Here is a 57671-nt window from a genome sequence, read left to right as displayed (position 1 = left end):
AGGATAAAATTGTTGGTGATTAAACTGCTGTTATTTGTGTTCAATTACCACTGAATAAGTTTTTTTAGGGTTGGTAAACGAATTTTCTATTGATCACTACCGGATTGCCACCATTCTCTACTTTTTTCTCCATTGCAGTAAGTGGATAACCGGCATTGTCATAGGTATATATTGTCGTGATTGTCTGATTTAGAGTCCCCCCTGCATTGGTCGTGACCTCTTTGATAACATTATGCTTACTGTAGCTATTTGTAAACAGGGCAAGATATGAGCCTACTGTAGTCACATATGGATTGACTTTATTATCGTATTCATAACTGATTTTTACCGATGGTACGAGTGTATTATTTTCTGTCAAATTATAAACCTCCACACGTTCCACATCGCCGCTCTGATTATAAAATAACTTTTTTCTATAATAAGGTTCATCCTGTTCGACAAGTCCGTAACCGGTAATTTCTTTGATCTGTTCGCCTTGATAAACGTATTGGTTGTAGGAGAACATTTCAGAATCTGTATAAGATATCTCCTCCTTCGTTAAAAGGTTTCCAGTATACACGAACTTAATCTTCCCGTCCTCATTTTCAACCGCTATAGGCTTCTTATTATTGTCATAGGTAATCTTGGATCTTGACCGCCCTTCCCCTTCTACCTCGATCAATTCGGCCAATACGCCATTTGCATACTTAAATTCACTATAATTATCCGAGTCGATCTCAATTTTACTTAGTTTTTTTTCAATTTTTTCTGGCTCCACTGCGCAAGTCGAACACTTGTCAGAACATGAAAACATGGACAAGCCTATAAATGATAACAGGACCAGAGTTCCCTGTTTTGAATGGAATTGATGTTTCATTGTATTATTCATTTTTATACTTTATTTAAAATTATCATACGGTAAGAATGTATGACCGAAGAGTGTATGCTTGTTTTTACCCGTTCCCAACCAATATTTTACAGACCTTCCATCCTTCGTCAGTCGAACTCAGATAGATATAGTCCGTACGCGTAAAGGTTTGGAACCGCATCGTCATTTTAGCTAAGCAGTTTGTTGTGGTTTCGTCAAGAACACTATAGGCTGTCTCACAGTCATAGGTATGCCCTTTGATTGATTTTAGAAATTTTATAATTTCCTTTTTGGAATGTCGTTCTGCCCTATCATTCACGTAATACTCAAGATCATCCGTAAAAAGGTGCTCGACCAATTGTGATTCCCCCGCACTGACAGATTTCACGTAGGCATCTAAAACTTTGGAAACTTTCCAACCCCGCATAGGACTTGGCTTAGATGCAGCGTTGGCTGCAATACTTATTATGCCTACAAAAAACAATGTGCTAATTATCCCTTTCATGGTTATGCTATTTTTATAAGTGATTATTTTTGTGGTTCAGTTGATTTCACATAGCGTTGTACTTCACCCCCACCCAGTGGAACTTCAAGTACTTTTTTTCCGTCAATCTCTTTGATTGTCCAGTTATTCAACGTTCTCTTTTTTTCTGGATATAGTTCTGCAGCTGTATACTTCTTTGTTTCACCAAATCCGGGAGAATTGCTTGTTCCGCAGCTATTATACCCTCTGTAATTACCGCTTGCGTAGAACATTTCCAACATTTTATTAGCCGGATCTATTTTTACAGTACCTTCTTTATAACCCAGCACTTGGGTACGGCAATAAGTGGATGTGCTGGTATAGTAAAAGTATTCCTTGGCCCGGCCATCTTTGTAAAACATGTATCCAACCGCAATTTCATTAGCAGGGCCTTTGTACACCCCATCGTATCCCCAAAAATTACTGATCGAACTTACACCAGCAATCCAATACCCCACCAGCTCATCCGGCACAGTAGATCTGGGATGATTTCCAAATTCACCTTCAGGCAATTCGGATGCATTTTCTGATTTTTTACAGCCATAGAATGTGCAGCAGCACAATGCACTTACACACAGTAGACAAAGGGTGAGCAACAGCCCTTTTATTCCATCTGATTTCTTTTTCGATACTTTAGCATTCATTTCTTTTCTTATTTAATTTCAACCTAGTGTTATAATATATCTTGCTATGATAAATTTCTTTTTCAAAATTAACCTCTTATAACCCAGCAATAAATCACATCTTTGGGTGATTCGTTGGGTTTTACACATCGTCTATTTGATTATTCAAAATTATCACAGCACTGGTGGCGAACAAATAAGCAGAATCCACTATCTTAATAGGCAATACTACCTATGCATCAGCTTTAACTAACACCTAATTTTGGATAGATATATTTTGAAGAGACTTTTGGGATTAGGGGATGTATAATGAGCCAGATGTTAATAAGTTGAATGCACGTCGAAGTATCTAATCATAGGATTCTATTTCCTGAATGATGACCTAGGCTATAAATTTATCGTTCAAACGATTCCTGGCTCCGATATGATAAAAGAAAGAAGAGTACTATAATTTCGAAAAACTCAAACAAGTGCAACGTCGAAATGTTAGGACCGGATTTACTGTTTCAGTAAGAGCGTCATCGAATCACATTAACATGTGGTTTATCCGGCTTACTATTATTTCTAATTTGCAACATCTTTATAGGCTAATTGTCAGGACAAATAAAAGCCATATAATATCTCAAAATTGACTAGTTAGTAATAGTAGTTTCATATGTGAGGACATGTCGCGAGGATATTTCCATGTTAAAAAAGAAGATCGGGGTTTCCCATAGCCCCGATTCTTTGAAAGAATGATTTAAATAATCCCACAAACATGTGATAGTTCACAAAAAAAATGCGAACTACTTTTGTAGATAAAAACAGTCCCTATTAAAGACCACTAAAATCACTGATTCGATGAAAAAAAACATCTTCCTATTATTGATAATATTCATGTTTCAAATCGCTAGACTCGTTGGGCAGCCGCAAACGGTGCATTATGTGCTTTCAGGAAAAGTGCTTACCTCGAACAGCACTGATTTGGAAGTAAATCTATTCAATCTCGAAAGCAAGCTGTTAAAAACCGAGTTAGTTAATACTAGCGGAGAATTTAAATTCGACGGGTTAGCCAGTGGATCCTATTATTTAAAAATTAGTCGAAACCGTGCGGATATCTATAATTCACAAGTTTTTCAGGTTCGGGATCAATCGCTACTACTTCCCACAATCATGATAAATGATAAAATATTGGAGACTGTCGTTGTCGACAAAGTCCGTCCTTACATAGAGCGACAGGAAGGAAAAATAATTTTAAATGTAGAAAATAGTCTTCAAAATATCGGTGGTTCAGCCTTTGAAGTATTAGAAAAAGCACCTGGGGTCAATGTTGACGCCAATGACAACATAAGCTTGCGAGGAAAAGGGAATTTACTTATACAGATCGATGGGAAAAACACACCACTAACAGCCGATGCCCTTGCAGACTATCTGCGGGGGATCCCAGCCTCCAGTATCGAAAAAATTGAATTTATCACTAACCCGTCCTCAAAATATGACGCCGCAGGTACAGCTATAATCAATATCAAACTGAAAAAAGGAACAAAGAAAGGGACAAATGGGACATTGACTACGGCAATAGGCACAGGAAGATACATCAAAAACAGCAATAGTCTACATATCAACCACAGGAGTAACCATGTGAATCTGTTTGCCAACTATAATTTCGCTTATCGTGAAATGTCAAATGATCTGATCTTGAACCGAAACTTTTATAATCAAGAAAATTTCGTAAAAGCATATCTTCAGGATAATTTCATAAAAACAGGTTCCCATAATCATAGCGGAAAACTGGGGTTGGACTATAATCTTAACGATAAAAATCTCTTCGGTATCTCCGTCGGTTTCAATAGTAATATTATGACTCCCAACAGTAATAGTAAAACGACTATACTGAATAGTGAATCTGTGCTTACAAAAGAAATAGAAACCCAAAGCAACGCAAAAAATAGATGGCGAAACGGCAGCATTAACTTAAACCACAAATATTCCATAGACTCGATCGGTTCTGAAGTAAGTACCGACCTCGATTTTATCCACTATTTCAATAAGTCTGACCAAAACTTTAACACCCAAACAACCCTGCCGGGCCAAACCATGCCCGACCCTTACCTCCTACAAGGAGATATAGACGGCGGCCTAAACATTTATTCCTTAAAGAGTGACGCGATAAAAGTATTTAAACAGCATTGGAAATTTGAAACCGGAATTAAAACCAGTTTTGTCAAATCCGATAACGACATGGTATTCTATGATTACAGTACCGATAATCCGCAACTCGATGTGAATAAGTCTAATCATTATATTTATAAGGAATACATCCATGCTGTCTATGGCAATCTCTCAAAAAAATGGAAAAATATGAAAGCCGTTGTCGGATTGAGGGCTGAACACAGCAATGTCACCGGAACACAAGTCACGATGAATCTAGTCAATAAAAGAATATATACACAGCTGTTCCCCAGTGCATCAATAACATTTGATCTTAGTTCGGAAAACAATCTGGAGGTAAACTTTAGCAGGAGAATTTCACGTCCCAGCTATATACAGCTCAATCCGTTTAAATTTTATATCAACGCCACAACCTATAAAACAGGAAATCCCGATTTGAATGCGCAGACGTCCTTGAATTACGAACTGACTTATAGCCTAAAAAGTAAATACCTGGCCACAATAAGCTATAGCAAAACCTCAGATAATATCACATCGGTCGTAAAACCGATAGTCGAAGATGGGGAGAACATTTCGGTGCAGACAGACGAGAACCTCAGATCAGCTTCATATTATGGACTATACCTCGTTGCTCCTTTTAAAGTATTAACTTGGTGGGATCTGAATACAAACCTCAATTTATATTACGGCTCTTATACGGGGAATATCTCAGAAACACAGATCAATAACAAGGGAAACTTTAATATTGACATAAATACAGTAAATAACTTTAGATTAGGCAATAATTATTCGGCAGAGCTTGCTGCAAATTATAAGTCGGCCGAAGTCTACGCTTTCGCTCGTATCTCACCGCTCTGGTCGGTCAATATCGGTGCCCAGAAAAAATTCCGAAATAACAGTACATTGAAAGTATCTTTTACAGACATCTTCTGGACCAACTATTACAAGGGACTGACGGTTTATAATAATTACAGGGAAAATTTTAGCTCAAAAAGAGATACGAAGGTAGTGATGCTGTCCTATAGCTATAGTTTTGGAGGTGGAAAATCTATACAAAACCGAAAAACCGGGGGAGCCGAGGATCTCAAACGACGGGCCGAATAATACGCGCTGCAAACCATTCATAATATCTTCTGGTAGGGTCATTCCGCCTCTGATCTATAGGAAGATGAAAAATTTCACTAGCAAAACAGATCACCTATTTGGATGATTTTGAAATAAATGGTTGCTACAGAGCGCCCCGATTTTATTAAACCATAGATTTATTGCATTTTTATAAAAATAATCGCCCATAATGAAAAGCAAAAGGTTTATCCTATACCTAATGGCTGTATTGACCTTATTCCCATTGCTGTTGACAGCAAAGGAGATCTCGTTCAACCGCATAACCGAAGGCTTAGCGTCTAACTTTGTGAGCTGCGTCACGCAAACGGAGGATGGATTCATTTGGGTTGGAACCAAAAATGGATTGCAACGTTATGATGGCATGCGTTTCCGCCGGCTCCTGAGTTTGGGCCTTCCGGGATTGCCTGTTGACCAATTGCTTATTGCAACAAAGTCGAAATCCCTTCTGGTGCGAATGGAGCATAAATTTTTTCTACTAAATTCCCACACGAACAAGACACAGGAAATCGCTGTAGACAAATACAGCAAAGATTTTCAGAACTATCAGATTCGCCTCGTCCAACAGGGTCAGCACATCTTTCTGATTCTTCATGGAGTGGATATTTTGACTTTGAACGAATCGAAAAATAAATTTGAATCCAACAAAAATATCATTGATTTTCCCGCAGACTGGGAACCAACCTGGCTACAATATGACCAAAAGGGCATTGTCTGGATATCGGGCAAGCAAGGAATGGGATATTTTGACCAAAAGAAAAGGTCTTTTTTTACAGATAACAACCTCAGGTCATTTAAAAACATAAACCGCTTTTTCATCGATTCCAAATCCCGTTTTTTTATTCACACCAAATTACGCCACTCGAACGGGCTGATTTATCTTACCGATGCTAATTTTCAACAAAAGAAAATTATACAATCTGCCCCCAATAGTGACAGTAACTATCACGATTTTTATGATTGCTTTGAATACGACCATATCGTATGGAGCTACGGTGTAGATCTTTTCAATCTTTTCGACGAAGAAAAAAAGGAGTTTACCCAATTCTATGATCGAAAAAACATGGACTATGGGATACAGATAACGACAGTTTCACAGGTTTTTAGAGACCGCGACAACAACCTGTGGGTCGCGACAGACAACGGGCTGTACATCATGTCCATCATAGGAGATCATGTGCGAAACATCGTTACTTCCACCATATTCCATAAAGCAGCTATCACCGATTTAACTTCCTTCGGTTCTAATCGCATTCTGGTCAGCTCCTGGGGTGAAAAATTAACAACATTTAAATATGACAGCGCACTACACATAAGCCATGAGCCTGAGCTAAGTACACTCTTATTCAAAGGTGTACCACAACAGGATGTTAATTTCAGGCATATCTGGGCGATGACATACGATCCAAAGCGGGGAAATACCTGGATCGGATGTAAAGATGGGAGATTGATCCTTTTTAATACAAAAACCAAAAAATCCCAGTTTCTAGTACCTAAAGTCTTTGAAGGACAATCCATCCGTCATATTACCATTGACAGACATGGTCAGATATGGTTTGGAACAGATAATGGAAAAATAATTAGGACAAGTAGCAGTGGACTCGCTTTACTCACTGATTTAAAATCTGCCATTTCCTGCATTCGGCCCGGTGAAGGTAATAAGATATGGATAGGTACGCGTGGCTCGGGCGTATTTGAACTGGATGGTGGTTCCGGAAAAATTCTAAAAAACTACAAAGCCGGAAACCATGGTCTTAGCACTTCAAAAATTCAGGATATTGAATTTATTGGGAACAGGTTCCTCGCGATAGCAGGATATTCTGGTCTAGATATCTTAAACCTTTCTAACGGTCATATTATGCAATATAATATTAACAATGGATTGCCACAGAATATGATCACGGCCTTGGTCACCGATAATGAAGGTCTACTCTGGATGAGCACTACCGCTGGTATTTGCCGTTTTGACCCCAACAAAAAAGAATTCCATTCCTTCAATAAGCAGCATGGTCTAATCAACACGTCAAATATCGTTAATCTGCCCATGCGAGGCATCAAGCTTGAAAGTGGAAAAATAGCATTTAGCAGCGACAAGGTTATCCTTATCTTCGACCCTTCAAAATTGAACAATAATAATGCGGCACCTAAAAAACTGCATATTACCGATTTTAAACTTTTTGACAATTATTTATCTGTAGATTCATTGAACAAGGCCGGAGGTGTCACATTGGAGAACTGGCAAAATTATTTTTCCATTTTTTATTCTACACTCTCCTATAATGATCGTGACAATTTCAAATATTATTATCGGCTTGAGGGATCAGAAGATTCCTGGATACTAAGCGATCCTCGATTAGGCGTTAGAGTTGCTGCATTATCACCTGGAGAATACGTCTTTATGATACGTTCGGAAAATCAGGAAGGTAAATTTTCAGCAATAACCCGGTTGCCGATCACGATAAGACCAGCATTCTATCAGACCTGGTGGTTTTTCGTTCTAATCATTCTCTTTATTTTACTCGGAATTTTCATTTTACACCGTTATCGGTTAAAAAGGCTGCTGGAAGTACACCGGCTACGCGAAAAGGTCGCCCGCGACTTACATGATGATGTCGGTTCTACACTCACCTCCATCCATATTCTGAGCGAAGTAGCAAAAAAAGACCTTTCGGACCAACAGCATATCGTCCAGTCCTATCTTGACAGGATTGGCACAAACAGTTCACAGATGATGCAGGCGATGGATGATATTGTCTGGAGCATAAAACCAGATAATGACCTCCTGCAGAAAATTGTGGCACGTATGCGCGAACATGCTGCCCTGATTTTAGATCCGTTGAAAATACAGTGTATTTTTAGCGCAGACGACAGTATACGGAATATAAAATTAGCTATGGAACAACGCCGCAATCTATTCCTGATCTATAAAGAAGCACTAAATAACATTTCCAAATACGCTGAAGCCACGCTAGTGGATATCCGCATCAGAGCGGGTGCATCGCATATCGAAATGGTCATCAAAGATAATGGCAAAGGTTTCGACTGCACCCAGCAACAATCCGGCAATGGGTTGTTCAATATGAACCAACGAAGCAAAGCCTTAGGAGCTGAACTTAAGATTTCCTCATCCATAGGTGCAGGAACCAGCATTTCAATAATCATGAAAATCTAAGGAAAAGCAATTCACATCAATATGCGATTGATCCCATTGTAAATTTTTCATAAAATTGTAGTGTAGATTATGACAAAGATCCTTATATACGAAGATAACAGCCAATTGAGAGAGGTGTTGTCCATCCTGATCAACAGTGATCCAAAATATCGGGTACAGGCTGCCTATGGCCATTGCGCCAATGCGCTTGAAGATATCAAAAAGCACGCACCCGATCTGGTTCTAATGGATATCGACATGCCTTTTATAAATGGGATCTCTGGATTAAAACTATTAAGGGGGTCTGGGTTCAAGGGCAAAATCATCATGCTTACCGTATTTGACGACAATGTCAATGTTTTCGAAGCTATAAAGGCCGGTGCCAATGGTTATATTTTAAAAAAAACACCACCTGCAAAAATTCTTGAATATATCGAAGATGCTTTAAGTGGAGGTGCACCCATGACTTCCTCTATTGCCACACAGGTACTGCATATGCTTGCGGATGGAAAGGCCACCAGAACATCCAGTTTCAATCTATCCGCCCGTGAGAAAGAGGTTCTGGATCTCCTAGTGGATGGATACAGTTATAAAATGATCGCAGATAAACTCTTTATTTCTATGGATACCGTCCGATCACACATCAAAAAGATCTACGATAAACTCCAGGTCAACTCCAAAAGCGAGGCCGTGGTCAAGGCATTAAGACATAGTTCCTCTGAGGAAAAAAATAACAAATAAAGCATAGTGCATTTATCAATGCAATAGAATAAGGTTTAAATACGTCCTAAAAGCTAAATACACATCAATACAGTATCATTAGGGTAGGCTTCAACTTTTCGTATATGTAAGTCCTAAATATGTAGGTAAGGTAGTTTCCAAAAACACTAGGTTTTCTCTCCAAGATAATCAGCAAAGACTGTATTAAAATCCAAATCGTCATGCCCCCGATTTAATCAGCACTATTTTTATACAAAAAATAGCAGATAAAAAGGCAAACATTCACCAATACCGCGAATGCATTTGAGATAATAATCGGGTGTTCATTTTTCAAAACTCCATACCATACCCATAGAGAAAGTCCCAAAATAAGAACCAGTATCATGATCCATGACAAATCACCAACATTTTTTTCCTTGATAACTTTTATAAGTTGGGGGAGCATTGATATGGAAGTTAATATCCCGGCAGCAATTCCTAACAGATTTTCATTCATCGTTAAAATCAAAAACTGTACTATTTAAGTTTAAGACTCATCCCTGGTATTCTTCACAAGTCCTATACCCGCGAAAAAGAAAATTAAACCAAGAACTCCTACTACCGCCAATTCCATGTATGCACTGCTTTTGTTGATCAGTTCATAACCCGTGTAAATTAAGCCAATGATTCCCAGGACCGTCAATATTGTTCCAAAAATGCGTTTAACGTTCATAACTATTTGTTTTAAGGTTATATATTATGCTTGAAAAATTGATATTTTATTTATAATATTTTTCTACTATATTTTTTAAATTGATTCCCTTTCCCAGTACGGGTTTAAAAATATCCCCTTCACTGTTCATTCTTTCAATGGCATTCCGGATATGAAAATCACTTATTTTTAAACCTTTCTTCACTTCATCCCAATGAAGCGGCATAGATACGGTTGCCCCCGGTTTAGGACGAACTGAATAGGCAGCAGCAATTGTTGCATGGGGCCTATTCTGTAAAAAATCCAGATACATTTTTCCTTCGCGATCTTTAACTGATCGCTCTATACTTGTGAATTTTGGAAGTTCATTGTGAACTAAAGTGACAATCACCCTGGCAAATTCTTTGGACTGTTCATAGCTATATTTTCCACCTAGCGGAATATAGATATGAAGACCTGTAGAACCGCTGGTTTTGCAATAACTGGATACACCCATATCATCCAGTATGCTCTTGGTAATCTGTGCTGCCTCAATTACCTGATCGAATGAATTTTTATCAGGATCAAGGTCAATAATACAGAAAGAGGGATTTTCAGGCTTTTTGACTGTACTACTCCAGGGATTCATCTCAATACAGCCAAGATTGGCCATGTAAAGCAGTGTAGCTTCGTCTTTTCCTACTAGATAATGCTTATCCTTGTCATCTGTATCACTATGGTAAAGGTAAGTTTCTGCCCAATCAGGGGCGGTATCCGTTACATTTTTAAAGTAAAAGCCTTCACCTTCAATACCGTCAGGAAAACGGTTCATGCTCTGTGGGCGATTTTTTAAATAAGGCAATATAAATGGAGCTGCTTGGTAATAGTAATTAATAAGGTCCCGCTTGGTTATTCCTTCTTTGGGCCAGAAAACTTTATTTAGGTTGGTGAATTTTAATTCATGACGGTTTATCTTTCTGACCTGGGTTTTATCGTTAGGGTTCAATAGCGTCTTTCGCTCAACCTTTCCTCTAGGAGTAATGATTTTATCTGCCATATCTACTATTTTTTCTGTTGGAGCCTCTTCTTCCAAAACAACTTTTTTAGCATTTTTATCGTCACGCATGCCATCAAAAGAAGGATGCCGCATTATTCCGTCGCCAGTTAACTCCGTAAAGCTCACTTCACAAACAAGGTCCGGTTTTAGCCATGTGACCGTGGCATGTGGCGGATTAGGTCTAAAACGTGAGGGCTTATTGATATCCGGTTCTTCCGAAAAAGGTGTTTTAGAAACAATAAGAGGTTTAAAAAGCTCCATCATTTCCTTCTGAAGCTTTTGATTGAAGCCAGTACCAACTTTACCCGTATAGATCAGTTTCTTCCCTTCATAGATACCTACAAGGAGACTACTAAACAATTTACTGGAATCATCATTCAGTGTATACCCTCCTATGACAACTTCCTGTCTTTTATTCGCTTTGATTTTCAACCAATCTTTTGAACGATTATGAACATGATATATTCCGTCCTTTCTTTTGGCCATGATTCCTTCAAGGCCCAGTTTCCTAGCTTCCTCAAGAAACTGCGTCCCAGAGGTTTCAAAATGTTCACTGATCAGAATACTATTACCCGCCGGAAGGATTTCTTTTAAAATGGTTTTACGCTCAAGTAAAGGCAAATCTTTTAGATTTTGCCCCTTATACCAAAGGATATCAAACACGTAATACACCAGATCACCATCTGCTTCGCTACGCCAGTTTTGGAGCGACCCAAAGTTAGCCGTACCGCTATCACTGAGTACGACTATCTCCCCATCCAAGATAGCATCTAATTCCAGCTCTTTTAATTTATGATAGATAGGATAGAATTTTTCATTAAAGCTCTTGTCATTCCGGGATTTTAGCTCAACTTTACCCTTATTCATAAAAGCAACCGCTCTATAGCCATCCCATTTAACTTCATAGACCCAGTCTTCATTATCAAAGGGCTTATCGACCAGGGTAGCAAGCATGGGCTCAATATGGGAATAGAATTTTTGCTTGGGAGCGTCTTTTAATAGCTCTTGAAGATGTGATTTCTTTTTTGATGTTTCTGTGGGAACAGCTTCCAGCTGGTCACTGATCAGTTCCTTAGCTTTAGCTTTTGCCGACTGCATATCCTTAACGGTACTCTCCTTTTTGATGATATTTTCTCCATAGATATTATCCGGAGACTTCTCCATTTGAGCAATCGTTTTACCCGAAATCACTGACTTGTCTTTCGAGGTTATATCCTGTTCATTAGCATATTTATCATCTAGCTTCATCAAAAGCCAGCCATTTTCCCCTCTGCCATGGGCCTTTACTAAAGCAAATTCACCTTTGAGTTTTTTACCATTAAGTTTGAATTTAAGCTTACCGGAATAAAGTTGATGCAAAAGTTCTTTTTCCTTTCCTGGTACATCTTTAAAATTACCTTCAGCCGGTTCATAGTTCCCTTCATCCCAAACAATAACAGTACCACCACCATATTGCCCTTTTGGTATAATTCCCTCAAAATTTCGATAATCATAGGGATGATCCTCTACCATCATAGCAAGTCGTTTAACACTTGGATCCGTTGAAGGTCCTTTAGGTACCGCCCAGCTTTTTAGTACACCGTCCATTTCGAGACGAAAATCATAATGTAGATGTGAAGCATCGTGTTTCTGAACCACAAAGCGTAATTCTGTACCACTTGGTTTTCCGCCAAAAGGTTCCGGAGTTTTCTCTTCCGAACGTTTCTGGCGATATTTAGATAGTTCCATAGCTGTTATATTATGAGTAATTTGAAAATATGCAATCTATTTTCCCTGGAATTCTTCAACAACTTTTCAGCTGTTCGATTTATCGTTCTAATAGTTCCTATTAGCCCTTGGGGGCATATCTCCATCTCACCATTGAAATATTGGATTTCGTCATCCTCAGAACCACTACTCCTATTTTTAGCTGATTTTCCTTTTTCAGATTTGCTGTCTGCCATGATTTCGTGTTTTAAGAATTATATATTTGTCCATAAAAAAATACAAATATTAAGCCGCCGCTGTTGCTTCTATAACATGACTCGAAAAGGTTTGGTTGAATTCTTTTTACTTCTTTATAAGGAATATAGGTAGAATGGACATTGAAATGCAGGTTTCGCAGCTATAAGACACCTGATTCCGGATTAGTGTGACCAATTGTTCCAATCGTATGATCATGGAATATTGATTGCCCAATTTTCTAGGGATTAAAGTTTTCACCTTTGGGATATCAGTTTTTCTTCCTTAGCGCATGGAATATTATTGCCTGGCTGTTTTAAACTAGAAATGTTCACTTGGCAACCAAAGAAAAAGCCAGCTATTTTACAATAGCCAGCTTCATGCTGTTATAATGAACATTAAACAAATAATTCTAAATGCTCCCCGCTAATTTAACGGTCATAATATGCATCACAGTAAGTTTAAGGAAAATTATGGTTTATGCTTTCGGGTATGGGATAGGTTAACGGGTACCGAAAATCCCGATTACGACAAAGAATATGATAGGATAGAAAGCAATGTTTAACTAATCTCCTCAACAAATTTTGTATGGATTTGTGCAAAGTGGTAACGAAATAAACAACAAAAAAGGAGATCACTATAATCTAGTGTCTCCTTAAGTGCCCAGGAGCAGATTCGAACTGCCACGCCCATACGAGCGCCACCCCCTCAAGATGGTGCGTCTACCAATTTCGCCACCTGGGCTCATATTCGCCTTTGGTATCACAAAAATAAAGATTTTTCCTTCTTTTGCAAGGCGAAAAATGCTTTTTAATGCTTTATTTCACTAAATTCCTATTGATCAAGGTTCTAATTACACCGTCAACCAAACCTACGCGTGGAACAATGATTTGTTTTAGACGACCGTACTTCATAATCGTTAAAAAGATCTCACTCGCAGGGATAATGACATCGGCCCGGTCTTCATTGAGTCCCAACAAAATAATGCGCTCCTTTAAAGAGAAAGATGACAAATGTTCGTACACAGCCTTCAATTTTGCATAAGACAATGGCTTATCCAGTTTCTCATTGGATAATCTTGCCAATTTATTGATATTACCACCGGTTCCTATCCCGATTACCTGCTTATACATATGGGTATTGCTGCGTACCCACTCTTTGAGCTCGTCCCAGGTTTCTGCTTTATCCTGATTATCCAAAATACGGATTGTACCTAAATTAAAGGATCTCGAATTAACCAAGACGCCATTCGCAAATAAAGACAGTTCAGTACTACCACCACCGACATCAATATAAAGGTAGACCTTATCCTTTTCCATCTTGTTATCCCAATGGCTGTTGTAGATAATTTCGGCCTCCTTGGCACCCTCGATGATATCGATATTGATTCCATTCTTCTTAACTTCTGCAACAATTTCAGCACCATTCTTCGCATCGCGCATGGCCGATGTCGCACAGGCCATATAGTCTTCCACATGATACACATCCATCAACTCACGAAATGCTTTCATTGTTTTTATCAAACTCTCAGCCTTTCTTGGCGAAATTTCCTGATGGATAAATGCGTCATCGCCCAGACGTAAAGGAACCCGTAAAAGCGTATTTTTTTTAAAATTATATTGATCCTTTTGCCCAATGATATCAGCGATCAAAAGGCGCACCGCATTGGAGCCTATATCTATAGCAGCGTATCTCACGTTATATTGTTTCTTATCTATTATTTGATTAAATCATGCTAAAATAACCACAGTTCTCAACAACTGTATTATAGTAATGTTAAGTTATTATTAATTTAACAACTCAACAAATTATTTCTGGTTTTGATTCCCCTTTTTTAACCCAAAAACGCATCTATCCAACAAAATTAAAGTCAATTTTGAAAGACAATAGTTAAAATAAGTCCTAAAAAAAGCTTTTGAATATTTTCCAGACAGAAAAAAAACTATTCTGCCCTCTCCGTTTTCCGGCAGTGTTATAGATGCTGTTATAGCCCCTTTAATTCACTGTTGGAAACAGCGAGCAAACAAGTGCATAAAAAAAGGAATATTCACCTGGATGAACATTCCTTTTTTTACACATGGAGTCACTTACTTAGTGATGGCCATGGCCTTCAGCTTTTCCACCAGCCAGTTTATAGATTTCTTCAACTTTTTTCAACGATTCTTCAGAAACATGAATGACATTGTGATTGGTGTTCAGCTCTTCACGAGTCAATCTGCTATTGATTTCGCCCTGTTTTGCAAGAACCACTGCCAAAAATGCTTTATCATTGAATGCAGCAGTACTATCCGATCCGATTGAAGCCGGAGTTTGAAACGCAGGTACACCACGTTGTGCATCGCCTACATGCAACTCTTTAGCCAAACCGTCCAACTCAGGCAACACCGTCGCATAAGCTTCCTTAATTTTAGCCGCTACATTCTTCACTTCTGCTGAAGTTGATTGTTTTGCCGCTACATCAGCAAGGTTTACTAAATAGTTTCCTTCCTCACCAACGAATTTAATCATTGCAAAAGCATCACCATCTGCTAAAGATGCATTAGCATATTGACGCTGTCTATTTGCAGCTGTTTCACCACAAGACGCAAATACAGTACTCGCACAAGCAGCTACAACAAATAACTTATTAATCTTCATATCAATTTTGTTAACTATACAAAAGTAGATAAAATATACTTTCTGCGAAACCTAATCCGCGAAAAGAAACAAAAATTAAGCAACATTCCTTCCGGCATTAATAACACCGAATATTGTCCGTGCAATCAGTTTCGAATAATCTTCCCGTTGTGCCTCATCCAGTTTATCGGAATTGAGCGCACGGATAGCATAGTGCTGGATTACCAACAGAGGCAATACAATACTTTCCCGTGCTAGAATAGACTCGCGATCTACCGGATAATTCTCCATCAATTTTGATGTTCCACTGAGTTTTAGCAGATACTCTTTCGTAATCTGATATTCCGCATGGAGGTTTTTCCAAAATTCACCGTACACCTTATCTTCCTTCATATAAGCCGTGATATCAAAGTTAGACTTGGTCATGGACATCATACAATTGTCGATCAGTGTCTGGAAGAATCCCGAAGAAACATACAATTGTTGCACATCTTTCCATAGGTTGTTCTTTTCGGCCCATTGCAATGCGGTGCCTACGCCATAAAATCCAGGGATATTTTGCTTCAGCTGACTCCAGGATGTAACGAAACTGATCGCCCTCAAATCTTCAAGCCTTAGTTCGCGTCCTGAATTTCTCTTTACAGGTCGACTCGAAATATTGATGGACGAAAGTGCTTTCAATGGCGACATCGTTTCCAAATAAGGTAGAAACAATTTATTCGTACGGAGATCCATAAATTTATGATGACTCAATTCAGCCAATTTATCTATAATCTCTTGCTGATGTTTAGTCAGGGTATCACCCACACGTTGCTTTAAATCGGAGATAATCCCTGCATGCAGGAGCTGCTCTATATTAAATCGAGCTGTATCCAACGAACCGTATTGGCTACTGATTGTCTGTCCCTGGATCGTCAATTGAATATGATCGTTGGCGATTTCCTTACCCATGGAAGCATAAAAACGTTGTGTTTTACCTCCCCCACGCGCCGGAGGTCCGCCACGGCCATCAAAAAAGACAAGATCCACATCATATTCACGCGAAATGGCTGTCAGCTCAATTTTTGCCCTATAGATTGACCAGTTCGCCATCAGATACCCCCCATCTTTTGTACTATCCGAATAGCCCAACATAATGGTCTGTTTATTTCCTCTACGTTTCAAATGTGCCTTATACTCTTTATTGCTATATAAAGTCTTCATCACATCGGCAGCTCTGGTCAAATCGTCCACTGTTTCAAACAAGGGCACAAAATCTATCGTCAATGCATCTTTCTTCCAACCGGACCACAAAAATAACTGGCGTAATCCGAGGATATCACTTGCTTGCTGGCAATTACTAATAATAAAACGCTGCGCGGCACGCTCAGACCCCGAACGTTGGATTTCCTTAAGTAATTTGATTACTCCAGAAGTGTCTTTGGTCAATGGATCTGCATCATCACCCACACTTAAATCCAATTCTTTAAACTTCAATGCTTTTTGTTTATCCGCTTCATTCAGTTCCAGGTAATTCAACGGAACACCAGTCGCCTCCGGATTTTGCTGAATAAGGTAATTTGTCGCTTCACGTAAAATACGGCTATCCTGTCTAATATCCAGGGTTGTGAAAAAACAACCGAATGTCATTACCTTTCGGAGCAGATCATCGACAATCTCTACAAAGAGACCATTATGATATTCTTCCAATACATTTTTGATCGCTTTTAAGTTTGTAATGATATTATCCGTTTCATCTGCTGGATTTTCAACAGGATTAAAGCTATTTTCATAAAACAGGGTCTGTAGGTTATCCATATAGGTTTCTACTCCCCTGAACGTGATACGGCGTCTTACAATGCGGAAATCACGATAATAACATCTAAATAAAATCGTACGCAATAAAGCGGCTACTTTTTTGGTACTTTCAACACTTACATTCGGATTTCCGTCCCGATCTCCTCCTGGCCAAAAGCCCAGCTCAATCAGCTGTTTTACCTCTTCAGTATCTACATCCAGTTCATCATCGATAAAAGACTGGATCTCAGAAGCTACCTTATAAAAAACATTTTCCAAAAACCAGGCTAAACTTGCGGCCTCGTCTACCGGAGTTGGCTTATTTTTATTGATGAATGGTGTTTTCCCCAGCTGCTGCAACAGTAAATGTATACTATGGATATCATTGGTCTTTATTGCATCAATCAGATCATTGATGATCCCCAATACCGGTCCTGGATAGAATTGCGTAGGGTGAGCCGTAAGGACCAAGCGGACAGAGAAATCTTTTAGTTTAGAAACGATTTTCCTTCGCATATCACCATTCCCCTCCGCATTCTTGATCAGGGCTCCCAAGACGTTTTCATCGTCTCCACGGCCTACCATCTGAAAGGATGAATCCTCTATTGCATCAAACAATACCACCTGACGTTCTATATACTGAACAAAACGAAACAGTAGGTCAATACGCTGTTCCTCCGAAGAAAACTCTTCATGCTGATCAAAAAAACTTTTTATAATCTCATCCGGAGTCAAATGCTGATCAACGCCCTTCTCGCACTGCTTAGCAAAAAAAGGCAATAAAGTACCTGTATCTTTAACACGTTGAAATGGCAATGTTAAAAACAAACTTTTGAAAAGCTCAAAGCGTGTCAATACCTCGTCCTGAAAGACGGCTTCATTTTTACTTTGCTTCATATTTAAATCTTTGAAAAATGGTCAAGAGAGTTTAGGTGACTCTTGAGTTTTTGTAATATATCTGAAATACCCTACGCACCAAATATAGCAATATTATATTTAAACAAATAAAAAAATATAAATTAATCAAAAAAAACATCAAAATATTATAAAGATATTAATGAAATTTAGTAATTTTTCGTTTTTAGTATATTATAACAGCAAATAGGGAAACCGCAGGCTAATATAGCCTTATCTCGTATATTTGTGCTACATTATGAAACAGACACAAGAAATAAAAAGTTTTTTCTACAGTCAATATTTTGCGGATGGGCTGCGCATCACCATCGGATGTATTGTGCCTGTCCTCATCTTCGCCACCATTGGTCAGTTTACCAACGGAACCATTGTATCTTTGGGAGCCCTATTAGTTGGGTTGTCCGATACGCCGGGAGCACCGAGCCATAGACGCAAAGGAATGTTTGCGGGAGCCATACTGACCACCCTGACATTTATTCTCACCAATATTGTCAATCAGAATGTATATCTCCTCGCTATTTTTATCGGAATAGCCTGTTTTATCTTTGCCATGTTTGCAGTATTCAATAGTCGGGCAGCCAATGTGGGATTGATGTGCATACTGATGATGCTGATCCACGTACAAATTCACTATCCCCTCGACCAGGCCATCAACTATCTCGGATTCTACACATTGGGCGGTCTTTGGTACATCACAATCAGTCTCTCCATCACGCAGGCACGCCCCTATCGCTTAGCTGAGCAGGAACTTGCCGAAACCATTCGCTATGTCGCTGATTATATTCGGCTGAAAGCCAATTTTTACGACGCTAAAATTGACAACGATAAAAATTACCTGAAACTGATCGACAAACAAGTTGAAGTAAATCAACATCAGGAAAACGTTAGGGATCTGCTGTTTCAAAGTAAAAGATCTATTAAGGACACCACAAAAGTAGGCCGTTACCTGACATTAATCTTTAATGATATCGTTGACTTATTTGAGCAGAGTATGGCGGCACATTATGATTACAATACTATCAGTGAACGCTTTGGCCCCACAGGCATCCTTGATGATTTTAGAAACGTCATTTTAAAATACACCAATGAGCTTGACAATCTAGCCTACCAGCTCAATACAAATATTCAACCCAAGCCCTTGTATGATTTTGATGCGGACCTCACACGCCTTCATGCTAAAATTGACCAGCTCGATAAAGAACACCAATACAGTACCTTTGCCCTACGTAAAGTATTGATCAACCTGCGCGATCTGGTACGCCGTATCAAAAACATTTATGGCTATTCACATCTACAACCGGATGAAGTCAAACGTAAGGAAATCGATGATGCCAAACGTTTTGTCCAAAGCTCCGCCATCGACCTTAAGAAATTCCGTGAAAATCTTACCTTAAAATCTACGATCTTTAGACATGCCTGCCGCATGGCAATTGTGATGTCGATCACGTATTATATTTTTGAGACCACCAAGATCACCAACAATGTTTATTGGATACTACTGACAATCATGGTAATCCTGAAACCGGGCTTCGGTCTCACTAAAGAGCGTAATATACAACGCCTTATCGGAACCACCATCGGTGGACTGATCGGGGCTGTCATCCTATTGACAATACATGATCCAACCATACTATTTGTACTTCTAGTTTTCTTTTTCCTAACAGCATATAGCTTATTTCGGGTCAATTATGTGGTCGCGGTATTATTTATGACACCTTATGTATTGATCATGCTCAGTTTCATCAGTTCCAATACCCTTGAAGTAACCAAAGAACGCATTTTGGACACCTTTATCGGAGGCATGATTGCTTTCCTCTCCAGCTATATTATCTTCCCGAACTGGGAAAGTATGCAGGTGAAGGAGTCCATGCGAAAACTGCTGATCGCCAATTACAATTACATCTTCCAGGCGTTAAAAGAAATTGCGGGTCAGGCTCCATCAATTACAGATTATAAGTTAGCCCGAAAAGCCGTTTATGTTGAAACTGCAAATATGGGTTCCACCTTTCAGCGTATGCTGACGGAACCTAAAAAAAGGCAGAAATATAGCAAGGAGGTCAACAAATTTGTCATCTTCAACCATATTCTAGCTTCGTTTTCTGTGACACTGATGAATCATCTGGATCAGATGGATAATAACTACCTTAACAAGGAACATGTCCGGACTATACGGAAAGTATTAAGCAGCCTGGATCAATCCATTCAATTGCTTTATTCATCAGATTCCAGCGCGGAATTTTTACCGATGGAAATCGAAATATCAAACCATCGCTTTGACAATAGTGACATGAATTCTGCCGACGGAAAGCTACTGGAAGAGCAATTGGAGTTCTTGTACAAGATTGCCCAGGATTTAAATAAGATCGTCCAGGATCTCCATGACAAAAGTGCCGCCGAACATGCAGCAGAATTATCTAAACAAGCAGGCTAATTTATCCGAAAAATTCACGAAATTTACATTATGAGTGAACATCTAACAAGCTCCTATGACATTATTATCGTCGGGGGTGGGCCCATTGGCCTCGCCTGTGCCTTGGAAGCAAAACAGGCCAATCTCAACTATCTCATTTTGGAAAAAGGATGTTTAGTTAATTCGCTCTATAACTATCCACAAAATATGACCTTTTTCTCCTCTTCTGAACGTTTGGAGATTGGAGATATCCCTTTTGTGACGACGAATCCAAAACCCAAAAGAACGGAAGCATTGGAATATTACAGACGTATCCAGCAAAAATTTGAACTGGACACACATCTGTTTGAAGAAGTATTGGATATTCAGAGAAATGGAGATGCCAATTTTAATGTAAAAACCAGCAAACGCAGCTACGTTACAAAAAAAGTCATCATTGCTACAGGATTCTATGATATCCCCATGTTACTCAATATCCCCGGTGAAAAACTTGACAAAGTAAGACACTATTACAATGATCCCCATTACTACAGCGGTCAGAAAGTTATTGTTGTGGGTGCGAGCAATTCATCCATTGATGCTGCTCTGGAAACATTTCGAAAAGGTGCGCAAGTAACATTGGTCATCCGCGGCAATGAAATCAGCCCAAGAGTCAAGTATTGGGTAAAACCGGATATTGAAAACAGAATTGCCGCTGGAGAAATCGATGTGCTTTACAATAGCCAATTAACGAGTGTTACGGAGACAAGTGCCTCCATTCAAACACCAACAGGCATTGTTGAGATTGAAAATGATTTTGTACTTGCGCTGACCGGATATCGGCCAAATTTTGACTTCTTACGAAAAATAGGTGTTAATATCCCAGAACAGGCCCCTTGCATCCCATGCCATAATGAGCAGACGATGGAAACAAATATAACAGGCCTATATTTAGCAGGAGTCGTATGCGGCGGATTAAATACCCACCTCTGGTTTATTGAAAATTCACGTATTCACGCTAAGCAGATTATCGAACATATCCGCTCAACGTCAATTTAATGCTGTTGATACCGTAAACCGTTTAAGAAGATTTTCATCATTTTCTTCTGTAAACTGAGGATATGATCAAATTCTTCTTTCGTAGGGAAGAGCATATTTTTCATATCCTTCAAGATACCCATCCGCATGCCAAACAACGAATACAACAAAATACGGGCAGTTTCATTCAGATCATCCACACGAATCTCCTTTGCCTCTACGCCAATTTTAAGAATTTTTTCAATAATTTCAACTTCCCGCAGATAGGACTCTTTGAACACTTGCTCCAATTCATCCGGAAGTTCCTTGACCATTTTCATGGTATATTCAAACAGATTATAATATTGATTGATGGCCTTGACGCGCATATCAATAGAGTACATCATGATTTCCTCAAAGTTGCCCCCCTTATCGATGACCGCTTCGATCTCTTCAATCATTTTGTTTATAACATACTCAAAAACAGCAGAGTATAAACTATTTTTATCCGGAAAATAATAATAAAGCAATGCTTTCGAAAAATTAAGATCCTTAGCTATCTCCGACATGGTCGTTTTAGCCATTCCAAAATGTGCAAAGCGCCTTGTTGCAGCTTCCAGAATTTTGATCCTTTTTACATCTGCGTTACCCATTAAACTTATATTTTTTATCGTTAAATAAACGGTTTATACTATCTTTACCGATTATCATGCTAAAGATAGCTGATTTTTTTGAATTTCTGAAAACTAAAGTCAATATGGAATTAAACATTCAATCGAATATCTCTTTGAAACCCTTCAATACATTTGGAATAGAAGAAAAGACAAATTACCTGATCGAAGTGAATGATAATGAAACATTGACCGAAATTTTTAAACAGGGTCTTTTCACCAAGAACTTTTTTGTTCTTGGTGCTGGTAGCAATGTTTTATTTACCAAGCCGTTTGATGGATATATCATCCGAATGACCAGTAAAGGTATACAGTCAAAAGTTGAATCTGATGATGTGTATGTCACAGCAAAAGCTGGGGAAATCTGGAATGACTTTGTTTGGCACTGCATCAGAAACAACTATGCCGGAATAGAAAATATGGCACTTATCCCTGGGACAGTTGGTGCGTCCCCCGTACAGAATATCGGAGCTTATGGTACCGAATTAATGTATGTTTTTCATAGCTGCGAAGCATTCGATACCCAATTGGGTACATTTAAAATTTTCAAAAAGGAAGATTGTGATTTCTCCTACCGTGACAGCATCTTTAAAACAGCCCATAAAGGCCGTTTTATTATTACTGAAGTGACCTATAAATTGAGCCTCACACCTCAAATAAATACAAGCTATGGCGCCATTGAAGCTGAACTACTAAAAGAAAATATAACAACGCCTTCCATCGCTGATATTGCGACCATAGTATCGAAAATCCGTGTTGAAAAGCTGCCAGATCCAAGTACCGTTGGCAATGCCGGAAGCTTTTTTAAAAATCCTGTGATCGACGCCGACACTTTTGAAAGATTATTGGGACTTTATCCAACGATTCCACATTATCCAATGCCCGACCAACAAACAAAACTTGCCGCAGGATGGTTAATAGAACAGTGTGGCTGGAAAGGTAAAGAATATGGACAAGCCGGTGTCTGGAAAAATCAGGCACTTGTACTAATAAATAGACAACATGCTAGCGGTCAGGAAATTTATGACCTTTCTGTCCAAATTATTAATGATGTACAGGACAAATTTGGAATTACGCTCGAGCGTGAAGTTAATTTATTGTAAAGAATCAAAAAAAACATCTTTGCCATATTGCAACTTAAAAGAACAATAATTTAGCCCCTATTCCAGCTCAACATCATCTGAAGCCAAGCATATTTACTTAAGGTTAATATACGCACACGTTTGCACATCTTAAAATAACCTTAAAATTACATTAAGAAATCCATTTTTAAGGATTTTGGCGCATTATTTGCCTCATACTTAACGAACCGCATTTTATAAACTTACTGTTTCCCAAAAAGAACAGTTATAATTCATTAAGCTATGACAAAGAATGAATTTGACAGCATGGTTATTGAGCAATCAGACTCACTAAAACTCTACGCCAGAAATTTTACCAGCGACTATGAAGATGCAAATGATCTTGTACAGGACACCATCCTCAAAGCCGTGACCTATTTTAAAAATTTCAAAGAAGGCACTAACCTAAAGGGATGGCTCTATACCATCATGAAAAACACGTTTATAAATAATTATAGACGGATTGTTAAAACCAACTCCTTCATCACTAAAGATGAAGACATCTCCAATTCAAATTTATTAATATCCGCTTCAAGCAACCAGGGAGAAAGCAAATTTGTCATGGAGGATATTCACGAGGCCCTAGCCAATCTTTCAGAAGAATACTATATCCCCTTTTCCCTCTACTTTGAAGGGTTTAAATACCATGAGATATCAGAACATTTAAACATTCCGATTGGAACAGTAAAGACAAGAATACATGTGGCCCGAAAATTAATGAAACGATCCCTGTCAGCTTATAAAGTAGCTTAGTTTTTTCTATCTTCGCATTCTTACAGATTGTGATGGAAAAAGAAAGATTACCTGAATACAGCAAGAGTCAGCTTGCATTGCGAAATGGCCAGGATAAACCGCAGGTATGGATTGCTTATAAAGGTTATATCTATGACGTCAGCGACAGTAGGCTTTGGAAAAATGGCATGCACTATGAACACTGGGCGGGACAGGATCTAACTGAGGAGCTTAAAGATGCTCCTCATTCAGACAGTGTATTTTCAAGATTTCCAGTAATCGGAATCCTGTATGTTAATCACAACTTATAGATTAAATTGAGAAAGGGCGACAAAAGCGTTAAGACGCTTCTGTATATCCTCCTCGGTAAGATCTACTAGCCGCTCCGTGCCAAATTTCTCCACACAAAAAGAAGCCAGCGCAGACCCGAAGATCAAAGCATTCTTCATATTGGTAAAATTGATGGTTTTAACCTTGGCCAGATAACCGATAAAACCGCCAGCAAACGAATCCCCTGCTCCTGTAGGATCAAATACATCTGCTAAAGGTAATGCAGGGGCAGAAAAGATCTGATTTTCCCCAAAAAGCAATGCGCCATGCTCTCCTTTTTTTATGATCAGGTATTTTGGTCCCATCGCCAAAATAACCTTTGCAGCTTTGACCAGTGAATACTCTCCGGACAACTGTCTGGCTTCAGCATCATTGATCGTCAGCACATCAACCTCCTTAAGCACTTTCTCTAAATCATCTAAGGCAACATTCATCCAGTAGTTCATTGTGTCAAGCACAACTAATTTTGGTTTCCGCTTTAAGCGCGCTAAAGTCGTTAGTTGCACCTGCGGCGTCAGATTTCCAAGCAGTAGATACTCACAGTCCTGATAACTGTCGGGAATAATCGGATCAAAATCTGCCAGTACATTTAAGTCAGTCGCTAGCGTATCTCGGCTATTCATGTCGTTGTGATATCTGCCTGACCAGGAAAATGTTTGTCCGCCCTCCACAATCTGAACACCTGATACATCGATCCCGCGATCCTTTATAAGGTCAAGATTGCGGCTCCCAAAATCTTCGCCAACAACACTGACCAATTTGATCTGATCACATAAATAGGACGCCGCTAAACTCGCAAAAGTACCGGCACCACCTAGAATTTTGTCAGTTTTACCGAACGGTGTTTCTATGGTATCAAAAGCCACCGTACCAATAATTACTAAACTCATAGTTTTTTAATAAGCATGGTAAACAAAAAAACCGGCATAAAGCCGGTTTCAATATTGCTCCTGAAGCTGGGCTCGAACCAGCGACCCTCTGATTAACAGTCAGATGCTCTAACCTGCTGAGCTATTCAGGAATGTTTAACTTTCCGAGAAACTCCTTTCTCATTGAATGCACAAAAATAGCACATTTATATATTATTCGCAAATAATATTATCATTTGCTTTCTGCTCCTGAAGCTGGGCTCGAACCAGCGACCCTCTGATTAACAGTCAGATGCTCTAACCGGCTGAGCTATTCAGGAATGAAAAATTGAATACTTTAAAAACTCCGGTTATGTAAGTCTTTAATTGCTCCTGAAGCTGGGCTCGAACCAGCGACCCTCTGATTAACAGTCAGATGCTCTAACCTGCTGAGCTATTCAGGAATATTTTCTTCAATTTTTCCGGAGACCCTATCGCGTTTCCGTGATGCAAGTATCGGAAGATTATTAGAATACTACAAATTTTTTGAACACATTTTTTACAACTTCCTAAAATCCAATTAGAATAATTTATTTTCTCTTTTTCCAAATCATGCTCAAAAACCTCCTTTATGCAATTCAAACAGCGTAATTACTATTTACCACCGCCCAGTTAACGACACCTTTACCCATTTCACCCAATGCATCAAATGCAAACGAGCCTTAGAGTAACACGCCTTTGAGAATAAGGGTGGCCACGGTAAAATAGATTAAAAGACCGGTAACATCTACCAGGGTTGATACAAATGGTGCTGATGAGCTTGCTGGGTCAGCACCTAGTCGCTTCATCACAAAAGGAAGCATCGACCCCATAAGAGATCCCCAAAGGACAACACCGACCAGCGACAAAGAAATAACCAAGGCAACCAATACCCAATATTCACCATAACTATGGGCAAAGGATTGCCAGGCCATAATCCGCAAAAAACCCAGAGCACCCAAAATAAGCCCAAGCAACAGTCCGGACAAAATTTCCCTGCGCATCACGCGCCACCAATCCGAAAGTGTCACCTCCCCTAAGGCCATAGCCTGTATAATCAACGTCGAAGCCTGGGAACCACTATTGCCACCACTGGAAATAATAACCGGCATTAAAGCAAACAACATAATGGCGCTCGCCATCTGCTCTTCAAAATGCTCGATAACAGTAGCGGTCAACAACTGTCCAAGAAATAAAACAATTAGCCAACCGGCCCGCTTCTTCACTAGGTTTTTAATAGATACGTCCAAATAAGGTTCATCCAAAGCCTCGGTTCCCCCTATACGTTGCATATCTTCCGTATACTCTTCATTGGCGACCCACAGGATATCATCGACCGTAATAATTCCGAGCATCACGCCCTGCCCATCGACAACCGGAAGCGCCACCCTATTGTTCATACGGAAAATATTAATTGCTTCCTCCTGCGGATCATAGGCATTCAAAGAAATCAAGCGGTGATCAATCAAGTCTCCCACGATTGTTTCGGGTTCCGCCATCAGCACATCTTTGATACGTATATCATCAATCAGCTTACCATTTGAGTCAATTACATATAGCACATCTATGGTCTCTGAATCCTTACCATAGCGACGGATATGCCCCAATATTCTTTCGATACTCCAATGCGCTTTTACTGTAATATAATCCGGGGTCATCAAGCGTCCGACACTGTCCTCGGGATACCCCAACAATGCCAGAGCTTCTACCCGATCTTTGGGCGGTAAGAGCAAAATTAAATGCTTAATATCGTCCTTCATTTCGGAGAAAAAAGAGGTCCGATCATCCGGAGGCAATTCGTTAATTAAAGCACTTATTTTAACCTTGGAAAGTTTTTTGAAAATCCGATTTTGGGTAGGAAAATCCAGGATCCGGAAAACGTTTACAGCACGATTTAAATTTAAGGATTCTATAAAAAGTGGACCATGTTCTGGCAGTTCATCAATCAGCTCCTCCACCTCAGAAATATTCAATTCATTTAGAAATTCCTCCAGCCCAACAAGATCGCCATTCGCTATCAACTGTTCTATTTGACTTACCTGCATTTCCAGTTCTTCCATATCTTCCTTTCGATTTTAAAATCCTACATCGGTACAAAATTATATGTTACAAAAATCGCTTTTTTAAAGTAAATTCTGAATAAAAAAATAAATAATAAAAAGATATCAAAACGGTGCTGATATCTGACCTCCGCCAACAGACAAAACAATTTAACCTCCGTCAGAATAAGACATTTTGTCACCTACAAATATTTCAGGAAGCAGCTCGGAATTTGGCCTGAGAAAAGAGCAAATTCATCCAAGTGAAAAGCGCCTCAGTCCAGAATTCATTTCTATACGTTCAAACACAAAACAAGAATGATCTAAAAGTTCTGCGCTCTGGGCACAACCTCTTCGTCCAGCCATATTCGTAAAATTTATACCCACAAAAAATATCGAAATATTTTTTAGTCCCAACTATCTTATGGATGAATATTTAAGTATATTCGTCACATACTTTTCGCTAACTGAAAAATGAATTTAAAGCAGAAAGAAGAGCATCAAAGTTGATTTTTAATCGTTATTATACAGCAAAAAAAAGCAAAAACATAAATTCAATAAAGACATAAAAATCAATAAGTTATACATAAAAATAAAAACATATAGTTTATATAAAAACAAAATTTTTAGCTAAAAAAAATAGCAAACCATAAACACGCCTTAATAATGAAATATAAAAGCATATTTATCAATATATTACTATCATTAATATTAACAATACATTCAGAAAGAATTTTTGCACAATTTTTTGAAGATAGCCAAGCCCCGCTCAGCCAAAAATGGTTCAAAATTGAGACCCCAAATTTTAAACTTATTTTTCCCGAAGAGATGAAGGGCGCAGCTCCTACCCTAGCAAATCAGGTCTACAATTCATTGCGTACAACCAGTAGAAATTATAAAATAACACCCCGACAAATTCCTTTCATTATACACAACACGAATCTACAGACTAACGGTTTTGTCCAATTGTCCCCTCGAAAATCTGAACTCTATAGTACTGCTGGAGCCGAACCCGACAACCAGACATGGCTACCAAACCTGATCCTCCATGAGTCAAGACATGTAAACCAGTTTGACAAATTGACAGGAAAATTACGTGCTCCTTTTTTCGAACAATTAGCATTAGCTTACTACGGGCTAACAGTTCCCTCTTGGTTTTTTGAGGGTGATGCGACATTGACTGAAACCATTTATTCCAATGGAGGAAGAGGCCGATTACCCTCTTTTGAAATGCCGATAAAAGCCAATTTCCTGTCTCAACAGAAATACAGTTTCAATAAATACCTGCTTGGATCCTTTAAAGATATTGTCCCCAGTTACTACACCATCGGCTATCTCATGACATCGACATTAAAGGCTGAACTACCCTCAAACTATGAAGCGGATTTATTTTCCGAACTCAATAAACGTCCGCTCTATCCTTATAATATCAACCGTGTACTGAAGAAAAAAATTGGGGGAAATAGCAACGATTTGTTCCATAAAACAATCGCAAAATTGGATACAATATGGAAAGAAAAAACAGCAGATTACTTAGCTCAGAATTACGTCGAAATTTCTGCTCAAAACAACCACTATTACAACAGTAATCTATTGCCAAAATCGAGCGGTAATTTGATCTATTTTATTAAGGAAAACCCAGAAAAAACAAATGCAATATATACATACGACAACGACAAAAAAACGGAATCACAACTTGTAAAAACTGGCATCCAGTTGACACCACATTTCGATATCAACAGCGAATATATTGTATGGGATGAGCTCCGAAAAGATCCTCGTTATAACAAGAGAACTTATAGCATCATCAATTTAATGAACCTGAAAACAGGAAAAATTAAAGGCCTTACGAAGCAGTCCAGATATTATTCACCCGTATTTAGCCCCGTAGACGAATCCATTGCCTGTATCGAAGTAGATTTATCCAACACGAGCTATCTTACGCTCATAAGCCTTAAAAACGGCTCTGTGATCAAACGGATAAAAGTAGCGGGATCCGAGCAGCTTCAGCACCCGGCATTTAATACCGAAGGCGACAAAGTAATTGCAATCCGGCTATCAGAAATGGGAACAGCGCTCTGTGAAATTGACCTCAAAAATAACGAAATCACCAACCTGACCTCATGGGGAAACCAGCAATACGAACGACCTCAATACCTTTCAGGTATGGATATCCTTGTAAAAGCAAACTTTAATGGTATCGATAACATTTATAAGATAAACCGTCAATCAGGAACAAAACAGCTGCTGACGAAAGCCCAATTCGGTGCTTTTAACCCTTTTTATGATAAAACGACAGAGCGACTACTTTTTAACAACTACCAGTATAATGGTTATAAAATCAGTCAGACAAATTTGGACACAGTCTTTGACATCAAGCCGGAGACGGATTATTTTTCTCATTACTATGCCAATACATTACAAAAAGACAGCATATTCAATATTGCCACCACAGCACCAGACTCCAGCCAGCAGTACAGCATCACACCTTACAAAGGGCTGGAACGGACATTTAACTTCCACAGCCTTTCACTAAGCAGTAGTAACTTTGAAAGTTTCGACAATTTCAAACCTGGTATCTTCTGGCTTTCAAATAACATCTTAAACACCACCCAGATTGCCCTTGGTTACGAGTATGATACAGATATCAGGAAAGGAATTTATTCAGCCGAGCTAACGTATAATAAATATTTTCCAAAATTCTCATTACGTTATGAAAACAGAGGTCAGATCGCAGCAGCAACATTCCCCAACAGACCCGACAGCAGCATTCGATTCGATTGGCGGGAACATTACGTATCCTCGCAGATTTCCATTCCATTGTCTTTTTATAAGCTTGATTACAACTATTCCGTGGGATTCAATTTTGCAACAGCCTATCTGAAACGCTACAACCTGAGTCGCAATGACCTCCGAAACTTCAATTATGAGACTGCATTTCCATTGACCTACCAACTTTATTTCAACCGAAATGCCCGTATGGCAAAGATGGATCAATACCCGAGATGGGGACAGAATTTTAGCATAACCTATAGACATACTCCTTTTGAAAATAAGGCCAAAGGGGAAATTCTATCTGCACGAACATTGTTCTATTTTCCGGGATTCGCAAATAACCATGGATTTCAGATCCGCTTAAGCGCTCAGGCCGGAACAGGTATCTATGAATACATCAACGACATTCCGCTGGTCAGTGGATTCAGTTACTATAAATATGAGAAAGTAAAAAACACATTGCTGATCAACTATAGATTTCCTATTGCCTATCCTGATTTGGGAGTAGGGTCATTAGCTTATATAAAACGGATAAAAGGCGGTCTATTTGCAGATTATCAGAATATTCACAAACATAAAGAAGCTGCTCCAAAGAGTTTTGGAACATACCTTTCATTTGATTTCAATGCCTTCAGATATCCGCTCCCCGATTTTGAGTTTGTTGTAAAAGGAACATATATCAACGATCACACGGCAACACAGCGTATCGTGCCGACAGTAAGTCTAAATTATACTTATTAAGGATGGATAGCCCAATTAAAATTAGCTGCTAAGGCATAATGATCCGACAGCGGCAGGCCCCTGACATTGGTAAATAGGTTATTTTCTATATTATAATCACGCGCAGCCAAACTTAGGCGACTATTGCTACGGTAGAGGATTTTATCTATTGACTCATGCTGATTGCCAATAGATAACATATGCGGCGGCTTAAATACATGCTTCGCTTCGGGCACAAGCCCACCGTTCTGGAGTTCAACCCAGCTATCTACCAATGTGGTTGACGCCATAAAATCATGAAGATTATCATCACCGAAACTATAATGCGCATTAAAGTCCCCCATGACAATCAGTGCATTTTCGCTGGAATGCTCACCGATATAATCACGCAACTGGTTAAGATTATCCCTTCTAGCACTTGAGGCGCGTCTATTGTTCTGCGCATTCGCATGTACATTATAGACATCCAACCATATGCCGGCAACTATTTCTACTTTAACCAAAGTAAAACCTTTTGGTGTTAAAAAATCGGCTCCGGTACGTCTTTTCCAGGGAACGCGCACAACATCCGACATCGGAAAACGGGACAAGGTATTTAAGCCGTCCCCAAAAGGTACCCGCCCCTTGGGCTTAGTGCGATAAGGATGTTGGTTACCACCAAAATAAAGGCTATTGTTATAATTGAAATCCTCCTGAACATTCACGATATCAAAAGGATTGATCTTTTTACCTATTTCAGCTATACTCCTGCTTCTACCAGTAATCGCAGAAGAAATAAACCCCGGCAACCCCGCTACATTATAGGTCAATACCGAAAAAAAACCTGAACTATCGCTATCTTTTTTGTAATTCGCATCCATCAATAAAAACCTATATAATCATCTTAGGATAAATTTAAGAAATACCGTAAATACTCGCCAAGGCTGTACAGCTATTTAACAGATAATTGATTTAAATCTGACATTAGCAGAGAAAACAGTTCCTTGACAGCCGAAGTCCTCTTTTTATAAAGCATTGACACACCGTTAAACTACACATTCCACCAATAAAAAACTATTCCCAATGCATTTATTTATTAGGAACACATCCCCTCATTCGCTCCCCCCTATACCATGAGGTGTTAAAAAAGGTTCCGGCCAATCAATAAACTGGGCTTAGTAAGCTTCTAATGAAATTATGCAAACCGATAAAAAACACCTGCAAAAAAAAGGGATAACTCAACGTTATCCCCTTCCTATGTTATTTTAAACACTTAGTCTTCAAGCGCTTTTACACCGGGAAGAACTTTACCTTCCATATATTCCAATAACGCGCCACCACCAGTACTCACGTAACTCACATCTTCGGTCATACCAAATTTACTTACCGCAGCAGCTGAGTCCCCACCTCCTATTAAGGAAAATGCACCATTTTTGGTCGCCTCTACCACAGCATCAGCCACAGCTTTCGTACCTTTTGCAAAGGTATCAAACTCAAAAACTCCCATAGGGCCATTCCAAAGAACTGTTTTTGAATCCTTGATAATAGCCGCAAAATTCGCAGCAGACTCCTTACCGATATCCAAGCCTTGGAGATCCGCAGGTATCTGATCATTTGGACCGTCATACACATTAGCATCGTTAGAAAATGCATCAGCAATTTGAGCATCTGTAGGGATAACCAAATTGACACCTTTTTCTTTCGCTTTTTTCACCAATTCATTTGCCAAGTCCAGTTTATCCATCTCGACCAATGACTGACCAATTTCGCCACCCCTTGCTTTAATGAAAGTGTAGGCCATGCCCCCACCGATCAACAAGTTATCTACTTTATCCAATAAAGCCTCGATCAACTGGATTTTATCAGAAACTTTTGCTCCACCCATAATCGCTGTAAACGGCCTAACGGGGTTATTCAAAACTTTCTCTGCATTTCCAACCTCAGCAGCCATTAAATAACCGCTATATTTAGCTGTTGGGAAGAACTGCGCGATAATCGCCGTTGATGCATGGGCCCTATGTGCAGTACCAAAAGCATCATTCACATAGACATCACCTAATTTTGAAAGCTTTTCAGCAAATCCCACATCCCCTTTTTCCTCCTCTTTATAAAAACGTAGGTTCTCAAGTAATAATACTTGGCCAGCCCGCAATGCCGCAGCTTTCTCCACAGCTTCATTTCCAATACAATCATTGGCAAATTGAACTTCCGCACCTAATACATCAGCAAGGTGAGAAACAATATGTTTTAATGAATACTTATCAGTAGGACCATCTTTTGGTCTTCCTAAATGGGACATCAATATCACACTTCCGCCGTCATTCAAAATTTTCTTTATTGTCGGAGCAGCTCCCTGAATACGATTATCATCCGTAATATTGAAATTCTCATCCAAAGGAACGTTGAAATCTACGCGAACCAAGGCTTTTTTACCTGCAAAATTTAAATCGTCTACTGTTTTCATTATGTAACTTTAATGTTTTAGGATCTGTCGTTTGCCAAACGAACAGCTAAATATAGAAAAAAGGCATTTATTTTCATCAAATAAATGCCTTTTTATCGGATTAAATTATCATTAATGGATTTCAACAGCATAAGGTAACCTAGCCTGTACCCCACTCTGTGCTGTCGCCTGCCTTATTACCTCGAAATAACGATAGTATTCTCCCATTTGTTCTTTGGCCACCCAAGCCTGAACTTTTTCCTTCGAATTGTTCAATATCGAAGTGAATGGGTCTTCCTTTGATGGATATTGAGCAACTTTATACTTATTTAGGTTTGCTTTTTTAGCCGCAGCCTGAATAGCGGCATCAAGATTACCCAAACGATCCACCAACTTATTGCTTACGCCCTGTGTACCTGTCCAGACACGGCCTTGACCAATGCTATCAACATTCGCTACCGGCATCTTTCTGCCCTCAGACACAACTTTTGTAAATGTAGCGTATACTTTATCCACTTCTCGCTGGATAATATCTCTTTCTTCTGCTGTCAAAGGGCGATCAAAAGTCGTCATCAGATCCGCAAATTTCCCAGTTTTCACACCATCATAGTGAACACCGATTTTATTGTTCATTAGATTCTGAAAATTCGGTATTACACCAAATACACCGATTGATCCCGTAATTGTCGTTGGCTCCGCAAATATAGAGTCTGCGGCAGCAGCAATATAATATCCCCCCGACGCGGCAACATCTCCCATCGAAACCATAACAGGTTTAACTTTCTTGGTTAAAATGACCTCTCGCCAGATCACATCTGATGCAAGCGCCGAGCCTCCAGGAGAGTTCACACGCAGCACGACTGCCTTTACAGCATCATCCTCCCGCAACTTTCTGAGCTCCCTTGAAAACTTATCACCTCCGATCTCACCCGGGCGTGTCCCCTCACCATCCACGATCTCGCCGACAGCATAAAGAACCGCTACTTCAGATCCACTCGCATCTTCTTTTACCTTCTTATTATAGTCCAATAGGGAGACAAAGGATATTTCATCCTTAACACCTATTTTCAATCTCTTTCTGAGATCAGAAAGCAATTCATCCTTATATATCTTCGCATCAGCAAGTTTATACCGCACCGCATCATCCGCATTCCGCACCAGATAACCATTGGCTATACCACGCAAAGAATCCGCAGGAATATTCCGGCTCGCGGATATTTCATTAATGAAAGTGTCATATATACTACCCAAATAAGAAGTTACCTGCAAGCGGTTTGGATCACTCATCTTATTTAGGAAATAAGGCTCCACAGCGCTTTTAAACGTCCCCACCTTCACAATCTGCATTTCAACGCCAACTTTATCCAATAGATCCTTGTAAAACATGGTTGAACTCGCAAGTCCTCTAAAATCAATGGTTCCCTGTGGATTGACATACACCTTATCCGCAATACTCGCGACATAATATGCTTTTTGATTGTATCCCGCATTGTAGGCAACGACAAATTTCCCTGTTTTTTTAAATGCCAACAGTTCATCCCGTACAGCTTTCAGACTTGCAAAACCAGTACCGATGCTGCCCGCATCTATATAAATTCCCTTAATATTACCGTCAGAGGCCGCATACCTTATTCTCCCCAGAATATCATCCAACCCGATGCTCTTTGTAGAATAACCGGGCAGATTTAAGCTCCCAAAAGGATTATTGTCATTCCGTTCATTGATATCATAGTCAAAGGAGAGGAATAACACCGAATTACTTTTGACAACTACCTCCTGATCGGAGGAAGCCGAACTGATAAGCGCTCCGATAATTCCCATAAAAACAATAAACAGAATCACAAAAGATATCACAATCCCTGTGATCGTAGCCAATACATACTTAAAAAATGATTTCATATTTTACAATTAATTCCAAACCATACAGCCTTGCAAATGGAATGATTTATTTTACACTAAAGGTAATGCAATATTTTTTATTCCCCCAGTATTTTATTTCATAAAGACGTAATTTAGCAATATGAATAAGATTTTTATATTATTGGGAACCAATTTAGGAGAACGTCTGCAACAGCTCGCTAAGGCAAGAAAAAAACTTGAACAACAGGTTGGAATCATCTTGCAGGAATCCTCAATTTATGAAACTGCAGCTTGGGGAGTTGAAGACCAACCAGCATTTCTTAACCAGGTTATCCTTATAAGCTCGCCTTTATCTGCATTTGAATGCTTGAATCTTACCCAACAGATTGAATTGGATCTGGGTAGAATACGGCTAAAAAAATGGGGAGAAAGGGCCATAGACATTGATTTACTCTATTTCAACGACGAAATTATCAACGATCCAAATCTAACTATACCACACCCCTTTATCTCAGAAAGACGTTTTACCCTGGAGCCCTTAGCAGAGATAGCCCCAACATACATACACCCTGTTTACAAAAAAAATAACGTATCTTTATTGTATAATTGCAAGGACGAATTACCCGTAAAGAAAATTAGCAACGATGAATCATATCGACATTGACCTGATCAGCCAAAATATGTTTGACAATACAGACTTGATCAAACAGTTTGTATCCATGTATCTTATACAGACCCCGGTTGACTTAGATAAATTGCAAAATGCCCTAAATGTTGGAGATCATCAAAAAATTGCAGATGCTGCCCATCACATCAAACCTACGATGGACTATATCGGGGCATTTCATTTAAAAGCCAAATTTGAAGAATTGGAAATGAATGCCAAAAATCAGGAATCGCTAGAGGGGCTCAGGGCAGCTTTTCAGGTGCTGAACATTGAAATGAAGGAATTATTATTTGAACTCGAACAATACGAAAAAACGATCTAAACCAGATCGTTTTTTTTATTGAAATGCAATGCCGACAGTATAAAATACAAAAGTAGAATCACTGGCAAAGCCATAAATTGCCCGATTATAAATAAGATTAGGGTTAAAAACAGAAAGATAAAGCGATATTTATTTGTCGCCCAGTCCATTGAACTGAATTTCATCGAAAACAGCCGAATCTCACTAATCAACAGGTAGCTGGTCAAGAGTGCGCTACAAATCAAAAAGATTGGATTTATAATAAGTTCGGGATACCTATCAGCGATATAAGGCAATGAAAGCACATAAAAGGTATTCATTGGCGTATTGAGTCCAATAAAATCTGAGGTTTGTCGTTCGTCCAAATTAAATTTAGCCAAACGTAAGGCCGAAAACACGGTAACAATAAACCCGATATAAGGCAGCAAGGAACCACCAGGAAATGCCTTTTGTAACAACGTAAACATAATGACACCTGGTAAAAATCCAAAACTGACCATATCCGCCAGTGAATCCAATTCCTTACCGATACATGATTTTACATGAAGCAGTCTTGCGACCATACCATCAAAAAAATCAAATATTCCAGAAGCTAGTACACATATCGTAGCAGCTTTTATGTCGCCATTCAACGCCATCAATACAGCAATACAACCACTAAAAAGATTTAGGCAGGTCAGCAGATTTGGAATATGTTTTTTCATCAATAATCTATTTATATACGTATTGCAATTTTTAACCTGGCTCCAATGTTTAAGTTAGCAGTTTAATATCGCATCAATATGAATATTTCGAAGTTTAGCTATACCCAACTTATCGAACACAAAAAAGCCATCATTTTACTAAAATGATGGCTAAAATATTAAAATTTGATGGGATTACCCATTCATACTGATCAAAAATTCTTCATTTGATTTAGTACCACGCATTTGTCCTTGCAGGAATTCCATTGCTTCTGTAGAATTCATATCTGATAAGTGATTGCGAAGCACCCAAATACGTTGCAATGTTTCTTTATCTGTCAATAGATCATCGCGGCGTGTACTAGACGCAGTAATGTCAATAGCAGGGAAGATACGTTTGTTCGCCAATTTACGATCCAACTGCAATTCCATATTACCTGTTCCTTTAAATTCTTCAAAGATCACCTCATCCATTTTAGAACCTGTATCTGTTAAAGCTGTTGCAAGGATTGTCAATGAACCACCGTTTTCGATATTTCTAGCCGCACCGAAGAAACGTTTTGGCTTATGTAGGGCGTTGGCATCCACACCACCTGATAAGATTTTACCAGAAGCCGGCGCAACAGTATTGTAAGCACGTGCCAAACGCGTGATTGAATCTAATAGGATAACTACATCATGACCACACTCTACCATACGCTTAGCTTTCTCCAGTACGATATTAGCGATCTTTACATGACGATCAGCAGGCTCATCAAATGTAGATGAAACAACTTCTGCACGTACGCTTCTAGCCATATCTGTTACCTCCTCAGGACGCTCATCAATCAATAAGATGATAAGGTAAACTTCAGGATGATTCTTTGCGATCGCGTTAGCAACTTCTTTTAACAAATTTGTTTTACCTGTTTTTGGTTGTGCAACGATCAATCCGCGTTGCCCTTTACCGATAGGCGTAAACAAATCCATGATACGAGTCGAGTAATTACCCATACCCATATCTAAATTTAAGCGCTCATCGGGAAATAATGGCGTCAAGTAGTCAAAAGGAACACGGTCACGCACTTCTGCAGGGTTCTGTCCGTTGATAGCTTCTACCCTAACCAATGGAAAATATTTTTCACCTTCTTTTGGTGGGCGGATACAACCACGAACCGTATCTCCTGTTTTCAAACCAAATAATTTGATCTGAGATTGTGATACGTAAATATCATCTGGAGAGGTCAAATAGTTATAATCTGATGAACGCAAGAAACCATAACCATCTGGCATAATTTCTAATACACCTTCATTAACGATAACATTATCGAAATCTGTACTGGAAGAAGTAGTTTCAGCTTTAGGAGTTTGAGATGTTTTTTCAGGTTGGGAACCTTTATCTGTTGTTGGCGTATTTTCTACCGCAGGAATGCTTTCTTCGCTTTCAGCAGCTTCACGTTTTCTTACCGTCACAGGCTCAGCCGTCTTCACTGTTCTTACGCGCTTACGGGTACGTTCACCCTGTTCCTGACTATCCTCCTCCACTTTAGCAACTTTTTCTACAGAAGCCGGAGCTGCTTCTTCTTCCCCACCGGTATTGCTAATTCTTTCTATTAATTCTTGCTTACGCAATTTATCAGCATCCGCGATACCGATCAACTTAGCAATCTCGCGCAATTCTGATACGAGTTTAGCGTTTAATTCGTTAATATCCATTAATGTGTTGTGTATGATTTTTGGATTTTCTTTTGAGCTTTATTCTGATTACACACCTAAGCTTGTTTCCTTGTTTAAGTGAATGAAGAACTTTATGATTTCTTTTAAACCCGAAGTGGATTAAATCTTGAGAACCTAGACAAAGAAAAAAACAAATTTTGTTATTTCAAAATATTTCAAAAAAAATATTTACTATTGTAGCTAGTAAAACGATTTAACAACATTTTTAGATTGAATTTTATATTTTTTTTCATAAGTTCGTACCTTTCAAAATTTAAGTTTTTAGATCCCTTATATGGAACAGCAACAAACTAAAACCAATTACCCCGCACTCTACACATTGATTATTGTGTTTTTCTTTTGGGGATTCATTGCAGCGGGAAATAGTGTATTTATCCCATTCTGTAAGAATTATTTTCACCTGGATCAATTTCAATCGCAGCTTATTGACTTTGCCTTTTATACGGCATACTATATCGGTGCATTGCTCCTATTTATCTTTAGTTCAATTGGCGGTAAAGATCTGGTAGGTAAATGGGGTTACAAAAAAAGTATTGTCTATGGTCTCCTGTTTTCTGCTTTAGGGGCAGCAGCGATGATTGTCGCGGTTGAGGTAAATTTATATATTGGCATGTTGTTGGGTCTATTTGTAGTTGCTTTGGGATTCTCCTTACAGCAAACAGCAGCTAATCCCTTCGCCGTTTTATTAGGTGATCCCAAGACGGGAGCTTCCCGTGTTAACCTTGGTGGCGGTATCAACTCATTCGGAACAACAATTGGTCCATTGGTGATTGGTTTCTCTCTGTTTGGAACATTTGAGCCCATCTCAGATTCTGAAATCGCCAATTTACCATTGAATAAAGTAGTCTATCTATATGTAGGTGTAGGTTTATTGTTTCTTTTGGCAGCGGCCCTGTTCAACTTCAGCAAAAAAGTTCCAGCTGGAATCAGCGATGAACCCATGGAAAAGGCCAATAAGGCATTACGTACCTTGATCATCATGACGGTTTTGCTATTTGGTATGTTCACACCGGTATTCTTAAGTTACAAAAGTGACCTTGCACTGCATATCGAACAATTACACCAACAGGTTTCGAGCTTGACCGATCAAGTGCAGATAGATCAATTAAAAGCACATATTAAAGAAGTTGCTAAACCATTGGAAACACAACGTATGCTATGGTTAGCAGGTGCATTAATTGTTGTTATCGGCGGTTTACTTTTCTCCAACAGAAGCGCTAAAAAGAATCCGGAAGGCTGGGGTGCAATGAAATATCCGCAACTAGCTTTGGGAATGCTTGCATTATTTATTTATGTAGGTATTGAAGTCGCTATCGGTAGTAACCTAGGTGAACTCCTGACTTTAAAAGAATTTGGCCACTTGCAGTCTTCTCAGATCACTCCATACGTATCCATGTACTGGGGAAGTATGATGATCGGCCGATGGGCAGGTGCCATTACAGCATTCAACCTGAGCAAGTCGACTAAAAATGGGCTGTTGGTTATTGTCCCTTTAATTGCTTTCTCGATCATTATCGGCGTGAATACACTTGCCGGCTTCGAAATGTCGCATCTGTATTATTATGTCATCTGTATTATTTTACAGATTGTAGCCTTCTATCTAAGTAAGGAAAAACCAGCGCGCACATTGATTATTTTCGGTTTATTTGGAATTATTGCCATGCTAATCGGACTTTTCTCGTCTGGTACAATCGCTATTTACGCATTCTTATCAGGTGGTCTGGCCTGTTCAATTATGTGGTCATCGATTTTCAGTTTATCAATCGTTGGCCTTGGAAAATATACAGCACAGGGTTCAGCATTCCTGGTCATGATGATTCTTGGTGGTGGTATCCTTCCTCCTATCCAGGGAAAATTAGCAGATATCATTGGAATACATAACTCATACATTTTACCTTTAATCGGATTCTGTTATATTGTTTTCTTTGCTGTGTTTGTCAAGGGAATCTTAACCAAACAGGGAATCAACATCGATGAAATCGAGGCTGAAGGAGCACACTAAAGACATCAACTAATTGTAAATAGTACACTATTTAAACAATTTTATTACAACACCCAAAAACTGGCTTAACGGCATTGTTAAGCCAGTTTTTTTATATCATGGGCAAATTCATAAAATTTATTTTTTCAAAAATACGCGGATAAATTATGATATTTAAAATTAAAAAATGTATTTTCGGGGAATTGATTAATGAATTGATTGCTCATTTTATAACGATAAACACAATTAAAACTACTCAATAATGATAATCATTGCTGACGGGGGATCAACAAAAACAAACTGGTGTTTGTTAGACGATTCAAATAAAAAGATCTACTTCAACACAGAAGGATACAACCCTTATTTTGTTGACAGTGAATACATTGTAAACTCCCTAAAAAAAGGATTACCGCAGGATTTACCTTTTGAAAAAATTGCGGAAGTAAATTATTATGGTGCAGGGGTCCATAATAAAGAAAAAGCTCAGATTGTAGTGGATGCACTCAAACACGTATTTACTACAGCGAAAGTAGAAGTAGGCCATGATCTGCTTGCCGCAGCAAGGGCATTACTAGGATCCGAAGCTGGCTTTGCAGCAATTTTGGGTACTGGAACAAACTCTTGTCTCTATGATGGCAAAGAAATCACATTAAATATTGACTCCGGAGCTTACATTTTAGGCGATGAAGGATCGGGTAGTTACATCGGTAAAAAATTACTTGCAGACTATGTACGTAATTTAATGCCTAAAGATGTAAAAGAAGTGTTTTGGAATACGTATAAAATGACGAAAGATGAAATCATGGATGCGGTTTACACCAAGCCTATGCCGAATCGTTTTTGTGCAAGTTTCAGTAAATTCGTATATGACAATAATGTAAACATCGAGTATACACGTAATATTGTCGATGAAGCATTTGAAGCTTTCTTTAGAAATTTAGTGAGCAAATACCCTAATTACCAAAGCTACACCTTCAATTGTATTGGATCTGTAGGTTACAATTTCAGAAATGTTTTGGCTGAAAAAGCAGAACAATATGGAATGAAAGTAGGTAAGATTTTGCGTTCCCCTATTGATGATTTGGTACAGTTCCACATCGACAGAGCGGCAGCAACTGCTAAATAGAAAAGTAAAATAATCTTTAACATACTAAGAAAAAGGTGCATTTTATGATGCGCCTTTTTTTATGTACTGGCAATAAATCTTTTTTTCGATCGTTGAAAAACACCCTTCTCTTATACGGTTAAAATAGCCCAATATTAAATTCTAATAAACTTATTTATACCATTTTACAGCATATTTTAATAATTTAATAACAGGAATTTCATCAGTACAAAATAAAATTACCTTTTTTTTGTAAAAAGAATATTTATAGTTTATTCCGATGAAAAGAAGCCTTGATATACTTGTACTCTCAGACATACACTTAGGTACATACGGAAGTAGAGCCAAAGAGCTTTTACTTTACCTGGAATCGGTAGCTCCGAAGATATTGATCCTCAACGGCGATATTGTAGATATCTGGCAATTTAAAAAAAGCTATTTTCCACAAGATCATTTAAAGGTTATCAAGAAGATTATCGATATGAGCTCAACAGGTACTGAAGTCCATTATATTACGGGAAATCACGATGAAATGTTGCGCAAGTTTACTGATCTCAAATTAGGGAATATCAAACTGAGCAACAAACTGCTTCTTTCACTGAATAATCAAAAGGTATGGATTTTTCATGGTGATGTTTTCGACGCATCCATCCATCACTCCAAATGGCTTGCAAAGCTCGGGGGGTGGGGTTACGATAAGTTGATACAGCTTAATAATGTGATGAATTATTGTCTGGATAAAATGGGAAAGGAGAAATACTCCCTCTCAAAAAAAATAAAAAATTCGGTTAAAAAAGCCGTTAAATATATATCCGACTTCGAGCATACTGCAACGGAATTGGCTATTGAGAAAAATTACGATTTTGTTATCTGTGGCCACATTCATCAACCTCAGATAAAGGAAGTCATTACCCGCAAGGGCACATGCACCTACATGAATTCTGGGGATTGGATCGAGAATCTAAGCAGCCTGGAATACAAAAACGGCGAGTGGAAGCTCTTTTATTTTGAGGAAAATAAGGAGCAAATTCTTAAAAATAAGATCATCGACACCCCTCTTTTCAGCCTGGAGGATTTAAAGAAGATCGTCATATCATCGTAGAAGAAAAAGCGCAGTAAAAAATAGAATATATCTTGACAGAAATTATAGTGATCAAAAGCCGGGCTAGCCCGGCTTTGATTTATTACAATACTATTGTCTCTCCTACTTTTGGAAGTGACAATGAAATATCTTCGTTCTGGAATTTGTCCAGTGCCTTTTGTTTGTCGATCTGAATTGGCGGAAATGAATCATAGTGAATTCCGACCACACGAGCGCAATTGATGAATTCTGCTGCCCTGAGCGCATCATCCACATCCATTGTATAGTATCCACCGATAGGAAGAAAGGCCCAATCCAATTTTAAATCAGCCAGCAATTTCATCTCCATTGTCAACGCTGTATCGCCAGCGAAATAGATCTTCTTACCCTTTACGTTAAAGACAAATCCAACGGGGAATCCACCATATTGACCATCAGGCGTACTATTGGTATGAGCGGCGTAAACCATCTTTACAGAACCAAAAGGAAGCTGTACCGTACCACCGAGATTGAACTCAACAACTTTGTCTTCTGGTACGCCTTGTCTCCTTACCCAGGCAGCTGTTTCGACAATAGCTAATACCGTAGCGTTACTATTCTTTTGGATAGTAGCCATATCGGCGACGTGATCTTGATGTCCATGGCTCAAAAAGATATAATCTGGTTTAATTGCGTTTACGTCAATTTCCTTTGCCAACGGATTATAGGTTACGAATGGATCTAACAAAACCTTGGTTCCATCAAAATCAAACTCAACACAAGACTGGCCGTAATAAGTCGCTTTTATCATCATTTTTCTATTGATTAAATAATCCGCCTAAACCTCCTAACATATCCTTGCTTGCAGCCTGCATTTCGGCTTGACTAATACTTTCCGCTTGGGTTATCGCCTTATTCAGAGCAACGACCAATAACTCCTCGAGTTCCTCTTTGTCTGCATTAGCCAAAAAAACAGGATCAATCGTAATTTCTTTAATCTCCTTATTGGCAGTCGCCACCACACGGATCAAACCGCCTTCAGCTTCACCGGATACCGAAATGGTATCCAACCTCTTTTTGATTTCTTCTGCTTTTTGCTGCGCTTGAAATAATTTGTCAAACATATCTATCACTTTTATTTGATGCCAATTTACAAAAATCTTAGCATACCTGGCATTGCTAATTTACTTTCGCTAATGCCAGCCTTTTTGTATTTTTGCTGCATGCAAAGCAATCATGAAAAATTAGTTGCCCATTTTTTGGAACAGCTGAATTTAAATAATACCCCTGTCTCCGCGGAAACATACAGCAAATTAATGTCCATACAATCAGAAATTGTTAGTATTGAAGATGTAACTGGCTATATAAGCATGCTTGGAGAAGAACTAAATATCAATGCCCATACAACTGAGCTTATTGAAAAGGTAGAAGATGAGACCAGTATCCTCATCCACAAACTTAAATTTATAACAGCAGCTGACAGACCCAAGGTATTGGTTTTAAATCAAATTGATCCTCGGGAGATCAACCAGTCCGCTTATCTACAGGAATCCATAAAAATCGCAGGTGGGATCCCTACCACAATTGCTCAGGAAGCTGATAAGATCATTATCATTGACAGTAATGAAAGCGTATTTACCCGTATTCCACTTTTATTAAATGATTCTGCAATTGCGCATTCAAAGGCGATCGAACTTGATCAGCTATTTATTATGACAAAGCCTGATTTTGCCCGCATCCCAGGCTACGAATACCTAACAGAATTGGAGTCTTTAGCAGAGATCCTGCAGCCAAAATATTTTGTTTATGGCCACGAAGGCAAAGAATGGCTACAATTTCAATTGAAGTAAAACCATATAATAGGCCTAGGGGCTATCGCATAAAAAAAGCATCTTTAATTGATTAAAGATGCTTTTTTTTTGTGATGTGAACGATAACACTAGCTGTATCTTCTGCGTAATACCTCATATAATTTTTCAACGGTATGAGGTTTATCCGCCCAACGGTTCTTAACTGCGTAGTTGGTCTGTAAAAATGCATCAGCTTCTGCGTAAGTACTAAATCTGTTCAATAACTCTACAGCTTCACTATAAGCTAAACTATAGCCATTAAACAAATCTTTGATAAATAAAAGTTTATCATTCAGGCTTATCCCTGTTTTGATATCTGTCAACTTATCCGAACTTCCGGATTGATTGACCTGGTATACCCGATTCTGTACCCCGGCCTGTTTTTGTTGTGAAATAATCTCATTTAAGGTCAGTGGCCTGGATGGAGTCTCCTCCACAACAGTATTGATCTCTTCCTGGATGAAGCTTTCCTGGGTTTCCTCAATAATGATCTCTTTCGGTTCTTCGACAACCGATGTAACGATAACTGGTGCCTCGTCGATAAGATCTATTTTGGGTTCATCACTTTTGTAATGATTTTCTTCAATATGTTCAACAACATTTTCATGTGTTGCAGGCCTGCTTTCGCTCACTGTTGTTGATGAATACGGAGTTGTTGGCAAGTCATCGCTTTCTTCACTTTCGATATTGGCCGACGCAATATACTCTTCTTCTGACTTTACTGGCTCATTTTTTATAGGCTCGTCATTGCGCGCCACCTCTTTCTCTAGGGGCTCTTGTTCGACAATAACTGGACTCGATGTCCGCAAAGAAGAGGGTGGGGTAAAATAGTCATTAAAGGCTATTTTTTTGCTATCCATCACCGAGTCTCTCAACGGATTTTGAACTTGCCTATCCGCTAACACGGCATCTGTTTTGAGTAAAGTAATATAAGCTGCAACAGATTGTGCTTTAGCTTCCAAGCTCACAAGCTCAGCTATTTCAGCAACACCGCTTTTTTCTGATAAAACCAAATATTGTGCATTCAAATCCTGTAGTAAATCACCTATCTTATTAAAAATTTCCTCTTTAGTACCCATAGTTTTATTTGAAATCGCCTATTAATCGTTTATAATATCTCTATATTTATTGCCTTAAAAGTGGAAAACTCAATCCTTTGATTTATAAATATTTGAATTTACGTTCACTTTTTTGCTACCCAAATTTAATATTTAATTTCGATATTAGCGATGTCTAAAACAGAATATAATCGGAAGTCAATTGACTAATATCTTGTTCGCCGACTATCCGAAAAAAATAATTTAATCAAATGCTTTTTTCTGAACATAATCTGACATCGAGACCAGCTCGGTATGGAAGTATTGAAGTCATCTGTGGGTCAATGTTCTCGGGCAAGACCGAAGAATTGATACGCAGACTAAAACGGGCTCAGTATGCTCGTCTAAATGTTGAAATATTCAAGCCTTCCGTAGATAAGCGATATGATGACAAATTGGTCGTTTCTCACGATAGCAATAGTATCCCCTCTACTCCAGTCGAAAATTCCTCTGCTATACTATTATTGAGTTCGGCTACCCAAGTGGTTGGAATAGATGAAGCGCAATTTTTTGATGACGGATTGACAGAGGTATGTGTCAAATTGGCAAACAATGGTATTCGTGTAGTTATTGCTGGGTTGGATATGGATTATAAGGGACAGCCTTTTGGCCCTATTCCCAGTTTAATGGCCGTAGCTGAACATGTTACCAAAGTCCATGCGGTCTGCATGCAATGCGGAGCTCCGGCAAATTATTCTTATCGTCTGACAGAAGATACCCAGACAGTTCTTCTCGGTGAAAAAGATGCCTATGAGCCACGTTGTAGACAGTGTTATTATCATCTAGATCAACCGGGCGTCTAAACCCCGGTCAGAAACAGATAATGACAATTTCCAGTCAGTTCATACCTTTTGCTGAGCATCCGCCAGAGGCCTATTACCTGCACTATTGATAATCGGTCATCCATCCCGTCGATGTTATTTTTTGTTAAAGAAAACTGCCAAATAGACGATGAATCAATTTGGCATAAGATTTGAATTATACTTTACAAATAAGAAGATAAACGCTTTCAAAAGCGACAAAATACTTTTCATAATTTAGGTTTATAATTGGTTAGTTTGCACCTCCTTGCCCATCAAGGAGGTGTTTTTTTATTAAAAAAAATGCCGCCCTTTCAGAAAGAGCAGCATTTCTATTTTACATTTTTATTTATTTCATTTAAGGTTGTACGCGGTAATTTAACACCTTACGCCCTATATTTCCCGTTTGGTCCATTCCCTCCACAATCACTTTATAATTACCATTTCCATCAGCATTGTAAAATTGGATTGCTGCTTCTCCTGTTTCAGTTACCAATACCTTCGGGTTCCAATAAATTGTCGTACGCAGGTCGTTGGCAGATTTTCTCTCAGGTGTATCATACTTTGGTAGATAAAATTTACGCTCTTTAATATACCCCAAAGGGAACATATCGATGACATTGGACTTTGGCAACAGTTTCTCGATTTCACTCAGCGCCATCCGGGGTTTCTTGGCCTCAACTTTCTTCGTGTAGATCGATACAACACCGTTGTTTTGATACATCCTTGAAACTGTTCCCAGCTCGTCACGTAAAAAGATTTCTATTCCCTCAATATCCGCAACATTGATACTATTTAAGCCGGGTTCGTCAATGGCCATACCGTTTAAGAAAAACTGAACCGGAGTACGCCCTCCGGCATTGTAATCACGCGAAACATAATACTTCAAGGTTTGTGGATCATAGGTAATACCCGTCAGGACAGTCTGCAGACACATCGTCAACACATTACAGCCTGTCAAGCGATCCGCTTCAATACGATGTTCGGGCATAGATAAACCCGAAATTGAAGGGAAATCCTTATTTGTAATTACCTTTTTCTGTACAGCCGTCACCTCTACCTCATCCAATAAAATAGATTTTCTGTATTCTTTACGGCTATTATCCAGATAGGGAGCAAATGCTTGATCTATATTCGGAACAAAATAGCTTTTATAACCGTTATTTTTATCGATTTCAGGATAATAACTCTGATCCATATTGATCACCAAACTACGGTAATTGTCATTTGACCTAGCATTTATCGTCACTTTCGATGAATCGGGAAAAACAAGATCTTTGAATGTGAAACGACCATTCTGATCAGTATATACATCTTTTTTGATATTCCGGGAAGGTACCGACAATAACAATCCACCATTCGGATAAGGACGACCAGTGTTCATGCGTAAAATTCCCGACAATTCTATCCCTTGTTCCGGAAGAAAACTAACCTGCGGCAACTTTTCGGCTATTAAAGCCGGATAATCAAAACGGCGGTATCCCTGTGTCATCAATAATGCATCCAACGCCTTTTCTCTATCCGGATTTTTTTCATCAAAATACGTATTTGGATTTTCAACATTTCCTTTCAGGTCCGAAGTCAACAAAAAGTTGCTCACAATGGAGAGATCGGCCTGATCATTATAGGGAACCTTAGATTCGTCGATCACCGAAACGGAATAACTGCCGGGATATTTCTGTCCATTATAATCAACCGAAAGTTTCAGGTTGACCTGATCTTTCGCCTTATAACTTTGCTTATCGCTTGTAACCTGGATATTGAGCAATTTTTCACTCTGAACAAATGCCAGGCGTTCACTCACCGGTTTGCCATCCGGTGTCAATAAGGTAACCTGGGCAATACCGTTTGGCAGACGTTCTTTTGGGATATTGACCAGGGCAGATGATGATTTTAAGTTTACCTGAGCGCCAAAACAAAGATGTCCATTGGACTGAACCAATACATAGTAAGATTGTGCTGGGTTTTTAGAAAAACTCTCCTCGCTGGTCACCACAGCAAATTCTATATTCTTTTCATCCTGCTTAACAAATACAACGTTTGCTTTGTCGTTAACAACCGCGGGAAGCTTATACTTGCGTTCCTGTCCATTATTAAATTTTATGACTGCCTGATAGTTCTCTCCAGCTAAGGGCAATAAAGAGAAATAGCCCATACCCAATCCCAGATCTTCAAATTCTGCAACCGATTTACCTTTTGAATCGAGAATTGTGCCTTTCACTTTCAACCCCTTACCATCAGATCCAACAGCTTTAAAGGCGACTTTCTTGGCAAATCCGGCGATTAAATCTCCGCCTTCGGGAAAAAACTGTACGTCAGCATCCCAAAGGGCATTTTTAAGCAGGAAGGAACTGGACAAAGGTTTTTCATTTTTGCTTTCCTGAATACTAACCTTTAGTTGCCCCTTCTCCAAATCAGCCCTTTCCTTTGCCGATAAGTTGATTGTCACCTTACCCATCGCATCTGTTTCACCTTTCCCTTTGTCTACCGTTTCCCATCCGGCGACAAATTCCCAATTGATCTTTGAATTGATCATCGGTTTGCCGGCGCGATCCCTGAATTGTATTACGGCCTGACTCTTATTTCCATTGAGATTATTCTGAAACTCGATATTTGTGATCAATTTTTTATTGATCACATCCCCTATCGGAACTATTTTGTTAAAAAAATAGGATGCATCAAAGTTTGACATCCATTTTGTATAAGCCCTGAAACGATAATTATCCTGCGTCATGAATTGCGGATCGAGGACCATCTGCCCACTTCCAACACCTTTATCCAATGGGATTCTAAATGTTTGGATCAGCGAGTCACGGCTATTCAAAACCTCCACATAGGCAATTTTGCTGGGTGCGTATTCTGGAAGATTACGTGATAAATACGAAGAAAACCATAAGGTATCCCCTACTGCATAATAAGGTTTGTCAAAGTGCAAGTGTACTTTTTCTGTTGGGTAACCCTGAAAATATTTTTGAACCCGTTCTACGATCGTATTAATAGGCAATGTAGGTGCAGTCTGTGCATAGGTTGACCCGATTCCTAAAATCCCTATCGATAAAGTCAATAGTTTGATGTGCTTCATTGAAAGTCTTAGAATTAAAAAAAGAATAGCTAAATATATTCAATTTTAAGCAAAGACCAATCCTACTCCGGCATTTTTAACATTTATTATACCATTGGTAACCGCACTCAGGAGCCAGTTATAATAAAGGTGCAAGCAAACGACAAATAGAATCCACTCCCCGCTTCCATCGACTTCGCTGCATCCATTTACGCATTGTAATTAAATCTGAAGCTTCAATATCTGCAAGAAATTGATTGTTCATGCGTTCACAAAGCGCTTTATCGGAGACTATTCCCGATATCTCAAAATTGATATAAAAACTTCTGATATCCAGGTTAGTTGTGCCGATATAGGCTAGTTTACTGTCGATACAGATCGTTTTGGCATGGAGAAATCCTTTCGTATAAAGATATACATTCACCCCTCTTTCAAGTAATGGTTTAATAAAAGAAAACGAAGCATGTTGTACAAAAAAGGAATCAGATTGTGCGGGTAACATCAGATCAACGCGCACCCCCGAAGAAACCGCCAGCATCAGCGCTGTCGTCAGTTGATCACTCGGAATAAAATAGGGCGTACACAATTGAACATACTCCTTTGCCTCGTTGATACCGGCTATAATTGCCTCCATATTAAAAGGAGCAGGAGAACCCGGGTCACTCGCTGTAAAACCAACCCCACTTTCGTCTTCATCGGTCACAGGAAATCGATTTAAATAACCTTTCCCCAACTCAAAAGATTCCCCATCCGTCTGGTTCCAGCTGTTCCAAAACTGAATTTGTAAGGTATTAACGGCAGCTCCAATGATCATCATCGCTGTATCGCGCCAGTAAATATCGTTTTTCCCATTGTTGATATAACGATCCGAGATATTGATCCCACCTACAAAACCAACTTTTCCGTCAATCACTACAATTTTACGGTGATTTCGGTAGTTGCTGTTAGCCAATGAAGTAAAGGTAACTGGCAAAAACGCTTCAAACAGAAAATCGGGCTTATGTCTATGTAAATATTTAATCACATCCGGTGCGCCAAAACTATCTAAAATCAGACGTACCTTCACTCCAGCTTTTGCCCGCTCTTCCAAAATATCCAATATTTCACGTCCGATCTCATCCATTTCCCAGATATAATACTCCATATGAATCGAATGTTTTGCCTCCTTCAATTTTTGAATCAATACCGGAAACTTTTCTTCACCATTAATAAACAGAGTGACATCATTATTCAGCGAGAATGTGGATATTTTCTGATTTTTAAGGTATCGATAGACCATGGCCAAACTCCCTATACGTTCATTCAGGGTATCAATATGTTCCTCCATAATCTCCGATTCTTTTCGCCAGGCATCGAGTAATTTTTTTGATTGCTCGCGGTACATTCGCTTCATTCTTTTAACTTTCTTAAATTTTTGGCCAAAGAAATAGTAGCTGAGCAGACCGATTACAGGTAGAAAAACAATCACCATAATCCAAGCAATCGTTTTGGCAGGGTTACGGTTTTCAATCAAGATGGTGCCGATGACACCGATATATAAGATGAGTAAGGGAATCCAGTAATATTGTAAAGCAATTTGTAAAATATGATGAAGTACCTCCATATGATGTGCTAAGTTTAATATCAAATATAATACTTAGCCCTGACAAATTGTTTACTTTCAAGCACAGTTTATCGCACCTTCAATATGAATCAGCGGGCTTAAATAAGGGATATTTAAGTTCGCCCCACGAAGTATAAACCAAATTCCAAGCAGAAAATATAGAAAAGGCATCCATTTCGAAAAGCCAATTTTGAAAGATCTGGAGAAGTTCCCCAAAAAGGAAAACAGAAATAAAAGTGGTATTGTCCCCAATCCAAAGCAGAGCATGAATAGGAAACTCTGTTGCGAACTATCCGCATTCATTGCTGACATTAAAGCCATATACACCATACCACAGGGTAACAAGCCGTTCAATATGCCCGCGACAAAACTTCCTCCGGGTCTGTACAGCCATTGGGACAATAACTTGACAACCGGCTGCACCGAACGGGTTTGTAAATGGGCAATGGTACGGTTGTTTTTCCCTACAAGCTGGAACACTGCAATCAGCACCAATATTATTCCTGTGATCCAGCTTAATGCACGTTGCCATCCTTGAATTTGTGCAAATGTACCAATGGTTCCCAAAAGAAATCCCAGACCACCATAAGTCAAAACCCGGCCTAATTGATACAATACCTTATTTAAAAAATTAGACCAACTCAGGCCTTGCCTGCCCTCAATCGCAAAAATTAGAGGACCGCACATGACCGCACAGTGGATACTTCCAAATAGCCCCATAAAGAATGCAAAATAGGTATAGCTCATGCTCCCGGTTTAAAATAAAATATGTTCCTCAAATAAAAAATCCCTGCCTTCGCTTTTCCAGTCCACGTACAAATTCCACATTCCCTTGTCGAATGTAGAGATAGGCAATACAAACAGATTAGCCGTTGTCTGAAATGGCAACTCCCTATCCAGCTTATTATCCGAAGGCTTACGGAACAATAGTTTCCCTTTGTTTATTTTGGAGACAAAATGTATGTAGAGTGTATCTTTTCTGATTTCCACAGTTGGCGATTCTTTCATATTCAGCACATTTTGCTTCTTCTCATAAGCTTTGTCGTAATTCAGCCCCTGCTCGTAATAATCATCCTCTTCTAAGCTGTCTGTATCATGGGTAACCATGTAAAATCCGGCAGCAACGATGCACAACATAAATACCGCCAAGCTCAAAAAAATTTTTGTACCCCAATTCATTGTTTTATTTTTAATTCATTCCAGGAGGAGCGATGAAAGTAGTTTTTAGACTCTCCACTTTTTTATCTCCCGAATAGATGGATAATTTGATATTACTTTTATATGTTTCGACGTCCTTATTCGCGATAATCAAAAAGAAACTTAAGGTAGCATGCCCGTCTTTACTGAGTTTTTTGATGGGGTTGACCAGTTGGATTTTGAGTCTCGGATCCTCACATACCAGTCGAAAAGGCATTTCTTTACCCGATTTGTTAATTAACTCCAGGGCGTAAAGATTACTGATTGTCTTATCCTCGCGAAGCTGGTAGGTACTTCCTTTTGCCCTTAACAATCGTCCATCAACTTGAGAGCGATTGAACAACAAAAAACCAAATACCGACATCAGCAGCACCAAAACAATGGAATATGCCACCGCCCGCACGTTGCTTTTCTTCTTGACTGTACCTTCAATCTCCCCCATGGGGTAAAAACCGATCAGTTTTTTTGGCTTTCCGATTTTTTCCATGACAGCATCACAAGCATCAATACATGCGGTGCAGCTCACACATTCCAATTGTAGGCCTTTGCGGATATCAATTCCGGTTGGACAAACGTGCACACAGAGTTTACAATCCACACAGTCCCCCTGTTTAGTGGAAGCACCTTTTTGCTGCTTTCCTCTGGGTTCACCCCGTCTATGATCGTAAGCTACTGTAATACTTTGATCATCCAGCAAGACGCCTTGCAATCTTCCATAGGGACAAATTGCAATGCATACAATTTCTCTGATATAGGCAAATACAGCATAAAATACCAGGGTGAATAAGATAATGGAAATTAGGCCGGCAATATGCTGATCCAATGGATCGGTAATTATTTTAATCAATGCATCTGAACCGATGATATAAGCCAAAAAGATGTTCGATATAAAAAACGAAATAATCAGAAATATGCTATGCTTCAATAGCTTCTTCATCTGTTTCTGATCCGTGTTGGGGCCTTCATCACTTTTTTTCTGTTGCTGCCAATCCCCTTCAATCCAATATTCAATCCTTCTGAAAATCAGCTCGAGAAAAATCGTCTGTGGACATGTCCATCCACACCAAACACGTCCAAATACCACGGTAAATAGGACCACGCATACCATGACGATCAACATCCCAAAGACGAAAATATAAAGGTCCTGTGGGTAAAAAAGGTTTCCTAAAATCGAAAATTTCCGTTCGATAATATTGAACATCAAGAACGGCTCGCCATTTACCTTAAGAAAAGGAGCCACAAATAAGAACAGTAGCAGTGTATAACCAACCCATTGTCTCTTTTTATAAAGTGCTCCCTGCGGTTTTTTGGCATAGATCCACTGTCTCTTTTTTGACTTAGACCCGCCATTATTGGCATTATTAACTGCTACTGTACTCATTGCTATCTTGATTTACTATTCGGCCTTTTTTTCTGTCCCTGTGCCATCATTTGGCTTTGCGGCATCCTCAGCATTCCCATAAGTCACTTCTTCTCCTTGTGGTTCCTTTGGATTGGCAGGATGTGTATCTCTCAGGGTAACGATGTAACTCGCCACCTGTGCGATTTGCGCTGGACTCAAGGTTTGCTCCCAAGGCACCATTCCCTTATCCGGCACACCATACTTAATAGTTTTGAAGAGGTCTTTAATCTCACCGCCATGCAACCAAAATTTATCCGTCAAATTGGGGCCAATACCACCTTCCCCACTCCCACCATGACAGGCGACACAGTTTGCAGCGAATATTGCTTTCCCTTCAACCGCCATGTCTGGTTCAAATTCAACCGTATTTTCATCCACATTACTGGCAGAGGCAGCTAGATACGCTTGTCTTTCCTTTTCTGCGACAACCATTTCATGTGCATACTCCTGGTCCTGGTTCATACCGATCCCAGAAACCTGATAGATGAATAAGTAGACCACTCCAAAGAAGATCGTTCCGTAGAATAAAAAATTAAACCAGATAGGAATGGGATTGTCCAGTTCGCGGATACCATCATATTCGTGATCGATAACAATGTCCTTTTCCTCCGAAATAGGTCTTATTCCCATGATCTTGTTCCAGGATCGTTTCAACCATCCCTTATTGGCCAATTTTTTGAGCTGTTCTTCTTTGACCAATTCAGGCATCGTAATCTTAATGATGGATTTCATCGCGCGGTTGACCATCAATGCCGAGGCCAGAAGGGCCAACATCACGACAATCAATACGATAATTAAGATGTCTGTGTATAAATTATCCGTACCAAAACCCCAGGTAGACTGAACAGCTTCTACCACGGTAGGTGCAGTATCTAATAATAAACTCATATACTATATACTTTCAGGTGAATGATTCATTTCCTTTTCGGTTTCCTCTTCCAAAGGAAGTTCCTTCATATAGTTCACATAGTCCTTTTTCATGCGAAACAACATGATTGTGACCGAAATAAAGAAAATCAGGAATATCCAAAGTGATACAATAAGGTAAAGCTCACTTCCGTTCAAATTTGTGATCTGTTTAAACATAGTATTATTGATTTGCGTTAACTTCCTGAGCCACTTTCGGAGCTGCTTTTATATCCGTTCCCAATCGTTGTAAATAAGCAATTACGGCTATAATCTCACGGTCGGCTAATACATTGACTTGATTCTGTTTCAGATCGTCGGCAATTTTCTGTGCCTGTTTGTGCAGATCCTGTTCCGCATTTGCTATCGCAGCGTCCGTATAAGGAATTCCCAATTTGCGGAGAGCCTCCATTTTATCTTTCAAAATAGCGTTGTCCAATTGCTGGTCTATTAGCCAAGGATATGAAGGCATAATACTTCCCGGGGAAGTGATGGTTGGATCCAAAAGGTGATCAAAATGCCATTTATTGGGATATTTTGAGCCAATTCGGTGCAAATCAGGTCCGGTGCGTTTGGAGCCCCATAAGAACGGTGTATCGTAGACATATTCACCAGCCTTACTATATTCGCCGTAACGGGCAGTTTCTGACCTAAAAGGACGGATTGCCTGCGTATGGCAGTTGACACAGCCCTCTCTGACATAAAGGTCGCGTCCCTGCAGCTCCAATGCTGTATAAGGCTGTACACTTGCGATTGTCGGCACGTTTTTGGAAATGGTGAATGTAGGAACCATCTCAACCATACCACCGATCAGGATTGCGATAAGTGCCAATACCATAAATAAGATCGGTTTACGTTCCAGACGTCGGTGCTGGGACTGTTCATTGACCTGAACAGGTAGTAAAGCTGGCGCCTCCGCTGGCTCATTAGCCATCAGCCTTCCTTGCTTCATCGTCTTAATCAGGTTGAAGGTCATCAGGAAGACACCTGATAAATAAAGTGCACCACCTAAAGCTCTCATCATATGCATTGGTAGAATTTCCAATGTAGTTGCTAAGAAGTTTGGATATTTCAAAACGCCTTCCGGTGTAAACTCTTTCCACATCAGCCCTTGTACGACTGCTGCCCAATACATCGGAATAGCATAAAACAAAATTCCAAGTGTACCGATCCAAAAGTGTGTTGAGGCTAATTTCTTCGAATAAAGTTCTGTTTTATAAATTCGTGGTATCAGCCAGTAGAGGATACCGAATGTCATAAAACCATTCCAGCCCAATGCACCCACGTGTACGTGCGCAACGATCCAATCGGTAAAGTGAGCAATTGCATTTACCTGCTTTAAAGACAGCATTGGACCTTCAAACGTTGCCATACCATAACAAGTCAGTGCGACGACCATAAATTTCAACATAGGTTCGGTCCGTACTTTATCCCAAGCACCGCGCAGTGTCAACAGCCCGTTTATCATACCGCCCCAACTAGGCGCAATCAGCATAATCGAAAATACTACACCCAGGGACTGAACCCAGCTTGGTAATGCCGTATATAACAAATGGTGAGGGCCGGCCCAGATATAGATAAAGATCAATGACCAAAAGTGCAGGATACTTAATTTATAGGAATAAACCGGACGATTAGCCATTTTCGGCAAGAAGTAGTACATCATACCCAAATAAGGAGTCGTTAGGAAAAATGCGACAGCATTATGGCCATACCACCATTGCACGAGCGCATCTTGCACACCTTTATAAACATAGTAGCTTTTCCATCCTGCTACAGGCAGCTGAATGGAGTTGACGATATGTAGCACCGCTACTGTAACGAATGTAGCAATGTAGAACCAAACTGCCACGTACATATGACGTTCACGCCTTTTGATAATTGTACCAAACATATTGATCCCAAACACCACCCAGATTAGGGTAATTGCGATATCAATTGGCCATTCCATTTCAGCGTACTCGTGACTTGAAGTAAGTCCTAGCGGAAGAGTGATAGCCGAGGCGACAATAATTAACTGCCAACCCCAAAAATGGAGCTTACTTAAAGCATCACTAAACATTCTCGCTTTGAGTACACGTTGTAAGGAGTAATAGACCCCCATGAAAATACCATTACCTACGAAAGCAAATATCACCGCATTAGTGTGTACTGGCCGCACACGGCCGAATGTGGTGTATTGCAATCCGAGGTTCATCTGAGGCCAAACAAGCTGCGTTGCCACAAGCAATCCTATGGTCATACCAACTATCCCCCAAATAATGGTAGCGATTCCGAAATTTCTGACAATTCTATTGTCGTAATTAAATTGCTCTAACTGCATTACTTAAATTGTTGATTCTGAATCAAAAGTAAGCAGCATTTTATGACAATCTAATGATAGACAATGCGTGCAGAAGTGATCTACGTCACCTTGCTTCTATAGGTCAAATGAACAGATATCTTCTTCCTACCAGCTGATTTTAAGCACTTTAAAGCAAAAAAAGGAGAAGCAAAAACAATTATTGCAATTTATTTTGACAATAAAAGTGATGGCTGTCACTTTCATCTAGGAGAAAAGTGTGCTTTGTGGGTTTAGGAAGTATGTGATAGGTAAATGGGACTTCTCCTCTGGGAACGATTTAGAGGAGTTTCTAAACTTGGAATATATCGCAGCACTTCTCAGTCATAGTATTGGCAGTAGGAACTACCCATCCAGCCCGGCTGGCCGTCTGCAGAAAAGCAGGAGAAGAGAAAACTCCGGTGGGACTGCTGTTACCCTTGCTGCTATCACTCTTGCTGCTACAGCTATTGCCGCTACGGTTTTGTTGGTTTTACGACTGCTGTTACCCTTGCTCCTAAACGATTGTCCAATAATCCTATTGCAGGAATAAAGGGACTGTACGGAACTCCCTATCCAGCCCGGCTGGCCGGCTGCAGAAAAGAGGAGAAGAGAAAACTCCGGAGGGAATGCTGTTGCTGATGCGACTGCTGGTGTCCTTGCCGCTACGGTTCTTGTTGTTGGTTTTACGGCTACTGTTACCGCCGGTTTCCGGCAAAAGTATACAAACGAAAGAAGCCCTTGACTGTTTCCAGCAAGGGCTTCCGTGTAAAAAAAGGCACCGACCTACTCTCCCACCTGTTACGGCAATACCATCGGCTCTGGCGGGCTTGACTGCTCTGTTCGG

The 57671-nt window shown here is 39.4% G+C and carries 46 protein-coding genes and 4 tRNA genes; 17 read left to right on the top strand and 33 right to left on the bottom strand.

What is annotated here, in order from left to right; all coding sequences use genetic code 11:
- Window positions 1–64: 64 nt before the first annotated feature.
- The 3 genes from BWD42_RS00250 to BWD42_RS00240 form a co-directional block, all read right to left on the bottom strand.
- Entirely contained in the window at window positions 65–856 is a 792-nt protein-coding gene (locus BWD42_RS00250) for a hypothetical protein (protein WP_139350969.1), read from the bottom strand.
- Window positions 857–932: 76 nt separating this feature from the next.
- Window positions 933–1352, bottom strand: a complete 420-nt coding sequence (locus BWD42_RS00245) for a nuclear transport factor 2 family protein (RefSeq protein WP_077432488.1) — start codon at window positions 1350–1352, stop codon at window positions 933–935.
- Between the two features lie 23 nt (window positions 1353–1375).
- Window positions 1376–2014 (bottom strand): hypothetical protein, encoded by a 639-nt coding sequence (locus BWD42_RS00240; RefSeq protein ID WP_077432487.1) that lies wholly within the window; start codon window positions 2012–2014, stop codon window positions 1376–1378.
- 819 nt (window positions 2015–2833) lie between these two features.
- On the opposite strand from BWD42_RS00240, the gene BWD42_RS00235 reads away from it, so the two are divergent.
- From BWD42_RS00235 to BWD42_RS00225, 3 genes are all read left to right on the top strand, one after another.
- Window positions 2834–5248 (top strand): outer membrane beta-barrel family protein, encoded by a 2415-nt coding sequence (locus tag BWD42_RS00235; protein WP_077432486.1) that lies wholly within the window; start codon window positions 2834–2836, stop codon window positions 5246–5248.
- A 190-nt stretch (window positions 5249–5438) separates the two neighbouring features.
- A complete protein-coding gene (locus tag BWD42_RS00230) occupies window positions 5439–8438 on the top strand; it encodes a sensor histidine kinase (RefSeq protein ID WP_077432485.1) in 3000 nt (999 codons plus the stop codon).
- A gap of 69 nt (window positions 8439–8507) precedes the next feature.
- Window positions 8508–9158 carry a response regulator gene (locus tag BWD42_RS00225; protein ID WP_077432484.1) on the top strand — a complete coding sequence of 217 codons (651 nt, stop codon included), beginning with the start codon at window positions 8508–8510 and terminating at the stop codon, window positions 9156–9158.
- Between the two features lie 211 nt (window positions 9159–9369).
- On the opposite strand, the gene BWD42_RS25140 is transcribed toward BWD42_RS00225, so the two are convergent.
- The 8 genes from BWD42_RS25140 to BWD42_RS00185 form a co-directional block, all read right to left on the bottom strand.
- On the bottom strand, window positions 9370–9633 hold the full coding sequence (locus BWD42_RS25140; RefSeq protein WP_077432483.1) for a SemiSWEET transporter: 264 nt from the start codon (window positions 9631–9633) through the stop codon (window positions 9370–9372).
- Window positions 9634–9663: 30 nt separating this feature from the next.
- Window positions 9664–9849, bottom strand: a complete 186-nt coding sequence (locus BWD42_RS00215; protein WP_077432482.1) for a hypothetical protein — start codon at window positions 9847–9849, stop codon at window positions 9664–9666.
- A gap of 46 nt (window positions 9850–9895) precedes the next feature.
- Window positions 9896–12592, bottom strand: a complete 2697-nt coding sequence (gene ligD / locus BWD42_RS00210; protein WP_077432481.1) for a DNA ligase D — start codon at window positions 12590–12592, stop codon at window positions 9896–9898.
- A 5-nt stretch (window positions 12593–12597) separates the two neighbouring features.
- The gene (locus tag BWD42_RS00205) at window positions 12598–12807 is read right to left on the bottom strand and encodes a hypothetical protein (protein ID WP_077432480.1); all 210 of its coding nucleotides are present in this window, start codon (window positions 12805–12807) and stop codon (window positions 12598–12600) included.
- Window positions 12808–13465: 658 nt separating this feature from the next.
- Window positions 13466–13549, bottom strand: a tRNA-Leu gene (locus BWD42_RS00200).
- A gap of 74 nt (window positions 13550–13623) precedes the next feature.
- On the bottom strand, window positions 13624–14502 hold the full coding sequence (locus BWD42_RS00195; RefSeq protein WP_077432479.1) for an exopolyphosphatase: 879 nt from the start codon (window positions 14500–14502) through the stop codon (window positions 13624–13626).
- A gap of 394 nt (window positions 14503–14896) precedes the next feature.
- Window positions 14897–15442 carry a hypothetical protein gene (locus BWD42_RS00190; protein WP_077432478.1) on the bottom strand — a complete coding sequence of 182 codons (546 nt, stop codon included), beginning with the start codon at window positions 15440–15442 and terminating at the stop codon, window positions 14897–14899.
- Between the two features lie 75 nt (window positions 15443–15517).
- Window positions 15518–18094 (bottom strand): phosphoenolpyruvate carboxylase, encoded by a 2577-nt coding sequence (locus BWD42_RS00185; RefSeq protein ID WP_077432477.1) that lies wholly within the window; start codon window positions 18092–18094, stop codon window positions 15518–15520.
- Between the two features lie 256 nt (window positions 18095–18350).
- Between BWD42_RS00185 and BWD42_RS00180 the strand changes: the two genes are divergently transcribed.
- Together BWD42_RS00180 and BWD42_RS00175 are read left to right on the top strand one after the other, a co-directional pair.
- Window positions 18351–20543 carry an FUSC family protein gene (locus BWD42_RS00180; RefSeq protein WP_254846145.1) on the top strand — a complete coding sequence of 731 codons (2193 nt, stop codon included), beginning with the start codon at window positions 18351–18353 and terminating at the stop codon, window positions 20541–20543.
- Window positions 20544–20573: 30 nt separating this feature from the next.
- Window positions 20574–21560 carry a YpdA family putative bacillithiol disulfide reductase gene (locus BWD42_RS00175; RefSeq protein WP_077432476.1) on the top strand — a complete coding sequence of 329 codons (987 nt, stop codon included), beginning with the start codon at window positions 20574–20576 and terminating at the stop codon, window positions 21558–21560.
- Here the strand turns inward: BWD42_RS00175 and BWD42_RS00170 are convergent.
- Window positions 21557–22171 carry a TetR/AcrR family transcriptional regulator gene (locus BWD42_RS00170; RefSeq protein ID WP_077432475.1) on the bottom strand — a complete coding sequence of 205 codons (615 nt, stop codon included), beginning with the start codon at window positions 22169–22171 and terminating at the stop codon, window positions 21557–21559. The two genes, BWD42_RS00175 and BWD42_RS00170, sit on opposite strands and share 4 nt — an antisense overlap.
- A gap of 104 nt (window positions 22172–22275) precedes the next feature.
- Here BWD42_RS00170 and murB point away from each other — a divergent pair, with 104 nt between their 5' ends.
- From murB to BWD42_RS00155, 3 genes are all read left to right on the top strand, one after another.
- The gene (gene murB / locus BWD42_RS00165) at window positions 22276–23292 is read left to right on the top strand and encodes a UDP-N-acetylmuramate dehydrogenase (protein ID WP_077435635.1); all 1017 of its coding nucleotides are present in this window, start codon (window positions 22276–22278) and stop codon (window positions 23290–23292) included.
- 261 nt (window positions 23293–23553) lie between these two features.
- Entirely contained in the window at window positions 23554–24063 is a 510-nt protein-coding gene (locus BWD42_RS00160) for an RNA polymerase sigma factor (RefSeq protein ID WP_077432474.1), read from the top strand.
- Between the two features lie 32 nt (window positions 24064–24095).
- The gene (locus BWD42_RS00155) at window positions 24096–24353 is read left to right on the top strand and encodes a cytochrome b5 domain-containing protein (RefSeq protein WP_175991920.1); all 258 of its coding nucleotides are present in this window, start codon (window positions 24096–24098) and stop codon (window positions 24351–24353) included.
- Here the strand turns inward: BWD42_RS00155 and BWD42_RS00150 are convergent.
- From BWD42_RS00150 to mgtE, 5 genes are all read right to left on the bottom strand, one after another.
- The gene (locus BWD42_RS00150) at window positions 24348–25262 is read right to left on the bottom strand and encodes a PfkB family carbohydrate kinase (RefSeq protein ID WP_077432472.1); all 915 of its coding nucleotides are present in this window, start codon (window positions 25260–25262) and stop codon (window positions 24348–24350) included. The two genes, BWD42_RS00155 and BWD42_RS00150, sit on opposite strands and share 6 nt — an antisense overlap.
- A gap of 57 nt (window positions 25263–25319) precedes the next feature.
- A tRNA-Asn gene (locus BWD42_RS00145) sits at window positions 25320–25393 on the bottom strand.
- Between the two features lie 94 nt (window positions 25394–25487).
- Window positions 25488–25561 (bottom strand) — tRNA-Asn (locus tag BWD42_RS00140).
- 49 nt (window positions 25562–25610) lie between these two features.
- Window positions 25611–25684, bottom strand: a tRNA-Asn gene (locus tag BWD42_RS00135).
- 258 nt (window positions 25685–25942) lie between these two features.
- The gene (mgtE, locus tag BWD42_RS00130) at window positions 25943–27319 is read right to left on the bottom strand and encodes a magnesium transporter (protein ID WP_077432471.1); all 1377 of its coding nucleotides are present in this window, start codon (window positions 27317–27319) and stop codon (window positions 25943–25945) included.
- 645 nt (window positions 27320–27964) lie between these two features.
- Between mgtE and BWD42_RS00125 the strand changes: the two genes are divergently transcribed.
- Window positions 27965–30814 (top strand): hypothetical protein, encoded by a 2850-nt coding sequence (locus BWD42_RS00125; RefSeq protein ID WP_077432470.1) that lies wholly within the window; start codon window positions 27965–27967, stop codon window positions 30812–30814.
- Here BWD42_RS00125 and BWD42_RS00120 read toward each other — a convergent pair.
- From BWD42_RS00120 to sppA, 3 genes are all read right to left on the bottom strand, one after another.
- Window positions 30811–31653, bottom strand: a complete 843-nt coding sequence (locus tag BWD42_RS00120; protein ID WP_077432469.1) for an endonuclease/exonuclease/phosphatase family protein — start codon at window positions 31651–31653, stop codon at window positions 30811–30813. The two genes, BWD42_RS00125 and BWD42_RS00120, sit on opposite strands and share 4 nt — an antisense overlap.
- A 392-nt stretch (window positions 31654–32045) precedes the next feature.
- On the bottom strand, window positions 32046–33236 hold the full coding sequence (locus BWD42_RS00115) for a phosphoglycerate kinase (protein ID WP_077432468.1): 1191 nt from the start codon (window positions 33234–33236) through the stop codon (window positions 32046–32048).
- A gap of 111 nt (window positions 33237–33347) precedes the next feature.
- Window positions 33348–35114, bottom strand: coding sequence for a signal peptide peptidase SppA (sppA, locus tag BWD42_RS00110; protein ID WP_077432467.1), 1767 nt, complete (start codon window positions 35112–35114; stop codon window positions 33348–33350).
- A gap of 121 nt (window positions 35115–35235) precedes the next feature.
- Here sppA and folK point away from each other — a divergent pair, with 121 nt between their 5' ends.
- Together folK and BWD42_RS00100 are read left to right on the top strand one after the other, a co-directional pair.
- Window positions 35236–35739: a 2-amino-4-hydroxy-6-hydroxymethyldihydropteridine diphosphokinase gene (gene folK / locus BWD42_RS00105; RefSeq protein WP_077432466.1), complete on the top strand. Its 504-nt coding sequence runs from the start codon at window positions 35236–35238 to the stop codon at window positions 35737–35739.
- Complete coding sequence (locus tag BWD42_RS00100) at window positions 35720–36064, top strand: Hpt domain-containing protein (RefSeq protein ID WP_077432465.1); 345 nt, start codon at window positions 35720–35722, stop codon at window positions 36062–36064. The genes folK and BWD42_RS00100 overlap by 20 nt, the downstream gene beginning before the upstream one ends.
- On the opposite strand, the gene pssA is transcribed toward BWD42_RS00100, so the two are convergent.
- Both pssA and rho read right to left on the bottom strand, forming a co-directional pair.
- The gene (gene pssA, locus BWD42_RS00095) at window positions 36061–36747 is read right to left on the bottom strand and encodes a CDP-diacylglycerol--serine O-phosphatidyltransferase (protein WP_077432464.1); all 687 of its coding nucleotides are present in this window, start codon (window positions 36745–36747) and stop codon (window positions 36061–36063) included. The genes BWD42_RS00100 and pssA overlap by 4 nt on opposite strands.
- Before the next feature lie 174 nt (window positions 36748–36921).
- On the bottom strand, window positions 36922–38421 hold the full coding sequence (rho, locus tag BWD42_RS00090) for a transcription termination factor Rho (protein ID WP_077432463.1): 1500 nt from the start codon (window positions 38419–38421) through the stop codon (window positions 36922–36924).
- A gap of 295 nt (window positions 38422–38716) precedes the next feature.
- On the opposite strand from rho, the gene BWD42_RS00085 reads away from it, so the two are divergent.
- The 3 genes from BWD42_RS00085 (at window position 38717) to BWD42_RS00075 (ending at window position 42630) form a co-directional block, all read left to right on the top strand.
- On the top strand, window positions 38717–40444 hold the full coding sequence (locus BWD42_RS00085) for an MFS transporter (protein WP_077432462.1): 1728 nt from the start codon (window positions 38717–38719) through the stop codon (window positions 40442–40444).
- A 241-nt stretch (window positions 40445–40685) separates the two neighbouring features.
- Window positions 40686–41549 (top strand): N-acetylglucosamine kinase, encoded by an 864-nt coding sequence (locus tag BWD42_RS00080; protein WP_077432461.1) that lies wholly within the window; start codon window positions 40686–40688, stop codon window positions 41547–41549.
- Between the two features lie 259 nt (window positions 41550–41808).
- Entirely contained in the window at window positions 41809–42630 is an 822-nt protein-coding gene (locus BWD42_RS00075) for a UDP-2,3-diacylglucosamine diphosphatase (RefSeq protein WP_077432460.1), read from the top strand.
- Between the two features lie 82 nt (window positions 42631–42712).
- Here the strand turns inward: BWD42_RS00075 and BWD42_RS00070 are convergent, their stop codons facing one another.
- Together BWD42_RS00070 and BWD42_RS00065 are read right to left on the bottom strand one after the other, a co-directional pair.
- On the bottom strand, window positions 42713–43402 hold the full coding sequence (locus tag BWD42_RS00070; RefSeq protein WP_317041783.1) for a metal-dependent hydrolase: 690 nt from the start codon (window positions 43400–43402) through the stop codon (window positions 42713–42715).
- Between the two features lie 4 nt (window positions 43403–43406).
- Window positions 43407–43712 carry a YbaB/EbfC family nucleoid-associated protein gene (locus tag BWD42_RS00065; RefSeq protein ID WP_077432459.1) on the bottom strand — a complete coding sequence of 102 codons (306 nt, stop codon included), beginning with the start codon at window positions 43710–43712 and terminating at the stop codon, window positions 43407–43409.
- A 99-nt stretch (window positions 43713–43811) separates the two neighbouring features.
- On the opposite strand from BWD42_RS00065, the gene BWD42_RS00060 reads away from it, so the two are divergent.
- Window positions 43812–44438: a hypothetical protein gene (locus BWD42_RS00060; RefSeq protein WP_077432458.1), complete on the top strand. Its 627-nt coding sequence runs from the start codon at window positions 43812–43814 to the stop codon at window positions 44436–44438.
- Between the two features lie 89 nt (window positions 44439–44527).
- Here the strand turns inward: BWD42_RS00060 and BWD42_RS00055 are convergent, their stop codons facing one another.
- A complete protein-coding gene (locus tag BWD42_RS00055) occupies window positions 44528–45517 on the bottom strand; it encodes a hypothetical protein (protein WP_077432457.1) in 990 nt (329 codons plus the stop codon).
- 230 nt (window positions 45518–45747) lie between these two features.
- Here BWD42_RS00055 and BWD42_RS00050 point away from each other — a divergent pair, with 230 nt between their 5' ends.
- A complete protein-coding gene (locus tag BWD42_RS00050) occupies window positions 45748–46338 on the top strand; it encodes a thymidine kinase (protein ID WP_077432456.1) in 591 nt (196 codons plus the stop codon).
- 355 nt (window positions 46339–46693) lie between these two features.
- On the opposite strand, the gene BWD42_RS00045 is transcribed toward BWD42_RS00050, so the two are convergent.
- The 8 genes from BWD42_RS00045 to ccoN all read right to left on the bottom strand — a co-directional run bounded on the left by BWD42_RS00045 (window position 46694) and on the right by ccoN (window position 56827).
- Window positions 46694–49417 carry a hypothetical protein gene (locus BWD42_RS00045; protein ID WP_077432455.1) on the bottom strand — a complete coding sequence of 908 codons (2724 nt, stop codon included), beginning with the start codon at window positions 49415–49417 and terminating at the stop codon, window positions 46694–46696.
- Between the two features lie 118 nt (window positions 49418–49535).
- Window positions 49536–50999, bottom strand: a complete 1464-nt coding sequence (cls, locus tag BWD42_RS00040) for a cardiolipin synthase (RefSeq protein ID WP_077432454.1) — start codon at window positions 50997–50999, stop codon at window positions 49536–49538.
- Between the two features lie 57 nt (window positions 51000–51056).
- Complete coding sequence (locus BWD42_RS00035) at window positions 51057–51746, bottom strand: sulfite exporter TauE/SafE family protein (protein ID WP_077432453.1); 690 nt, start codon at window positions 51744–51746, stop codon at window positions 51057–51059.
- A gap of 9 nt (window positions 51747–51755) precedes the next feature.
- Window positions 51756–52178 carry a FixH family protein gene (locus BWD42_RS00030; RefSeq protein WP_077432452.1) on the bottom strand — a complete coding sequence of 141 codons (423 nt, stop codon included), beginning with the start codon at window positions 52176–52178 and terminating at the stop codon, window positions 51756–51758.
- A 10-nt stretch (window positions 52179–52188) separates the two neighbouring features.
- A complete protein-coding gene (gene ccoG / locus BWD42_RS00025) occupies window positions 52189–53577 on the bottom strand; it encodes a cytochrome c oxidase accessory protein CcoG (protein ID WP_077432451.1) in 1389 nt (462 codons plus the stop codon).
- Window positions 53578–53592: 15 nt separating this feature from the next.
- Window positions 53593–54486: a cbb3-type cytochrome c oxidase N-terminal domain-containing protein gene (locus BWD42_RS00020; protein WP_077432450.1), complete on the bottom strand. Its 894-nt coding sequence runs from the start codon at window positions 54484–54486 to the stop codon at window positions 53593–53595.
- Window positions 54487–54489: 3 nt separating this feature from the next.
- Complete coding sequence (locus BWD42_RS00015) at window positions 54490–54684, bottom strand: hypothetical protein (protein ID WP_077432449.1); 195 nt, start codon at window positions 54682–54684, stop codon at window positions 54490–54492.
- Window positions 54685–54688: 4 nt separating this feature from the next.
- Entirely contained in the window at window positions 54689–56827 is a 2139-nt protein-coding gene (ccoN, locus tag BWD42_RS00010; protein WP_077432448.1) for a cytochrome-c oxidase, cbb3-type subunit I, read from the bottom strand.
- 316 nt (window positions 56828–57143) lie between these two features.
- Between ccoN and BWD42_RS00005 the strand changes: the two genes are divergently transcribed.
- Entirely contained in the window at window positions 57144–57377 is a 234-nt protein-coding gene (locus BWD42_RS00005) for a hypothetical protein (RefSeq protein WP_139350968.1), read from the top strand.
- Window positions 57378–57671: the final 294 nt, after the last annotated feature.

It is taken from the genome of Sphingobacterium sp. CZ-UAM, assembly GCF_002000245.1.
GTDB lineage: Bacteria > Bacteroidota > Bacteroidia > Sphingobacteriales > Sphingobacteriaceae > Sphingobacterium.
This window is presented reverse-complemented; position numbering and strand designations above follow the sequence as displayed.

Excerpts from the sequence above, each read along its gene's own strand:
- BWD42_RS00250 (WP_139350969.1), bottom strand. The coding sequence starts at position 856 with ATGAAACATCAATTCCATTCAAAACAGGGAACTCTGGTCCTGTTATCA.
- BWD42_RS00245 (WP_077432488.1), bottom strand. The coding sequence starts at position 1,352 with ATGAAAGGGATAATTAGCACATTGTTTTTTGTAGGCATAATAAGTATT.
- BWD42_RS00240 (WP_077432487.1), bottom strand. The coding sequence starts at position 2,014 with ATGAATGCTAAAGTATCGAAAAAGAAATCAGATGGAATAAAAGGGCTG.
- BWD42_RS00235 (WP_077432486.1), top strand. The coding sequence starts at position 2,834 with ATGAAAAAAAACATCTTCCTATTATTGATAATATTCATGTTTCAAATC.
- BWD42_RS00230 (WP_077432485.1), top strand. The coding sequence starts at position 5,439 with ATGAAAAGCAAAAGGTTTATCCTATACCTAATGGCTGTATTGACCTTA.
- BWD42_RS00225 (WP_077432484.1), top strand. The coding sequence starts at position 8,508 with ATGACAAAGATCCTTATATACGAAGATAACAGCCAATTGAGAGAGGTG.
- BWD42_RS25140 (WP_077432483.1), bottom strand. The coding sequence starts at position 9,633 with ATGAATGAAAATCTGTTAGGAATTGCTGCCGGGATATTAACTTCCATA.
- BWD42_RS00215 (WP_077432482.1), bottom strand. The coding sequence starts at position 9,849 with ATGAACGTTAAACGCATTTTTGGAACAATATTGACGGTCCTGGGAATC.
- ligD (WP_077432481.1), bottom strand. The coding sequence starts at position 12,592 with ATGGAACTATCTAAATATCGCCAGAAACGTTCGGAAGAGAAAACTCCG.
- BWD42_RS00205 (WP_077432480.1), bottom strand. The coding sequence starts at position 12,807 with ATGGCAGACAGCAAATCTGAAAAAGGAAAATCAGCTAAAAATAGGAGT.
- BWD42_RS00190 (WP_077432478.1), bottom strand. The coding sequence starts at position 15,442 with ATGAAGATTAATAAGTTATTTGTTGTAGCTGCTTGTGCGAGTACTGTA.
- BWD42_RS00185 (WP_077432477.1), bottom strand. The coding sequence starts at position 18,094 with ATGAAGCAAAGTAAAAATGAAGCCGTCTTTCAGGACGAGGTATTGACA.
- BWD42_RS00180 (WP_254846145.1), top strand. The coding sequence starts at position 18,351 with ATGAAACAGACACAAGAAATAAAAAGTTTTTTCTACAGTCAATATTTT.
- BWD42_RS00175 (WP_077432476.1), top strand. The coding sequence starts at position 20,574 with ATGAGTGAACATCTAACAAGCTCCTATGACATTATTATCGTCGGGGGT.
- BWD42_RS00170 (WP_077432475.1), bottom strand. The coding sequence starts at position 22,171 with ATGGGTAACGCAGATGTAAAAAGGATCAAAATTCTGGAAGCTGCAACA.
- murB (WP_077435635.1), top strand. The coding sequence starts at position 22,276 with ATGGAATTAAACATTCAATCGAATATCTCTTTGAAACCCTTCAATACA.
- BWD42_RS00160 (WP_077432474.1), top strand. The coding sequence starts at position 23,554 with ATGACAAAGAATGAATTTGACAGCATGGTTATTGAGCAATCAGACTCA.
- BWD42_RS00155 (WP_175991920.1), top strand. The coding sequence starts at position 24,096 with ATGGAAAAAGAAAGATTACCTGAATACAGCAAGAGTCAGCTTGCATTG.
- BWD42_RS00150 (WP_077432472.1), bottom strand. The coding sequence starts at position 25,262 with ATGAGTTTAGTAATTATTGGTACGGTGGCTTTTGATACCATAGAAACA.
- mgtE (WP_077432471.1), bottom strand. The coding sequence starts at position 27,319 with ATGGAAGAACTGGAAATGCAGGTAAGTCAAATAGAACAGTTGATAGCG.
- BWD42_RS00125 (WP_077432470.1), top strand. The coding sequence starts at position 27,965 with ATGAAATATAAAAGCATATTTATCAATATATTACTATCATTAATATTA.
- BWD42_RS00120 (WP_077432469.1), bottom strand. The coding sequence starts at position 31,653 with ATGGATGCGAATTACAAAAAAGATAGCGATAGTTCAGGTTTTTTTTCG.
- BWD42_RS00115 (WP_077432468.1), bottom strand. The coding sequence starts at position 33,236 with ATGAAAACAGTAGACGATTTAAATTTTGCAGGTAAAAAAGCCTTGGTT.
- sppA (WP_077432467.1), bottom strand. The coding sequence starts at position 35,114 with ATGAAATCATTTTTTAAGTATGTATTGGCTACGATCACAGGGATTGTG.
- folK (WP_077432466.1), top strand. The coding sequence starts at position 35,236 with ATGAATAAGATTTTTATATTATTGGGAACCAATTTAGGAGAACGTCTG.
- BWD42_RS00100 (WP_077432465.1), top strand. The coding sequence starts at position 35,720 with ATGAATCATATCGACATTGACCTGATCAGCCAAAATATGTTTGACAAT.
- pssA (WP_077432464.1), bottom strand. The coding sequence starts at position 36,747 with ATGAAAAAACATATTCCAAATCTGCTGACCTGCCTAAATCTTTTTAGT.
- rho (WP_077432463.1), bottom strand. The coding sequence starts at position 38,421 with ATGGATATTAACGAATTAAACGCTAAACTCGTATCAGAATTGCGCGAG.
- BWD42_RS00085 (WP_077432462.1), top strand. The coding sequence starts at position 38,717 with ATGGAACAGCAACAAACTAAAACCAATTACCCCGCACTCTACACATTG.
- BWD42_RS00080 (WP_077432461.1), top strand. The coding sequence starts at position 40,686 with ATGATAATCATTGCTGACGGGGGATCAACAAAAACAAACTGGTGTTTG.
- BWD42_RS00075 (WP_077432460.1), top strand. The coding sequence starts at position 41,809 with ATGAAAAGAAGCCTTGATATACTTGTACTCTCAGACATACACTTAGGT.
- BWD42_RS00070 (WP_317041783.1), bottom strand. The coding sequence starts at position 43,402 with ATGATGATAAAAGCGACTTATTACGGCCAGTCTTGTGTTGAGTTTGAT.
- BWD42_RS00065 (WP_077432459.1), bottom strand. The coding sequence starts at position 43,712 with ATGTTTGACAAATTATTTCAAGCGCAGCAAAAAGCAGAAGAAATCAAA.
- BWD42_RS00060 (WP_077432458.1), top strand. The coding sequence starts at position 43,812 with ATGCAAAGCAATCATGAAAAATTAGTTGCCCATTTTTTGGAACAGCTG.
- BWD42_RS00055 (WP_077432457.1), bottom strand. The coding sequence starts at position 45,517 with ATGGGTACTAAAGAGGAAATTTTTAATAAGATAGGTGATTTACTACAG.
- BWD42_RS00050 (WP_077432456.1), top strand. The coding sequence starts at position 45,748 with ATGCTTTTTTCTGAACATAATCTGACATCGAGACCAGCTCGGTATGGA.
- BWD42_RS00045 (WP_077432455.1), bottom strand. The coding sequence starts at position 49,417 with ATGAAGCACATCAAACTATTGACTTTATCGATAGGGATTTTAGGAATC.
- cls (WP_077432454.1), bottom strand. The coding sequence starts at position 50,999 with ATGGAGGTACTTCATCATATTTTACAAATTGCTTTACAATATTACTGG.
- BWD42_RS00035 (WP_077432453.1), bottom strand. The coding sequence starts at position 51,746 with ATGAGCTATACCTATTTTGCATTCTTTATGGGGCTATTTGGAAGTATC.
- BWD42_RS00030 (WP_077432452.1), bottom strand. The coding sequence starts at position 52,178 with ATGAATTGGGGTACAAAAATTTTTTTGAGCTTGGCGGTATTTATGTTG.
- ccoG (WP_077432451.1), bottom strand. The coding sequence starts at position 53,577 with ATGAGTACAGTAGCAGTTAATAATGCCAATAATGGCGGGTCTAAGTCA.
- BWD42_RS00020 (WP_077432450.1), bottom strand. The coding sequence starts at position 54,486 with ATGAGTTTATTATTAGATACTGCACCTACCGTGGTAGAAGCTGTTCAG.
- BWD42_RS00015 (WP_077432449.1), bottom strand. The coding sequence starts at position 54,684 with ATGTTTAAACAGATCACAAATTTGAACGGAAGTGAGCTTTACCTTATT.
- ccoN (WP_077432448.1), bottom strand. The coding sequence starts at position 56,827 with ATGCAGTTAGAGCAATTTAATTACGACAATAGAATTGTCAGAAATTTC.